The sequence below is a fragment of the Chryseobacterium sp. PvR013 genome (genome assembly GCF_017833095.1).
GTDB lineage: Bacteria > Bacteroidota > Bacteroidia > Flavobacteriales > Weeksellaceae > Chryseobacterium > Chryseobacterium culicis_A.
This window is the reverse complement of sequence record NZ_JAFIBT010000001.1, coordinates 2,133,842-2,184,655: the sequence shown is the minus strand read 5'-3', so window position 1 is coordinate 2,184,655 and position 50,814 is coordinate 2,133,842. Positions and strand designations below refer to the sequence as shown.

General features: G+C 34.7%; 83 protein-coding genes, 1 tRNA gene and 1 pseudogene (1 of these 85 running past the window's edge). 69 read left to right on the top strand and 16 right to left on the bottom strand.

Features of this window, described 5'->3' with window-relative positions; all coding sequences use genetic code 11:
* The 12 genes and pseudogenes from JOE44_RS09790 to JOE44_RS09740 form a co-directional block, all read left to right on the top strand.
* Positions 1-85, top strand: the 3' portion of a protein-coding gene (locus JOE44_RS09790; protein WP_209785433.1) for a hypothetical protein. Its footprint begins 185 nt before the window's first position; only the last 85 of its 270 coding nucleotides appear in the window; its start codon lies off the left edge, out of view; its stop codon occupies positions 83-85.
* Positions 86-341: 256 nt separating this feature from the next.
* A complete protein-coding gene (locus JOE44_RS09785) occupies positions 342-740 on the top strand; it encodes a hypothetical protein (protein ID WP_209785432.1) in 399 nt (132 codons plus the stop codon).
* Positions 741-819: 79 nt separating this feature from the next.
* Complete coding sequence (locus JOE44_RS09780; RefSeq protein WP_209785431.1) at positions 820-1,005, top strand: hypothetical protein; 186 nt, start codon at positions 820-822, stop codon at positions 1,003-1,005.
* Between the two features lie 151 nt (positions 1,006-1,156).
* The gene (locus JOE44_RS09775; RefSeq protein WP_209785430.1) at positions 1,157-1,507 is read left to right on the top strand and encodes a hypothetical protein; all 351 of its coding nucleotides are present in this window, start codon (positions 1,157-1,159) and stop codon (positions 1,505-1,507) included.
* 22 nt (positions 1,508-1,529) lie between these two features.
* Positions 1,530-1,805 (top strand): hypothetical protein, encoded by a 276-nt coding sequence (locus JOE44_RS09770; RefSeq protein WP_209785429.1) that lies wholly within the window; start codon positions 1,530-1,532, stop codon positions 1,803-1,805.
* A 1-nt stretch (position 1,806) separates the two neighbouring features.
* Positions 1,807-2,319 carry a hypothetical protein gene (locus JOE44_RS09765; RefSeq protein WP_209785428.1) on the top strand — a complete coding sequence of 171 codons (513 nt, stop codon included), beginning with the start codon at positions 1,807-1,809 and terminating at the stop codon, positions 2,317-2,319.
* 43 nt (positions 2,320-2,362) lie between these two features.
* Positions 2,363-3,139 (top strand): hypothetical protein, encoded by a 777-nt coding sequence (locus JOE44_RS09760; protein WP_209785427.1) that lies wholly within the window; start codon positions 2,363-2,365, stop codon positions 3,137-3,139.
* A 231-nt stretch (positions 3,140-3,370) separates the two neighbouring features.
* Positions 3,371-3,637 (top strand): annotated as a pseudogene (locus JOE44_RS09755) (DUF3127 domain-containing protein); the annotation flags it as partial.
* A gap of 8 nt (positions 3,638-3,645) precedes the next feature.
* Positions 3,646-3,780, top strand: coding sequence for a hypothetical protein (locus tag JOE44_RS25270; RefSeq protein WP_280894008.1), 135 nt, complete (start codon positions 3,646-3,648; stop codon positions 3,778-3,780).
* Positions 3,749-4,171 carry a helix-turn-helix domain-containing protein gene (locus JOE44_RS09750; protein ID WP_209785425.1) on the top strand — a complete coding sequence of 141 codons (423 nt, stop codon included), beginning with the start codon at positions 3,749-3,751 and terminating at the stop codon, positions 4,169-4,171. Before JOE44_RS25270 ends, JOE44_RS09750 begins: the two co-directional genes overlap by 32 nt.
* A 70-nt stretch (positions 4,172-4,241) precedes the next feature.
* Complete coding sequence (locus JOE44_RS09745; RefSeq protein WP_209785424.1) at positions 4,242-5,195, top strand: hypothetical protein; 954 nt, start codon at positions 4,242-4,244, stop codon at positions 5,193-5,195.
* A 731-nt stretch (positions 5,196-5,926) separates the two neighbouring features.
* On the top strand, positions 5,927-6,571 hold the full coding sequence (locus JOE44_RS09740; RefSeq protein ID WP_209785423.1) for a hypothetical protein: 645 nt from the start codon (positions 5,927-5,929) through the stop codon (positions 6,569-6,571).
* On the opposite strand, the gene JOE44_RS09735 is transcribed toward JOE44_RS09740, so the two are convergent.
* A complete protein-coding gene (locus tag JOE44_RS09735) occupies positions 6,568-6,780 on the bottom strand; it encodes a hypothetical protein (protein ID WP_209785422.1) in 213 nt (70 codons plus the stop codon). The two genes, JOE44_RS09740 and JOE44_RS09735, sit on opposite strands and share 4 nt — an antisense overlap.
* A gap of 85 nt (positions 6,781-6,865) precedes the next feature.
* On the opposite strand from JOE44_RS09735, the gene JOE44_RS09730 reads away from it, so the two are divergent.
* From JOE44_RS09730 to JOE44_RS09580, 31 genes are all read left to right on the top strand, one after another.
* Positions 6,866-7,039 carry a hypothetical protein gene (locus tag JOE44_RS09730; protein ID WP_209785421.1) on the top strand — a complete coding sequence of 58 codons (174 nt, stop codon included), beginning with the start codon at positions 6,866-6,868 and terminating at the stop codon, positions 7,037-7,039.
* Between the two features lie 4 nt (positions 7,040-7,043).
* Positions 7,044-7,265, top strand: coding sequence for a hypothetical protein (locus JOE44_RS09725; protein ID WP_209785420.1), 222 nt, complete (start codon positions 7,044-7,046; stop codon positions 7,263-7,265).
* 98 nt (positions 7,266-7,363) lie between these two features.
* Positions 7,364-7,732 (top strand): hypothetical protein, encoded by a 369-nt coding sequence (locus tag JOE44_RS09720; RefSeq protein WP_209785419.1) that lies wholly within the window; start codon positions 7,364-7,366, stop codon positions 7,730-7,732.
* Positions 7,733-7,813: 81 nt separating this feature from the next.
* Complete coding sequence (locus JOE44_RS09715) at positions 7,814-8,023, top strand: hypothetical protein (protein WP_209785418.1); 210 nt, start codon at positions 7,814-7,816, stop codon at positions 8,021-8,023.
* A 10-nt stretch (positions 8,024-8,033) separates the two neighbouring features.
* The gene (locus JOE44_RS09710; protein ID WP_209785417.1) at positions 8,034-8,315 is read left to right on the top strand and encodes a hypothetical protein; all 282 of its coding nucleotides are present in this window, start codon (positions 8,034-8,036) and stop codon (positions 8,313-8,315) included.
* 2 nt (positions 8,316-8,317) lie between these two features.
* Positions 8,318-8,620: a hypothetical protein gene (locus JOE44_RS09705; protein WP_209785416.1), complete on the top strand. Its 303-nt coding sequence runs from the start codon at positions 8,318-8,320 to the stop codon at positions 8,618-8,620.
* A gap of 115 nt (positions 8,621-8,735) precedes the next feature.
* Complete coding sequence (locus JOE44_RS09700) at positions 8,736-9,104, top strand: hypothetical protein (protein WP_209785415.1); 369 nt, start codon at positions 8,736-8,738, stop codon at positions 9,102-9,104.
* A gap of 2 nt (positions 9,105-9,106) precedes the next feature.
* On the top strand, positions 9,107-9,415 hold the full coding sequence (locus tag JOE44_RS09695; RefSeq protein WP_209785414.1) for a hypothetical protein: 309 nt from the start codon (positions 9,107-9,109) through the stop codon (positions 9,413-9,415).
* 2 nt (positions 9,416-9,417) lie between these two features.
* Positions 9,418-9,642, top strand: a complete 225-nt coding sequence (locus tag JOE44_RS09690) for a hypothetical protein (protein WP_209785413.1) — start codon at positions 9,418-9,420, stop codon at positions 9,640-9,642.
* A gap of 49 nt (positions 9,643-9,691) precedes the next feature.
* Positions 9,692-9,946, top strand: a complete 255-nt coding sequence (locus JOE44_RS09685) for a hypothetical protein (RefSeq protein ID WP_209785412.1) — start codon at positions 9,692-9,694, stop codon at positions 9,944-9,946.
* A gap of 41 nt (positions 9,947-9,987) precedes the next feature.
* Positions 9,988-10,272 (top strand): hypothetical protein, encoded by a 285-nt coding sequence (locus tag JOE44_RS09680; protein ID WP_209785411.1) that lies wholly within the window; start codon positions 9,988-9,990, stop codon positions 10,270-10,272.
* 38 nt (positions 10,273-10,310) lie between these two features.
* A complete protein-coding gene (locus tag JOE44_RS09675) occupies positions 10,311-10,505 on the top strand; it encodes a hypothetical protein (RefSeq protein WP_209785410.1) in 195 nt (64 codons plus the stop codon).
* Positions 10,502-10,879: a hypothetical protein gene (locus tag JOE44_RS09670; protein ID WP_209785409.1), complete on the top strand. Its 378-nt coding sequence runs from the start codon at positions 10,502-10,504 to the stop codon at positions 10,877-10,879. The genes JOE44_RS09675 and JOE44_RS09670 overlap by 4 nt, the downstream gene beginning before the upstream one ends.
* On the top strand, positions 10,876-11,295 hold the full coding sequence (locus JOE44_RS09665) for a hypothetical protein (RefSeq protein WP_209785408.1): 420 nt from the start codon (positions 10,876-10,878) through the stop codon (positions 11,293-11,295). The genes JOE44_RS09670 and JOE44_RS09665 overlap by 4 nt, the downstream gene beginning before the upstream one ends.
* A 2-nt stretch (positions 11,296-11,297) precedes the next feature.
* A complete protein-coding gene (locus JOE44_RS09660) occupies positions 11,298-11,732 on the top strand; it encodes a hypothetical protein (RefSeq protein ID WP_209785407.1) in 435 nt (144 codons plus the stop codon).
* 190 nt (positions 11,733-11,922) lie between these two features.
* The gene (locus JOE44_RS09655; RefSeq protein WP_209785406.1) at positions 11,923-12,174 is read left to right on the top strand and encodes a hypothetical protein; all 252 of its coding nucleotides are present in this window, start codon (positions 11,923-11,925) and stop codon (positions 12,172-12,174) included.
* A gap of 8 nt (positions 12,175-12,182) precedes the next feature.
* Entirely contained in the window at positions 12,183-12,392 is a 210-nt protein-coding gene (locus tag JOE44_RS09650; protein ID WP_209785405.1) for a hypothetical protein, read from the top strand.
* 149 nt (positions 12,393-12,541) lie between these two features.
* Positions 12,542-13,111 (top strand): recombination protein NinG, encoded by a 570-nt coding sequence (locus JOE44_RS09645; protein ID WP_209785404.1) that lies wholly within the window; start codon positions 12,542-12,544, stop codon positions 13,109-13,111.
* A gap of 110 nt (positions 13,112-13,221) precedes the next feature.
* The gene (locus JOE44_RS09640) at positions 13,222-13,443 is read left to right on the top strand and encodes a hypothetical protein (RefSeq protein ID WP_209785403.1); all 222 of its coding nucleotides are present in this window, start codon (positions 13,222-13,224) and stop codon (positions 13,441-13,443) included.
* Positions 13,444-13,579: 136 nt separating this feature from the next.
* Positions 13,580-13,652 (top strand) — tRNA-Met (locus JOE44_RS09635).
* 287 nt (positions 13,653-13,939) lie between these two features.
* Positions 13,940-14,353, top strand: coding sequence for a hypothetical protein (locus tag JOE44_RS09630; protein ID WP_209785402.1), 414 nt, complete (start codon positions 13,940-13,942; stop codon positions 14,351-14,353).
* A gap of 181 nt (positions 14,354-14,534) precedes the next feature.
* Positions 14,535-15,083 (top strand): terminase small subunit, encoded by a 549-nt coding sequence (locus tag JOE44_RS09625; protein ID WP_209785401.1) that lies wholly within the window; start codon positions 14,535-14,537, stop codon positions 15,081-15,083.
* Positions 15,061-16,413: a PBSX family phage terminase large subunit gene (locus JOE44_RS09620; protein ID WP_209785400.1), complete on the top strand. Its 1,353-nt coding sequence runs from the start codon at positions 15,061-15,063 to the stop codon at positions 16,411-16,413. Before JOE44_RS09625 ends, JOE44_RS09620 begins: the two co-directional genes overlap by 23 nt.
* Positions 16,414-16,428: 15 nt before the next feature.
* The gene (locus JOE44_RS09615; protein WP_209785399.1) at positions 16,429-17,763 is read left to right on the top strand and encodes a phage portal protein; all 1,335 of its coding nucleotides are present in this window, start codon (positions 16,429-16,431) and stop codon (positions 17,761-17,763) included.
* Entirely contained in the window at positions 17,760-18,128 is a 369-nt protein-coding gene (locus JOE44_RS09610; RefSeq protein ID WP_209785398.1) for a hypothetical protein, read from the top strand. The genes JOE44_RS09615 and JOE44_RS09610 overlap by 4 nt, the downstream gene beginning before the upstream one ends.
* On the top strand, positions 18,118-18,546 hold the full coding sequence (locus JOE44_RS09605; protein ID WP_209785397.1) for a hypothetical protein: 429 nt from the start codon (positions 18,118-18,120) through the stop codon (positions 18,544-18,546). The genes JOE44_RS09610 and JOE44_RS09605 overlap by 11 nt, the downstream gene beginning before the upstream one ends.
* The gene (locus JOE44_RS09600) at positions 18,524-19,561 is read left to right on the top strand and encodes a hypothetical protein (RefSeq protein WP_209785396.1); all 1,038 of its coding nucleotides are present in this window, start codon (positions 18,524-18,526) and stop codon (positions 19,559-19,561) included. Before JOE44_RS09605 ends, JOE44_RS09600 begins: the two co-directional genes overlap by 23 nt.
* Before the next feature lie 138 nt (positions 19,562-19,699).
* Positions 19,700-20,002, top strand: a complete 303-nt coding sequence (locus JOE44_RS09595; protein WP_209785395.1) for a hypothetical protein — start codon at positions 19,700-19,702, stop codon at positions 20,000-20,002.
* Positions 20,003-20,401: a hypothetical protein gene (locus JOE44_RS09590; protein ID WP_209785394.1), complete on the top strand. Its 399-nt coding sequence runs from the start codon at positions 20,003-20,005 to the stop codon at positions 20,399-20,401.
* 87 nt (positions 20,402-20,488) lie between these two features.
* Positions 20,489-20,680: a hypothetical protein gene (locus tag JOE44_RS09585; RefSeq protein WP_209785393.1), complete on the top strand. Its 192-nt coding sequence runs from the start codon at positions 20,489-20,491 to the stop codon at positions 20,678-20,680.
* A gap of 53 nt (positions 20,681-20,733) precedes the next feature.
* Positions 20,734-21,453, top strand: coding sequence for a hypothetical protein (locus JOE44_RS09580; RefSeq protein ID WP_209785392.1), 720 nt, complete (start codon positions 20,734-20,736; stop codon positions 21,451-21,453).
* Between the two features lie 14 nt (positions 21,454-21,467).
* Here JOE44_RS09580 and JOE44_RS09575 read toward each other — a convergent pair whose 3' ends face one another.
* The 8 genes from JOE44_RS09575 to JOE44_RS09540 are packed head-to-tail and all read right to left on the bottom strand — an operon-like array spanning position 21,468 to position 23,444.
* Entirely contained in the window at positions 21,468-21,686 is a 219-nt protein-coding gene (locus tag JOE44_RS09575) for a hypothetical protein (protein ID WP_209785391.1), read from the bottom strand.
* Between the two features lie 20 nt (positions 21,687-21,706).
* Positions 21,707-21,931: a hypothetical protein gene (locus JOE44_RS09570; protein ID WP_209785390.1), complete on the bottom strand. Its 225-nt coding sequence runs from the start codon at positions 21,929-21,931 to the stop codon at positions 21,707-21,709.
* 3 nt (positions 21,932-21,934) lie between these two features.
* Complete coding sequence (locus JOE44_RS09565) at positions 21,935-22,252, bottom strand: hypothetical protein (RefSeq protein ID WP_209785389.1); 318 nt, start codon at positions 22,250-22,252, stop codon at positions 21,935-21,937.
* A gap of 1 nt (position 22,253) precedes the next feature.
* The gene (locus JOE44_RS09560; protein WP_209785388.1) at positions 22,254-22,559 is read right to left on the bottom strand and encodes a hypothetical protein; all 306 of its coding nucleotides are present in this window, start codon (positions 22,557-22,559) and stop codon (positions 22,254-22,256) included.
* Positions 22,549-22,791 (bottom strand): hypothetical protein, encoded by a 243-nt coding sequence (locus tag JOE44_RS09555; RefSeq protein WP_209785387.1) that lies wholly within the window; start codon positions 22,789-22,791, stop codon positions 22,549-22,551. The genes JOE44_RS09560 and JOE44_RS09555 overlap by 11 nt, the downstream gene beginning before the upstream one ends.
* Before the next feature lie 14 nt (positions 22,792-22,805).
* Positions 22,806-23,012: a hypothetical protein gene (locus tag JOE44_RS09550; protein ID WP_209785386.1), complete on the bottom strand. Its 207-nt coding sequence runs from the start codon at positions 23,010-23,012 to the stop codon at positions 22,806-22,808.
* On the bottom strand, positions 22,999-23,268 hold the full coding sequence (locus JOE44_RS09545; RefSeq protein WP_209785385.1) for a hypothetical protein: 270 nt from the start codon (positions 23,266-23,268) through the stop codon (positions 22,999-23,001). The genes JOE44_RS09550 and JOE44_RS09545 overlap by 14 nt, the downstream gene beginning before the upstream one ends.
* On the bottom strand, positions 23,253-23,444 hold the full coding sequence (locus JOE44_RS09540) for a hypothetical protein (RefSeq protein WP_209785384.1): 192 nt from the start codon (positions 23,442-23,444) through the stop codon (positions 23,253-23,255). Before JOE44_RS09540 ends, JOE44_RS09545 begins: the two co-directional genes overlap by 16 nt.
* A 200-nt stretch (positions 23,445-23,644) precedes the next feature.
* On the opposite strand from JOE44_RS09540, the gene JOE44_RS09535 reads away from it, so the two are divergent.
* The 19 genes from JOE44_RS09535 to JOE44_RS09450 all read left to right on the top strand — a co-directional run bounded on the left by JOE44_RS09535 (position 23,645) and on the right by JOE44_RS09450 (position 41,182).
* Positions 23,645-24,238 (top strand): hypothetical protein, encoded by a 594-nt coding sequence (locus tag JOE44_RS09535; RefSeq protein WP_209785383.1) that lies wholly within the window; start codon positions 23,645-23,647, stop codon positions 24,236-24,238.
* A 17-nt stretch (positions 24,239-24,255) separates the two neighbouring features.
* The gene (locus JOE44_RS09530; protein ID WP_209785382.1) at positions 24,256-24,597 is read left to right on the top strand and encodes a hypothetical protein; all 342 of its coding nucleotides are present in this window, start codon (positions 24,256-24,258) and stop codon (positions 24,595-24,597) included.
* Between the two features lie 10 nt (positions 24,598-24,607).
* Entirely contained in the window at positions 24,608-25,693 is a 1,086-nt protein-coding gene (locus tag JOE44_RS09525) for a major capsid protein (protein WP_209785381.1), read from the top strand.
* Between the two features lie 5 nt (positions 25,694-25,698).
* The gene (locus JOE44_RS09520; protein WP_209785380.1) at positions 25,699-26,022 is read left to right on the top strand and encodes a DUF6706 family protein; all 324 of its coding nucleotides are present in this window, start codon (positions 25,699-25,701) and stop codon (positions 26,020-26,022) included.
* On the top strand, positions 26,023-26,346 hold the full coding sequence (locus tag JOE44_RS09515) for a hypothetical protein (protein ID WP_209785379.1): 324 nt from the start codon (positions 26,023-26,025) through the stop codon (positions 26,344-26,346).
* Positions 26,337-26,786 carry a hypothetical protein gene (locus JOE44_RS09510; protein ID WP_209785378.1) on the top strand — a complete coding sequence of 150 codons (450 nt, stop codon included), beginning with the start codon at positions 26,337-26,339 and terminating at the stop codon, positions 26,784-26,786. The genes JOE44_RS09515 and JOE44_RS09510 overlap by 10 nt, the downstream gene beginning before the upstream one ends.
* The gene (locus JOE44_RS09505; protein ID WP_209785377.1) at positions 26,783-27,190 is read left to right on the top strand and encodes a hypothetical protein; all 408 of its coding nucleotides are present in this window, start codon (positions 26,783-26,785) and stop codon (positions 27,188-27,190) included. The genes JOE44_RS09510 and JOE44_RS09505 overlap by 4 nt, the downstream gene beginning before the upstream one ends.
* Positions 27,191-27,201: 11 nt before the next feature.
* Entirely contained in the window at positions 27,202-27,711 is a 510-nt protein-coding gene (locus tag JOE44_RS09500) for a hypothetical protein (protein WP_079242592.1), read from the top strand.
* A gap of 64 nt (positions 27,712-27,775) precedes the next feature.
* Positions 27,776-28,270 carry a hypothetical protein gene (locus JOE44_RS09495; protein WP_209785376.1) on the top strand — a complete coding sequence of 165 codons (495 nt, stop codon included), beginning with the start codon at positions 27,776-27,778 and terminating at the stop codon, positions 28,268-28,270.
* Between the two features lie 95 nt (positions 28,271-28,365).
* Positions 28,366-28,500, top strand: coding sequence for a hypothetical protein (locus JOE44_RS25265; RefSeq protein ID WP_280893989.1), 135 nt, complete (start codon positions 28,366-28,368; stop codon positions 28,498-28,500).
* 6 nt (positions 28,501-28,506) lie between these two features.
* The gene (locus tag JOE44_RS09490) at positions 28,507-32,982 is read left to right on the top strand and encodes a tape measure protein (RefSeq protein ID WP_209785375.1); all 4,476 of its coding nucleotides are present in this window, start codon (positions 28,507-28,509) and stop codon (positions 32,980-32,982) included.
* On the top strand, positions 32,982-33,455 hold the full coding sequence (locus JOE44_RS09485) for a hypothetical protein (RefSeq protein WP_209785374.1): 474 nt from the start codon (positions 32,982-32,984) through the stop codon (positions 33,453-33,455). The genes JOE44_RS09490 and JOE44_RS09485 overlap by 1 nt, the downstream gene beginning before the upstream one ends.
* Positions 33,446-34,462: a hypothetical protein gene (locus tag JOE44_RS09480; protein WP_209785373.1), complete on the top strand. Its 1,017-nt coding sequence runs from the start codon at positions 33,446-33,448 to the stop codon at positions 34,460-34,462. Before JOE44_RS09485 ends, JOE44_RS09480 begins: the two co-directional genes overlap by 10 nt.
* Before the next feature lie 2 nt (positions 34,463-34,464).
* Positions 34,465-36,678: a hypothetical protein gene (locus JOE44_RS09475; RefSeq protein WP_209785372.1), complete on the top strand. Its 2,214-nt coding sequence runs from the start codon at positions 34,465-34,467 to the stop codon at positions 36,676-36,678.
* Complete coding sequence (locus JOE44_RS09470; RefSeq protein ID WP_209785371.1) at positions 36,678-39,440, top strand: hypothetical protein; 2,763 nt, start codon at positions 36,678-36,680, stop codon at positions 39,438-39,440. Before JOE44_RS09475 ends, JOE44_RS09470 begins: the two co-directional genes overlap by 1 nt.
* A gap of 25 nt (positions 39,441-39,465) precedes the next feature.
* Positions 39,466-39,972 carry a phage holin family protein gene (locus JOE44_RS09465; RefSeq protein ID WP_209785370.1) on the top strand — a complete coding sequence of 169 codons (507 nt, stop codon included), beginning with the start codon at positions 39,466-39,468 and terminating at the stop codon, positions 39,970-39,972.
* Complete coding sequence (locus JOE44_RS09460) at positions 39,923-40,483, top strand: hypothetical protein (protein WP_209785369.1); 561 nt, start codon at positions 39,923-39,925, stop codon at positions 40,481-40,483. The genes JOE44_RS09465 and JOE44_RS09460 overlap by 50 nt, the downstream gene beginning before the upstream one ends.
* A complete protein-coding gene (locus JOE44_RS09455) occupies positions 40,483-40,722 on the top strand; it encodes a hypothetical protein (RefSeq protein WP_209785368.1) in 240 nt (79 codons plus the stop codon). Before JOE44_RS09460 ends, JOE44_RS09455 begins: the two co-directional genes overlap by 1 nt.
* A gap of 4 nt (positions 40,723-40,726) precedes the next feature.
* Positions 40,727-41,182 carry a lysozyme gene (locus JOE44_RS09450; RefSeq protein ID WP_209785367.1) on the top strand — a complete coding sequence of 152 codons (456 nt, stop codon included), beginning with the start codon at positions 40,727-40,729 and terminating at the stop codon, positions 41,180-41,182.
* Here JOE44_RS09450 and JOE44_RS09445 read toward each other — a convergent pair.
* The 4 genes from JOE44_RS09445 to JOE44_RS09430 form a co-directional block, all read right to left on the bottom strand.
* Positions 41,179-41,634: a protein-export chaperone SecB gene (locus tag JOE44_RS09445; protein WP_209785366.1), complete on the bottom strand. Its 456-nt coding sequence runs from the start codon at positions 41,632-41,634 to the stop codon at positions 41,179-41,181. The genes JOE44_RS09450 and JOE44_RS09445 overlap by 4 nt on opposite strands.
* 7 nt (positions 41,635-41,641) lie before the next feature.
* Complete coding sequence (locus JOE44_RS09440) at positions 41,642-42,136, bottom strand: hypothetical protein (RefSeq protein ID WP_209785365.1); 495 nt, start codon at positions 42,134-42,136, stop codon at positions 41,642-41,644.
* Positions 42,133-42,519, bottom strand: a complete 387-nt coding sequence (locus tag JOE44_RS09435; protein WP_209785364.1) for a hypothetical protein — start codon at positions 42,517-42,519, stop codon at positions 42,133-42,135. Before JOE44_RS09435 ends, JOE44_RS09440 begins: the two co-directional genes overlap by 4 nt.
* 796 nt (positions 42,520-43,315) lie before the next feature.
* Complete coding sequence (locus JOE44_RS09430) at positions 43,316-43,552, bottom strand: hypothetical protein (RefSeq protein ID WP_209785363.1); 237 nt, start codon at positions 43,550-43,552, stop codon at positions 43,316-43,318.
* A gap of 106 nt (positions 43,553-43,658) precedes the next feature.
* Between JOE44_RS09430 and JOE44_RS09425 the strand changes: the two genes are divergently transcribed.
* The 5 genes from JOE44_RS09425 (at position 43,659) to JOE44_RS09405 (ending at position 45,562) form a co-directional block, all read left to right on the top strand.
* The gene (locus tag JOE44_RS09425) at positions 43,659-44,177 is read left to right on the top strand and encodes a hypothetical protein (RefSeq protein WP_209785362.1); all 519 of its coding nucleotides are present in this window, start codon (positions 43,659-43,661) and stop codon (positions 44,175-44,177) included.
* 3 nt (positions 44,178-44,180) lie between these two features.
* A complete protein-coding gene (locus tag JOE44_RS09420; protein WP_209785361.1) occupies positions 44,181-44,450 on the top strand; it encodes a hypothetical protein in 270 nt (89 codons plus the stop codon).
* A 28-nt stretch (positions 44,451-44,478) separates the two neighbouring features.
* Positions 44,479-44,754 (top strand): hypothetical protein, encoded by a 276-nt coding sequence (locus tag JOE44_RS09415; RefSeq protein WP_209785360.1) that lies wholly within the window; start codon positions 44,479-44,481, stop codon positions 44,752-44,754.
* Between the two features lie 144 nt (positions 44,755-44,898).
* Positions 44,899-45,141, top strand: coding sequence for a hypothetical protein (locus tag JOE44_RS09410; RefSeq protein WP_209785359.1), 243 nt, complete (start codon positions 44,899-44,901; stop codon positions 45,139-45,141).
* Positions 45,142-45,226: 85 nt separating this feature from the next.
* A complete protein-coding gene (locus tag JOE44_RS09405) occupies positions 45,227-45,562 on the top strand; it encodes a hypothetical protein (RefSeq protein WP_209785358.1) in 336 nt (111 codons plus the stop codon).
* A 25-nt stretch (positions 45,563-45,587) separates the two neighbouring features.
* Here JOE44_RS09405 and JOE44_RS09400 read toward each other — a convergent pair whose 3' ends face one another.
* Positions 45,588-46,730 (bottom strand): site-specific integrase, encoded by a 1,143-nt coding sequence (locus JOE44_RS09400; RefSeq protein WP_209785357.1) that lies wholly within the window; start codon positions 46,728-46,730, stop codon positions 45,588-45,590.
* Between the two features lie 227 nt (positions 46,731-46,957).
* Between JOE44_RS09400 and JOE44_RS09395 the strand changes: the two genes are divergently transcribed.
* Positions 46,958-48,124, top strand: a complete 1,167-nt coding sequence (locus JOE44_RS09395; RefSeq protein ID WP_209785356.1) for a class I SAM-dependent RNA methyltransferase — start codon at positions 46,958-46,960, stop codon at positions 48,122-48,124.
* A gap of 17 nt (positions 48,125-48,141) precedes the next feature.
* Entirely contained in the window at positions 48,142-48,564 is a 423-nt protein-coding gene (locus JOE44_RS09390) for a branched-chain amino acid ABC transporter substrate-binding protein (protein ID WP_209785355.1), read from the top strand.
* A gap of 269 nt (positions 48,565-48,833) precedes the next feature.
* Here the strand turns inward: JOE44_RS09390 and JOE44_RS09385 are convergent, their stop codons facing one another.
* Entirely contained in the window at positions 48,834-49,640 is an 807-nt protein-coding gene (locus tag JOE44_RS09385) for an AraC family transcriptional regulator (protein WP_209785354.1), read from the bottom strand.
* A gap of 43 nt (positions 49,641-49,683) precedes the next feature.
* On the bottom strand, positions 49,684-50,694 hold the full coding sequence (locus JOE44_RS09380) for an SDR family NAD(P)-dependent oxidoreductase (RefSeq protein WP_209785353.1): 1,011 nt from the start codon (positions 50,692-50,694) through the stop codon (positions 49,684-49,686).
* Between the last annotated feature and the right edge of the window lie 120 nt (positions 50,695-50,814).

Sequence of the window (50,814 nt, the reverse complement as noted above, 5' to 3'; positions counted from 1 at the left end):
GGCTAAAAAAGCTTACAACAATGCAGAAGCTAAAAGAAAAGAAGCCTTACGATGCAAAAAGGAACTTAGTTTAATTCTACAATAATGAACCTAGACTACCAAATAGCAGAAGATTATTTACTAAAGCTTCCTTCTGAGACAAGAGAGGAATTATGTAAAAAGATTTTGAGTGGTTTAAAAAATAGGAAAAAGACGAAGCGGGAAATTGAGCAGGAATATTCAAGCTTCTTAAAAAACTCTAAATCATTCAAGGATTTCAAAGAAAAATATTTTGCAAAAAAATGAGCCACCTCGGCAAAGGTGACTCGGCAAAAACGAAGTAATTAAAAAATTACCACATCATGGCAAAAGTACAAAAAACAATTTTAGGAAAAGAGATCAAGAGCTTTAGTTTTTGCAAGAAGCTTGATTACAGATTTAACAGAATGCGAGTGATTGGGCTTGTGAGGTTGGAAGGAGGTGAGATGATCCATGTTAGGTTTAATGAGTTTAAGATATTAAATCAATTGGGAGAGGTTTCGGGAATGGTTTTAAAAACGAATCCTGGTTACAAGAGAATAAAGAGAATGATCGCTCGCTGGTTTACAACTTATAGAAACGGGAGTAAAGGTGGTCAAATGCATCATGTTGCTTATTGGAGAAGTAGAGCGGTTGATGGAATGCACAATATCAATCTTTTCAAGAACTCCGGGATAAGCTTTTCAGAAAACAGGTCTAACTTTTTAAGACTAGCATCATGAAAGCTTTATTTCTACTCAAATGCTGGTTTCTACAGCAGTGTGTTTACTTATTAGAATACTTACTTAAAAAACAATAATTATGACAATTACAGACTACCTACAACTTCCAATTGCCGATAGAAAACAAATTGTAACTGAACCGGTAGGGATTAAAGATCAGTTTTGGCTTGAACGACTAAAGACTGCTTTTAAATTTTCTAATCCGCTGGCTGTTTCGCTGCATAAAACATTAGTAGATGAATACTGGACACTTAAAAAATCATAATCATGACGCTATCTGTAAGAATTACAATTGCTAATGAAGGCGGGATCTTCTACATAAATGGCAAAAGACTAGGCCACGATACATTAACCGAAATGGAAATGCAGGTCTTAAACGAGTTCATCAAAGAGTTTAAACAATCAAATCAATAATAATGGAAAAATCACAGTTGCTGTTTCCCGATAAAAAAAGTCTCCAAAAAGAATATTTATTGAAGTACAGGGATCAATTTTTAAAGCTGAATAATCTAAAAGTTGGAGATGAAATAACATTGGACTTTACCTGTAACAATCTAATTGGAAAACAAATTTATTTAACAAGCAAGATTACAACGGGAATTTTAAAGCTAGATGAAAATGGTTTTTTATATGCGGAAAGTTCACACAATATGCCTTTTTATCGCCAAATGGATAATGGATTAAGTGGAAGATCTAAGAGGTCGTGGTTTCAGCGAACAGATACTAAATCAAAAAAATATTTTGGAGATGGATTTATAATAAAGTAATAACCAAAGCAAAAATGAAGATATGGATATTCAAGACTACAGCCGGGGGCGGAACAACGCAAATTCCAAACTGGCATTCAAACAGGTAAAGGTGACAATTCCTAAAATGCAGGATAGGGTTTTAAATGAAGTAGACGGGATTAAATCAACAATAGAGATCGCAAATATACTGGGAGTTCCGATTCACACAATTTCTGGACGTTTCAGCGAACTAAAAGCAAAGCAAAAGATATTTCAAACATCATCAAAAAAGATCGGGCGTACTTCTTACGCTGTCTATACTAAAACAATTAATTAAAATGGAAAAACAATCTAAAACGCACTTCAGAAAAGTGTACAAGTCTGATCACCTTGGGGTGGCAGATCTTGAAGACTATCTTGAAGAGGGTAGAAGGCTTGTTTTCAAAATACGGGAAGTTAAACAGGAGTTAGGAGTAAGTGTAGCGGGAAAAAAAGGAAACTTCAATATCGCATATTTTGAAGAAAACATTAAGCCATTAGTTCTAAATGCAACAAACGCTTCGGTATTAAAAGGGTTCTCTGGTTCATCATTCGTAGAAGACTGGAAAGGATTACTAATTGAGCTATTTATTGATAGCACGGTGAAAATGAAAGGTGATGTTGTAGGAGGTGTTAGAATCGTAAAGAAACAGCCAATAATTGACACTGATCTCACCAATGAAATTAATGCTTGCAAGGAGGTTTCAGAGCTTGGCAGGTTATTCGGAAAAATGTCAAAAGAGCAACAACAGAGATACAAAGTATTAGTAACAGAACGTAAAAAAGAATTAGAAAATGTTAAGAGTGCATGATTTTTCAAATTACAAATTCCGCCCTCATGCTATTGGCAAAATAATGAAAGGACTTCCAAAGCCTTTAACGCAAAATCAGTCAGAAACGTTGGTGGGATTAATGGAAAAAATTTATTCTGGAAAAATTACAGATAAGCAAATAGTTACGCTGGGGGACTTGATTAAAAAGAGAGATGCGAAACCTGAATTATCCGATGGAGCAAAAACATATCTGGACACAATTTTTAAGGAAAAGGTTTTCAATAGGAAAAAAGATATACAGAGCAAATACCTAATAAAAGGAATAGCTGTTGAAGAGGAAAATATCAATCAGTACAATGAAGTAAAAGGGACTTTTCTAATTAAGAACGAGGTTCGATATGAAAATGAATTCTTTTCAGGAGAAATGGATATTGAGGAAGATGATGAAATAATAGATTTTAAAAGCTCATGGGATTATGAAACATTTCCTCTTTTTAAAGATGACGTGCCAAATGAAGATTATGAGTATCAGCTACAGGCTTACATGGATCTAAGGCCAAACGTAAAAAAAGCAAAATTAGTTTATGGCCTTGTTGATACTCCAGACGAATTAATCATTGATGAAAAAAGAAAAACCGGGTGGAAGTTGGGATTCATTGATGGTCTTCCGGAAGATTTAGATCAGGAAATAACCAACAACATGACTTATGCTGATATTCCCAAAGAAGCAAGAATAAAAGAATTTATCATTTACCGAGACGAAAAGGTAATTGCTCAAATGAAAGACATGATTATCATGGCAAGAGAATATCTAAACTCACTTAACACAACATTAGCAACACACTTACAATTAATTTAAAATGGGCCAATCAAATCAAGTTTTCTTCAAAAAAGTTGTATTGCAATTCTTAGGGTTTGAGTATAGCGTATTTATGCGGAAAAACGGAAGTTATGGATTGTACCATGAAAAGCATGGATGGATTGATATTTATCCAAACAAACAAAGACTTCTCATTCGTAAGACAAATACATGGAAATCTAATGCATTTGATTGGATCAATGAAAACTTACTAACAGAAAAATTTAAATAATGGAACTACAAGGAACAATTAAAAAGATCGGAAACACTGAAACATTTGCTTCTGGATTTCAAAAAAGAGAGTTCATTCTACTGACTCAGGAACAATACCCACAGCCTGTAAGCATTGAAATTATGGGGAATAAAATAGACATACTAGATACATTTAAGGAAGGAGATAATGTTAATGTAGGAATTAACATACAAGGGAGAGAATGGATTTCTCCTCAGGGTGAAATTAAATACTTCAACTCAATAGTTGCCTGGAAAATCCAAAAACTTTCCTAATGAAAGAAAAAGACGGATACTGGTCAGGCCGTGACAGCAACGGTCTCTTCAAATGGAATGAAAAAAGCTTAATCAGATTAGACAACGACAAAAAGAAAACCAATGAAAAATCCAAAACTAAACCCCGAAATTGAGGCAATTAAATCAAGCCTATGTAAAGAATTAGGTTACTTGCCAGGTGATAAAATTCCAAACAGCACAGTTTCAAAAGCTCTTGGAATGCTGGATGCTACCGCGACATTAATTTACGCCAAAACTCTTAATCGTAAAGCCAGATTTGCAAGACCCGGAGAATGTCAGTACACAATGGAGCTGGAAAAAGAAAGAATGCCCAAAGCTTCAAAACCTGATGACGGATTACTATCTACATTGGCGGCTGCTAAAATTTTAGAAGTTCATCCAACAAGTCTTAGCACTATGAGAATCGCCGGAAAAGTAGAAGCTGAAAAGATAGGCGGTAGATATTTCTTCAAGCCGGAAGAAGTTGAACGACTAAGAATCCAAAGAGCTATTGATAAGATCTAAAAAAACTACCATGCATTAGTGATGTTTTAGCATGGTTACCAAATTGAATTATAAGAATTAAAATGAAGATATGCCACAAAGAATTTTACGAGACTGGACAGACAGTGAGCCAGTAGATAATCTTTCTTTTCAGGCAGAAGTTCTTTTAACACGTTTAATTATGAAAGCCGATGATTTCGGATCATATCACGCAAATCCCAAACTATTAAATGCGTTTTGTTTCCCGCTGAAGAATATTAGAGAAACCGACATTACCCGATGGTTACAAGAGTTAGCTTCATCCGGTTTGATCGTCCTCTACGATGCCGAAAACAAGCCATTTCTAAATATTTTGAATTTTAACCAAAGATTGCGAAGTATGAAAAGATGTTTTCCGCAAATACCTGAAAACGTGATAATTGAAAATTGTCAGCAAGTCGCGGGCAAGTCGCTGGCGAGTTGTCAGCCTGAAGAAGAAGTAGAAGTAGAAGTAGAAACTGAAGGGGAAGGAGAAAAAAAAGGAGCCCCCACCCAAAATTTTGAATCTATAGAAAATTTATTTCCAGAAGAAAAAAAAGATGAATTATCAGAACAGGTAAATACTGGATCTGAAGAAAAAGAAAAAAGTTCCGCCAAAAAAGAAAAAGAAATTATTGATTGTTTTCATGAGAATTGTTCAGGGTTGCCAAAAGTGCAAATACTTACCAAACTGAGGAAAAAATCAATAAACGCCAGAATAAGTGATTACGGAATTGAAAAAGTAAAAGAAGTCATTAAGCTTGCTGGTGAGTCTAAATTCCTTGCGGGAAATAACCGGAACGAATGGACAGCAGATTTTGACTGGATTTTAAAACCTACGAATTTTGTTAAGATCCTTGAAGGAAACTACAAAGACAAAGACATAAACAATGGAAAATCAAATAATCAAACAGGAGCCACAGGAAATAATACACCTGCGCAACAAGCAACTTACAATATCCAAGAGGCAGCTGGAAGACTTGCCGAAGATTTTGCAAAGGGAAATATTCCTGGAGTCTATCGCTAAATCATCTGCCGAAATAAAGGAAAAGCTTGTTAATGATATTCTTACACTTTTCCAGGTTAGGGAACGACAAAGGGAAAAGGACGAAATGAAAGATACTTGGTTGTTGTTCATCATGGATTACCGCCTTACTGCTTCGGAAATTTTTCAAGCGCACAGGATGGCATTGAAGCGCGAGCTGTTAGATCAGAACGGAAATGAGATTGAGTGTTTGCCAATGTTGTCAACCAATACCACCGGAAAGATTTTGAAAGCTTACGAGCGATACAAACAAAACGATAAGCAACTGGAAGCCGGAAGGGAACAGCTTAAGAAAATCTTAAACCCAGAACCGGAAATAACTCCAGAAGAAATCAAAGCCGAAAAGAAAAAGAATTGGGATGCTTTGGTGGAAGCTGTTAAAAGAGGCGAAAAATGTGATCATGCTTTTCTGTTTTATGAATTCGCAATTAAGAAAGGAGGATTGGTTGCCTTTGTAAGCGACACAGATAGTCAAAAAATCGCGATAAAAGAGAAAATGACACAAATACTCGCGAAAGAAAAAAAGAAGCCAAATTCGATCCTATTTAACGCTTTTGAATTAAAACAGCTTTCAGAGTATTTTGAGGATAAGAAAAAAGCTATGACAAATGAAATCGCTTTTTCTTTCGATAGACTACATGCAATGGCTATAACTCACGTTAAAAACGATAAGGTTTATGAGTGGGTTTCTGAACAAGTAAAATCAAAGAGCCATGAAAACAAAAGTTAACCGAACGCCAACGGATTTACTGGATGATCTTTCGATATTCATTTACAATTTACGTAATGCAGGTTATACACTGATGAATATTGCCCACATTGTCAAAAAGGATCACTCAACGGTATTGTATCACATACGAAAGTATGAAGGGCTTTCAAAGTTCAATCAGGAATTTAAAAATAGAATCAAAAATTTCAACGAAGAGAATTTTATCAAGAAAATGAATTACTCAAAACTTTTAAAAAACAGAACAGGTAATGTGCCGGTATCAGTTTCTTTCATTAACACGGCGCAAGTTCAACAAAAGCAATTAATAAAACCTTTAGCGGGTCCGCAAAACTACAGCGAAAAAGACAGGGATGATGTCGAAAAATGGTTAAGCTTCTGCGCTATCGGAACAACGATAATTGACACCGGAACTAAGATGTTAAAAAATAAAGGTTTGATTCATTCGCGTGATGGAGTTTTTGATTTGATCACAGCCTTTAAACAGTTGAATAAGCACTTCACCGGAAATGAAAACTTTGATCAAAAAGAAATCGGTATTGAGGATTTTGTATTCACGTTTTTAACTTCTACTGAAGAACAGCAGCAGCGAGTTATTAAATTCCAGGAGTCAGTTTTGAGGAAGGGTTAGTCAACAGTTAAAGCATTAAGTTCAATGGAAAGCTCTTTTAATACTTCCAAAGCCTTAACCGCATCTTTCTTAGAAAAAGATCTTCCATCAGAATTATTCAGCTTTCTGCTTAAATATGCAGCAGCGTTCTTATTTGTTGGCCACATTCTGCTTGCAATGTGCGAAAGGTCAACCTTACAATGATTTTTTAAATAATCTTCAACTGTCATACAGCAAAGATATAAAAAAAAATGTACAAAATAATTTGCACTGTACAAAAATAATTGTACATTTGTATCAACAAAAACAAACAATATGAAAACAACAATCATTATTATCGCTTACACTCTATTATTAATCGGAGGCTTGGCAACTGCAGCAATTTTAAATCCTGCTAAAACAGAAATTAAATCAAAAAACTTTGTGGGAATTGATGCGGTAGGAGTAAAACACGGAGCTGGGGAAAAATCAACAATTAAATATCATTAATAACATGGCAAAAACAAGTGCACAATCAGAAACGGAATTTTTATCAACCGATAAAAGCAGAAAAATTCCTATAAAATTAGAGTTTAAAAGATTAGGAGAAAAGGGTGCTAAGAGAACGAAAGAATATTTCTGGTTAGATGCTCAGGGCGCATTAACCTTAGATGATTTAAAAAAAATAGTTGAAAACGCTGAATTGCTCATTAAAGTAGCAGACGACGAAATATAGAAGTGTTTAACAAGGCTGGCCACCTATAACGGCCATCATGGTTATTAGTTTTCCCCGGCTTACGGGTCGGGGTTTTTAACAATTAAAATTACAACGTCATGTCAAGACTTACAATACAACAAGCAATCGATCAAGGATATGAATATTTCGTTTATCCAGCAGATGGTTATCAAGCGTTAAAATCTTTATCTGATTACGCGGAAAATGAAATCAATTGGGAAAATAATCCTACACTTTGCAATAAAGAACCACAGCATCCTGCCGGAATGAATGCGGAAGAATTAAGGGATCATTTGGCAGATGTTATTTCCGATAATCATGCAAGTGAAACTGGATGTGATACAGATTGTGTTTTCGATGCGATTAAAGAAATTGACTTCACAGATATTGCAGAAAAAATTCAGGATAAGTTAAATGGAATTAATTTTTTTTGGCAGTCTGAAATTGCACTTAAAAAGTCAGTATAAATTCACATGGTTAGTTTTTCCGGGTGGCGTTTTGAACCATCATGTCGCCCGGTTTTATTTCAAACCCTCAATTTTTACAAAATGAAAATTTATTATAAAGTTATTGAAGTTTGGTGCAAGTATCCATTTCAAGACACAATCGACCATAGGTACTGCATATTTTCTTTTACTAGAAAGCCTTTTAAAAATATTGAATTGAAAATTGACTCTAACACTTCAATAAAAGATAAGGAAGAATTTTTAAAAGAAAGATTAGGCTTTAAAAAAGTAACTGTAGAAAAAATAAAATAATAATTATAAAATGTCAAAAACTAAATACATTAAAGTATCCGTATCAGAGCGAAACCCTTCTCAAACTAAAGAGTATATAACTAATATGGGAGTTCTTAAGTTCTCACTCGCGCTGAATTATTTTTTTAATATAGACGGTTGGCAAATGAAACCTAAATACTGGCTTCAGGAAGTCCCCGACTATGAGGATGAGATACTGGCAATGCTGGAAATAGTTTGCACCGAATTATACAAAACAGATAATTCTCTTGCTACAGAAGTTAAATCTTTACTAACCAAAATAAAACAATAATCATGAACCTGGAAGGGCGTAAAAGTAATATTTACTTTGATAAAACAGGGAAACAGATCTTAGAAGGTGATTTATTACAAGTTTTCCATTTTAGAACAAAGGGTAAGATCTATTACATGTATCATGTTGCTATGATAGAAGAAACTAAAGATTTTCCAGTTATGGCATTGCGAGCTCATTATAGTATTAAGCCACACTATAGATTATTTCAAGTTTGCGATAATGAGCAAAGAGTTTACTATAATGCTAAAATAATTGGAGAAAGAGATTATCAAACTGAGCGTTTGAAAATAAAACTCAAATAAACGGAACCCCGGCCGTATTCTTCCGGGGAAAACAACAACAATTTAAAGTGCAAAAACAGTTCGTAAAAAACAGCGAACGCACCATGCTTATGTCAAATTTTAAAAAATTACAACAATGGATAAAGATCAAAGAATTCAAATAGTAAATGAAATTATCAAAGAAATTGCTTCTCGTGGCAGGAAGTTTTTCTCTGGTAAGTATGGCGTTTCTGAAATATTTCTAAAGAATGGTAGGCTTTATATGAAGAATGAATACAATGGATCAGAAATGAGTTTGAGTACTAAGTTTGGTTACAAGCCCAAAGGTTGGCCACAAGGTGGAACGCTATGGGGATTGACAAAAGATTTTAAGCAGTTTATTCAAACTGGCGAAAAGTCTAACGGAGAAAATGGTTATGGAGGATTATTCTGTCCTCATTGGGGTTATTCGGAATCAGACATGAAAGCAATTCAAGAAAAAGCAAAATCACTTAATTATTTATAGGCATGAGTCACCAAGAGAAACAAGAGATCTTTGATCAATATGCGAAGAATCAAAAATATGACAACTGGAGGCATTTATTACAAAAAGCTGTATGTGATGAAAATATGAGTGTATCTGAATTAAAAGAGCACATTTTCGCTGCCTGCGATCTCGTACAGGAGGAACAGCAGATACGTATTGCTGAGAATGCGAAAATTCAAAAGGAGTCATGCGGTGATTCAATGACCTGTGGTTGTATGGGAAGATGTGACTATCCTGTAAGTTACATAAATAAAAAATCAATCATTAACCCCGAAAACAAAATCAATTAACTATGAAGATAAATGATAATTATGCAATAAGTGAAAATAGTATATCTTTTGAAAAAGGGTGTACAATTGACTATGAAATTCTTTGGACAATTTTGGTGGACAATCTTTTAAAACAGGAAAATGTAGAGACTATTTTTAGTAAAAGCATGTCAGGATCAGATGCGGTTAAATTTAATAAGAAAGTAATAGTTGAAATTAAAACAATTGAAAGAAAACCAAAGCCGTGAAAACACTAGAAGAACTAACCTGGGAGATTAACCACTAAAAAACAAAACAATGAATAAAGCCGAAATTATTGAAAGATTAAAATACTTAAATGATAACATTGATCTTATGAATGAATCACCGTCTTCATCAAATGATTTAAGTAAAGGGCAAGTTACTTTGTATTTATACAGATATTCAGATAAAGAAAGAGAAGATTTGTTTAAGATAATTGATGAATTTGATCATAATTTACAAGTAGCTAAAAATAATTCATATAAACAAGAGAAGGCTTTACTGGAGAAAAAATTAAAAAAGATTTTATGATCAACAAAGCAAACTTTAACAACCAATAAATAAATTATAAAATGGAAAAACCAAAGGCTATTACCTGGAAAGAATTAAAAGAATTTGTGAATTCAATTCCAGAAGAACAATTAAAAAATAATGTTTCAATCATTGTTGGTGATGAGTCTCCGGCAAGAGATCTTAATGAACCTTTCTTTTCGGTCGGTGATATTTACGTAAATAAAGAAGACTATGAAGATTGTGGAACATTGGACGAATTAAAAGACCTGTATGGAGAAGAATTCGTTCAAGATGATTATTTGCTAACGACAAAACAAGGCACAGCGTTTCTGTGGATGGATTAACCCCGTGCCATCTTAGGGTGGCACTTAAAACAAGAATTATGGAAGAAATAATAATAATAAAATATACAATAGAAATCTTTACAGGTCCTAGAGGAGGAGAAACTGTAGAAGAAGAAATAACATTAGAAGATGTTGAAACAGACGGAATAGCTTTAACGCTGATCAACAGAGGTTATTTTGAGTGTTCTGTAAGTGGGAGTGAATTTGATATTATAAATAGAGAAATATTATGATAGCACCACAAGAACTCCGCTTAGGAAATTTAACTAAAGATTCCAGAGGTAAAATATTAACTGTTTTGGAGTTACTAGAAAGTTATGCGAGGGTGTACACGATAAGAAAAGAGTGGTGGAGCTCAACCTCATATGATGATTTAGAGCCCATAGAGCTAAACGAAGACTGGCTGTTCAAATTGGGTTATGAGTGTAACAAAAATGAGTACTCAATATCCGGACATGATAGGTTTAATGTTTTCCAATCCGTTAAAGGCCCCTATATATTTTGTGATGATAAAATAGCCATCAAATATGTAAAGTATGTTCACGAATTACAAAACATATTTTTCGCCCTTACTGGGGAAGAACTAACAATAAAAGAAACGAAATGAAGCAAATTGAATTAAAACTTAAAAAGAATATCCTAATTATTGAATCAGAGTCCGGTAATTATGCATATGATTATAGAGTCGATGAAGAAGGCCCGCATCCAATAAAATTCATCTGCAAAGGCTCTGAGCTTACTGAGGATATTGCGAAGGGATTAGTTGAATATGATCACATTTTTGAAGCTTATCAATATTACCAAGATACAGTACCAATATTAGGAGATACAGCGTTAAATCTATTCAAAACAGCAATTATAAATAATGGATACTATTGGGATAAACCTCTTAAAGAATGGTTTTATCATAAACGTTATGTTGGTGTTGAAAGGATTGAGGAATCGTTTGATTATGAAAAATGGCAGGAAGCCGAATCCAGGACCTTCAACCCTGATAAATGTATAATATTCGAAATACTATAAATATGAAGCCGACAAAAGATAATTTAAAAGATGAATTACAATTTAGGATTGAGTGCATAGAAAGTTCTAATAACGAAGACCCAATGCTTAACTTATTTTTAGAAAACGAAAAATCAATTATCAGAGAAATTTTAACCCTTATTGATATTTTTGGCGTTCATATTGGATATTCAGAATTTCAAAATAGTAAATATACACCGATTAAAGACTGTTTAACCAAAGAGCCTTTACTTATAGGTGATATGGTAAAATCGAATACTTCTAATGGTTGTGGATTTCTGTATTTCGATGATTACAACAATCAATATCTTATCAAAACACTAGAAGGGACTCACCACAAAACGTCCAGCTTTGTAAAAATAGAGAAGTTATTTGATTATACAATTGATAATTCCAAAGTTGAATGTCGTCCTAATCCTAATAAACAAAAGTGGTAATTACGGAAACCCACAACCCATAACCAAATAACTAAACTAAATTAGAACTATGAAAGAATTTATTAACGAATGCATGTTTTTTAAAAGCAAGGACAAAGAATTGAGAATTATCGGAGCGCTTATGTGGTTTTGGATTGCTTGTGTAGTGTATCTTATTTGGTGGGCAATCAATATGTAGTATCTTTACTCCATGGAAAACTTAGGTAAATCAGCAAGCGATGCAGCAAAAGCCTTCACTGCTTTTCATAAAGAACTGTACAAAGGGTTGAGTATTGATTATAACGAACTTAAAAAAGTTTGCAAATCTTTAGATTTAGAAGAAAATGAAGATTATTTTTTCAAAACACCTGATGAGTACAATAAAGAATTTATTAATTTAGTAACGGTAGGGTGTACTTTAAAACAAGCTTATGAGTTACTTAAAGAAACATATAATTTTTAATGGAAAACATGGAAGAAATAGAAGCTAAATTCATGAACCTTGTAAAAGAGCAATTCAAACGAACCGGTGGAGCAAACGGACTTGATCTTTATGGAGTTAACGAAATATTAGGAACTAGCGTTGAAGTGGTAAGTGAATTAGTTAAGAAACTTCTTGAAGAGAAAAAAGTAGTTTATCTAAAACCACTCAACAAATGGACAATTACGCTGCCAAAATAAAGCCCCTGCATTAACAGGGGTGTTTTTTTGTCCAAAATTTTGATGTTAGATTACTAAATAAAAATTGTTAGTAAATATTTTTAAAAAAAGTTAGACAACTATTGTTTTCCTTTACTTATTTGAGTAAATTTACTGTAAAGCAGTTGGTAATGAAGGAGATAAAGCCAAAGAAGTGCGCGGTGTGTGGTGGGGAATTTATACCGAGTAAGACTACTCAAAAAGTATGTGATTGGAACTGCGCAATTTCTTTAGGCAAAACAAATATTCAAAAGCAAAACGCTAAAGCTTGGCAGAAAGAGAAGAAGATCAGGAAGGAGAAGCTAAAGACTCAAAGCGACTGGTTGCAAGACCTGCAAAAAGACTTCAATACATTTATTCGATTAAGAGATAGAGATCAGCCTTGTATAAGCTGTGGAACTACGAGAACGGATATTAAGTATGACGCGGGACATTTTTGGACTACAGGGGGATTTCCAAATGTTAGATTTGATGAAGATAATGTTCACAAGCAATGTAGTAACAATTGCAACTTTAAAAAGTCAGGAAACATTAACGAATATCGTCCGAGGCTTATTGAAAAAATAGGTATTGAAAGATTCGAGGCTTTGGAGTTTAGAGCTCGAAATGGAGTTTTGAAATTGTCAATTCCAGAGATAAAAGAAAAGATTGGGTATTACCGCTCAAAGATTAGGGAAATGAAGAAGAAAGCGGTTGTGTGATATGATTGATGTTGTTGAATTACCAAGCACAGATGATGAGTGCAGAAGGGGTGGATCGTTGGTTGATGAAGGAGGGTGCTTGGTGTTTTTAAATTCAAATTGTAAATATTATGTGTAATACGATAGTTGTTAATAACGGTGAAGTTGAAATCGAAACACCTCAGGAGTTTGTTGATTATTTTCACAAAGAGCCTGTAAAAGCTGAAATGCATTCTACATTAGTTATGGATGCTTGCTTGTGTCAGGTTGATATTGAGGAGAGTTTGTCAAGTTTGAAATTACCATATGAATGCGATGGAATGGATTATAATCTAATTATCTCCGATAAGTAAAATACAAGTGTTGCTAGTATATGAGATATACAACCTTAGCAATAGTTAAGAGTTACTGAGCGAAACAGGGGGCAACAGCAAAATGACTTTATAGGCTTTTACATTATCGACAGACAGCCCGGAAAGACGGGCAAACGGTTATTTAACTCAGTTGGTAGAGTGTCACGCTCATAACGTGAATGTCGGGAGTTCGATTCTCTCAATAACCACAATAAAGAACAGTGGCGGGTATTCCGCTTATGAAGTCGATAAGGATAGGATCGTGTATAACACTATGTTGGAATAGAAGTTCAGTAAATAACTCGAAGATAGTACGGTCCTGAAAGGTAAATGAAAATATTAAGACTTATCCCATTTAATGGTGTGAACTAACATTTACTATATATCCCATTGTTCTTTTTAGATAGATTTAATGCAGTAGGAATTTTTCATATTAATATTTTGTGATTTGGTGTCCCGCTGCTGATGAGGTAGCGGGGTTTTTAATTTAGGGAGTATGGAGAATAGTATAGAAAATAAAATTGCCTTTATGGCTCAGTATTACGGACAGAATGTGCTTAGAAGTTATTTTCCAGAGCAAAAAGGTTTAGGTAAGATAGATGGGATGTGCTTTCATATTCAACATTTGTTAATGAACGGATATTTGGAGCTTAAGCGCCTTCCTGATTTAACAGATAAAGATTCATTAAAAATCGCTGGAATACTAAAATGGAATCATTACACTGATGAAGGCAAGATCAAGCAAGTTAAAAACTTTATTGATTCTTATTTGGATTATCATTCAACAAATATTTCTCCAAATGAATATTTTGAAGTATTAGACTACTTGCGATCAAATGGCTATGCAGTTCCTTACAAAGGACTTACAGTTGAGCAACAAGTTGATTATTTGTGGGTTAAAATAAACTAATTTTCTATGGCAGAGGGGGTGACAGGGAGTGCGGTGAATGAATTGGAGGTTTCGGAAAGAGAGTACGAAAGCCGAATTCGAGCAATTAAAAACCTGGAAAAAATGAAGAGGATAGAAAGCACGTGGTGCCGTGTTGGCGTGTGTATGTTGAGAGGGGAAATATTAACTAGTTTTAAACCGAATGATGGAGGGAAGAGACGATAAAGGAAAGTTTACTGAAGGGAATCAGATCTCAGTCGGAAACGAAGGGGGAAGGCCTGCGTTGTTTACTGAACCAGCATTGCTTGAAGAAAAGACTTTAGAATATTTTGAATGGTGTAAAGGCGAATTCATTATTGAGCATAAAGTAACTTCAAAAACAACAGGTAAAGGAAAGACCCAGGTAACAACAACAGAAAGTGAACCTGTCCAAATTTGGGTTCGATGGCCTGAAAAACCAAGCATTACCGGATTAGCTATATATCTAGGATTTGAAAGCCGACAATCGCTTTATGACTACTTAGAAAAGCCGGAGTTTTCTTACTACATAAAAAAAGCTCTTCTGCATGTTGAGAATACATACGAAAAAGGCTTGTGGGATGGTAAGGTTGTGGGACCTGTTTTTGCTCTTAAAAATATGGGGTGGACGGATAAGTCAGAAACCAAACTTACTGGCGATTCAGATAATCCAATTGAAATAAAAGAACAGACAAAAATCATTTTTACACGTGGTTTTGGAGATTCCAAATAAGTTTGAGCCATTATTCGAATGGTTGCAATATAAAAGAGGTGGTAAGGATGAAACTAAACCGCCTTTTTCCGTCGCTATACTTACCGGTGGAAGGAACTCTTTCAAATCCTTTACGGCGTCTGTCATGCTTGCTGAAGCAGTATCATCATATAGCCATAGAATACTGTATACCAGGTACACGATGACATCTACAGAAGACTCGGTAATTCCAGAATTCAAGGAAAAGCTTGATCTTCTCAATTATGGTAATCGTTTCAACATTAACAAAGACCGGATTATTTATAAAGAAGAAGAAAAGGAAGAGTCAGAAACTACGCCAAAGGTAGTATTTAAAGGTATCAAGACTTCTGCCGGAAATCAAACTGCAAATCTTAAATCTCTAAAAGGATTTTCAATATTTGTATTGGAAGAGGCTGAGGAGATGCCATCTTTTTCAGAATGGGATAAGATCCGGAAGTCCATTAGGGCTAAAGACGTTTTCAATCTTTGTATTCTGATTCTAAACCCTACTACTAAGGAGCATTGGGTACATAAAGAATTTTTTGAAGAGAGAGGTATTCCTGATGGATGGAATGGTATTAAAGATGGTGTTTGCTATATCCATACAACCTATAAGGATGGGCAAAGAGATTGGACGGCTGATCACATAATGGAAGACTTCGAGAAAACAGAAGAGGCGTATCATCAATATTTATCGACTCCTATTAAAGAAAGAGATGCATTACCAGAAAAAATAAAGAAATGGTATAACTACTTTGCGCATTCTGTACTTGGTGGCTGGCTTGACAAAGCGGAAGGTGTTGTATTTACTGATTGGGTTATTGGTCCATATCAAGAGATTAATTCAACGCTTCACGGCCAGGATTTCGGTTTTTCAGTTGATCCTACAACCTTGGTTAGTGCCTCGATTGATAAGGTACGGAAAAAGATTTATCTACGGGAGGAATTGTATAAAACACATCTAACCACTACGGATATTTACGAAGCAAATAAAAGAGTCGCTGGTACACGGAAAGTCTACGCTGATTCTGCAGAACCTAGATTGATAGAAGAGCTTAGAAAACGAGGGAATAATATCGAAGCTGTAGAGAAAGGACCAGGGAGTGTGTCCGCTGGAATAGCTTTAATGCAAGACTTTCAATTGGTCATTGATCCCGGAAGTATAAACCTTATCAAAGAACTGAACAACTATGTTTGGAGTGATAAAAAATCAGGAGTTCCAGTTGATGCATATAACCATCTTATTGACGCTTGTCGGTATGCCTGTTACAAAGAATTAAAAACAACACGAAATGTCGATCTTAAAAAGCTCGGCAGAATGTTAGGATAATAAAAATTACTATATATGGATTTGAATGGATTAGATGCAGAGGAAATAGTAAAGAAGCTGGATAAATTAAGACCAAACACGGATTATTTATCTAAAGCTGTTCTGCAGTACAATGTGGAAACCCATGAGATTTTCACCAACAAAACAAAATACCCGGATAAGCTGATTGAAACCGGAGAAGGAACAGTCTCACAGCCTATTAACAGAATTGGTTTTGCTATCCAGCAGATGATTGTTGATAAGATCGTTGCTTTTGGTTTTGGTAAGCCTGTTACTTATGTGCCGACTGATACAACCGTCTGGAGTTTGGTTCAGTCGGTTTTAGATCAGAATAAAAGTATTTCACTCAATCGCAATGCAGCACGAGAAGTTTATGGCGCTACAAAAACAGCTGAGATTTGGTACTTAACGCCTGAAGCTGATAGGTTGAGGTATAAGCTATTAAAACCGACAGAAGGCGATGTGTTTTACCCTGTTTATGAAAACGGAGACATGGTTGCCTTTGTTCGTGAGATTACTGTTAAAGATGAAAACGATAAGGAAGTTGAATATCGAGAGATTTATACAGCTGAAGAAAAGATTGTCCTAAAAAAGGAATCGCAATGGATTGAAGAAAGCCGAGATAGAAACATCATTGGTAAAATTCCCGTTGTATACGGCTCCCAAAAGAAAACCGAATGGGATATTGTCCAGCCTCTGATCGAACGTCTCGAAGAACTTGCTTCCGGTCACGCTGAAATTAACGATTACCATGTTGCGCCAAAGATCAAGGCCAAAGGAGAGATAAATGGATTTGCTAAAAAAGGTGAGAAAGGAGCAATTTTCGAAATGGAGAAAGACGGCGAACTTGACTATATGACCTGGAACAATAATACCGACTCTTATAAACTTGAATTCGATAACCTTTGGAATATTATATTCAAACTTACTCAAACCCCTGACATTTCTTTCGACAAGCTTAAATCAATGGGTGCTATTTCAGGTGTTGCTGCACAATATTACTTCATGGATATTCACTTGAAAGTTGAAATGAAGCGGGAAATATGGGATGATTATCTGGCGAGACGTATTAATATCATCAAAGCTTTTCTTGTAAATGTACTTAGTACCAAAGATGCTAAAAAACTGCAAGAACTTGAAGTTGATATTGTTTACAACCCTTACATGATAAATGACATGAAAGAAAAGATCAGCTATTTAATGGATGCGACGGGTGGACAGGCTATTATGTCAGTTGAAACAGCAATGCGAAATCTTGGTATTGATGATCCGGTTGAAGAAATGAAGAGAATTCGTGACGAAAACCAGTATTCAGCGGAAACAGAGAATTCTAATACGTTCGGGGTATGAAAAAGAAAACTATAAAAATTCCGATTTACTTTGGTGATTTAACCATTATTCATTCTGATGGATGGGAGGAAGTTAATAAGAAATATGAAAAACAAAGTGATTGGTCTTCACCTCTTGACAATGGTTACGAAGCATGTGTATTTCCAGCACATTACAAAAGTGGATATACTCAATATGTCGCAGCTTTTAAGAGAATTCCAAAAGGATCAACTATAGCTCATGAATGTGTTCATCTGGTTAATCATGTTTTCCAAGATAGAGGATTGATTCTTGATATGTACAATGATGAAACACAGGCTTATTTAACAGGATGGTTTTTTGATCAAATAGAAAAATTCTTTAACAATATTGAAAATGGAAAGTAATAAATCAGGTTTTGAACCGAAAAATATTTGGATTGCTCGAAGAAAAAAGCAATTGAGATCAGCAATAATAGATCTGCTTAATCAGTATCATGAGGTGCCGAAAGAATGGATTGATGAATATAATAATCATACCATAATGTCTGGTAGCATTATAGATACGATAATAATTATTAAAGAATCTTCAACCAACTGCTACGAAGTTCAATTCGGAAATGGCAAATCGGGATCAATAGTATACAGTGAATTAGACTATGAATTTCAATTGTTTGAAGCGACGAGCGAGGTTGAGCAAGTTATACTTTGCAGAAATAAAGTGGGACTAACCAAGGATAAATCTTTTGTCCAAACAATGATCGATTGGTTAACAAGTATTGGGTTTATAGTTGACGTAGATAATGGACTTCGACAAACAACATAGAAAAAGAGTAGAGCAGTACTTAAGACGAGTTGAAAAGCTTTTTAATGACCTTGTAGAAAGTATTGTTTTTTCATCCCTTCCATCAACTTTAAAGGAGGGGCTTTTTCAGTTTCGTAAATATCCAAAGATTACAAAGTATATCGAAGATGTTTTTAATCAGTTCAACTCGGATTTGCGTGAATTGATAACGGTTTCAACAGCTTACTCTTGGAATATTGGAGATTTGAAGAATGACGCTTTAAAACTTGCGACACTCAATAGTATTTCTGGTAAAATTCCTGCGAACATACTAAATAAACTCAAAGAAGCTCCTATGCCTCGTAATGCTGAAGCTTTAAAGGCGTTTCAAGAGCGTAAGATCGGTAAATTTACCATTTCGGACAGAGTATGGTCAATTACCCAGAACACAAAGAAAGAACTGGAATTTGCACTTGATTTGGGACTGTCAGAGGGTAAGAGCGCTCAGCAATTAGCCAGGGAAATTAAAAAGTACCTGAGAGAACCTGACAGGCTATATAGAAGGGTCCGGGATAAGCATGGAAACCTGACTTTGAGTAAAAACGCTAAGGCCTACAAGCCGGGACAAGGCGTATATCGTAGTAGCATGGCTAATGCCGTCCGTTTGACCAAAGAGGAAAACAATCTTGCTTATCGAGAATCTGATCAGTTACGTATTATGCAGAACAATGATATAGTGGGCTATCAAATTCAGCTGAGCAATGCTCATAAAATCGTAGACATCTGTGACGATCTTAAAGGTTTCTATCCTAAAAGCTTCATTTGGAAAGGCTGGCATATCGGATGCATGTGTCAGCGGTTCACGGTCCGAAAAACAGACAAGGAAATCATTGATGAAATAAATAAAGGGCTTAATTTACCGCCGGAAAGATCTGAGAATTATATTTCTGATGTTCCAGAACAATTCAAAACATACATGGAAGAAAATAAGGCAAAAATGGAAGGTTGGAAAACTCAGCCGTCTTTTATGGTGGATAATAAAGCTTATATCAAATAGAAGTGTTAAATTTGCACTGTCGTTGCAGGTGGTTTTCTACTTGCTTCAGTAAAAAATGAATAAAGTGATTACATTAAGTTGTGGTCACTTTTTTAATTGATTTACGTACCTTTACTATTAAGTTCAAAAATATAAATAATGTATTCTGTTTACGAAACAAAATTAGATAAAGCCAGAGAAGAAATTGCTGATTTAGTTCACAAAATAATTTCCGCTTCTAGAATGAATTATTCAATAGAAGATTATAGTAAATTCAAAGATGAATTTATTAGACTCAAAAAAGAATACGCTGAAGGGCTTAAAGAAGAATTAAGTGTTGAAAGTGATGAAATCACAAAAAGAAACTTTACTAGACTTCAGGAATTCTATAAGAAAAATATCGCTGACATCGACAACACACATTTAAGAACATTAGAATCATCTAAAATATATTTTAAGTAGATGATCTCACACCATGAACACAAACTATATGATGAATTAACGGAAGGATGTAATTTTATGCCACTTCCGGACAAGCTTTTAACAATGGTTGAAAACTGCAACCTTACGGGAGTAATTCACCCGGAATTCCCGTTTATCTGCTATCATTTTCATTCGTATTCATACACGAAGCATCAATATGAAATGCTATGTAATTTTCATGTGAAATTGCTTAATAAAGTTCAGCAGCATAAAATGTTATCAGATAACGTGGCAAATACATTAATCGTTCTACGTGAACCGTTAGCGCATTCGGGACAGCTAGAATACGAAGCTAAAAACATCGCTTACTGGAAAGACATCGTGGAAAACACTCCTGAAATAAGATTTAGATCAGAATTTATTAAATATTTGGGTTAAAATTATTTAACAAATGCTTCCGTAAGTAAAAGAAATTTATTATATTAGAGCTAGTGACGATTTTGTCTCGAAATAAATATCTAGTAAATGGAAAAATTGATTTATGATTATATAAAGGATATAATCGATGCGGAAGGGAGAGAGAGCTTTCCATATGATGAAATTGAAAATATGTTTCATTTTAATTTTAAACAATTTCAAAGCTTGGCAAAAAAAGCAAGAGATTATGACCTTCGGGCGAGGGTTACAAAAGATACAATTTTCTTCTTTAATATTTAACAATTATAACCTTCTTAAATTGAAGGTTTTTTTATATTTGCTAAAATTAACCAATGAATAGAATTAAATTTAAATCATTTAATGAGGTTAAAGATTTTTATAGAGTCAAAACTTCACAAACATTTAGTAATACATTAAGAAGAAAAAGTCTGGATGTTGACACAATAAAGCATGACGATATAAATACATTAAAGTCTAAATTAGATGAAATTAATTTATTATTAGATGATAAAGATTTTATAAAAAGCAAAACATTTGAATTTAGCTCTTGGGAAGACTTTGAAATTATTGACGAGCAAATAAGTCCAACTACTCTTAATTATAGTATTACTAGTTACTTAAATGCGCACAAGCAATTTATAATAGAACGAATTAATCAATTGGAGCAGGCGTCAGCAGTCGAGACCATTAAGGATCTAGTAGAAGAGTTGCCTGAAAATGAAATTAAAAGCAACATTAAGACAGAGATTGAAGAACTGCAAACAAAGAATGCAGAACTACAGAATAATAGAGCTCTTGAGAGGGAGAGGGTTCAGGAGGAGATCGAGTTTGACAAGCATAAAGCTGAAATGTTTGAGAAACGCTCTAATGTATTTCTAAAATTTATTGATAGGGAGTCAATGGCGTCGATTGTAGGTTCACTCTTGCTTTTATTGATGGGAATATGTTTACTAGTTATGATGTTTCTTCAAATAGAGCCAATTAAAATTGTGGAAAGTGCTTTTCTTCTAATACTTGGATATTTTTTCGGACACTCTAAAAGCAATAAATAAAACAGCTGCAAGTATCAATTATTTATTTTAGACTGCAAAAACTTATTGTGTTCATCCAATATATCTAGTACGTTTTCTTTTGTTTTTATCTTGTCTCCGTTTTTCATTGAAACTGTAAAATACATTTCATCGATGCTTGCCAGATAATCAGAAGTTATTGATGAAATCTCTCTAACATCTAACATCGTTGTACTTGCGCCATCTTTTATAATGATAAAATAGTCTTTATTCATATTTATTATTTATTTCAAAGTTAACTTTTTTTCTTGTTAAAAACCGGATAGCGTTCATCGTTGTAATCTGGCTCTGTTTTTCCTCCTGGTTTTGGGTTTAAATATTTTACCTCAATATGCATCGGAATATCAGTCACATCAAAATTATTCAAATACTCTTGAAGGTCTTCTTCGTTATCAAATACAGCCTCTGTATCTCTATCGGCAAAATCGCCAATTATAAGCATATAGATTTTCTTTTCCATATTTTAGTTTTTAATTGTTAACTCTTTTCCTTTAAGTGCGAAAAATAGGTTTTGGAGTTGGTGGACGTATTTAATCACAGTTTTTTCATCAAGTAAACCAGATCCCCATTGTGAATCAAATCCGTTAAACTCTATTTGTAGTCCTTCAAGTCTAAAACATGGATAGTCAAGTACTTTTATAAAGCCAAACTTCAGCAGCCATTCCTCAGTTAATGGGATGGGTAATGCGTTTACCTCAGTACCTAGATTGAGACTTACTATATTTCTTACAAATCCATTGTATTCAACAAAATTTCCAATTCTCAGTTCACTTGCTTCCATATTAATTCCTTTGCACTTTTTTTAACATAATTCTATCGGAAAGATCTTTCATTTTATAACCAAGGGTATTAACTTTATGCGAAGACATAAAACCAATCTTTTCACTAAAATCAAATACCGTCTTTTCGAAGTTCTCAATTTTTCCCGGAAACCCCAATTGTTTTAAACGCATTATGTCATCAGGCCCTAATCCGTTTTTCTTAATCTGCTCTTTCACTTGAATCAGTTCTAGGAATTCACATCCCAAAGCAAGCGAAATTTCCATCAGTCTTCCGTTAAGTTCATATTCATTCATTTTAAATGACATTAAGTTCAACTATTTTAAGCCATTTTTGAGGAGAATCATTCACTAATAACCAGTCATTTTTTAATTTTAATTGAACTGGCTCAAGCAAAACCTCTTCCTCTAAATCAATTCTTATTTTTTCAATCAAAGCTAATTTATCAGATGATACCCAATTGTTATATATACTATATTCTCTTTCAAATGGTAAATTATATGATTTTACAATAAATAACTTACTAAGTGCTTCTTCCATTTGTTGGCTCATAATTAATTCAAATTTATAACATAATAAAGAATAATCGTTTTGTCAAGTATATGCCTATTTATAATTATCCATAAGTAGCCAATTGCCTTATATGCTTGCAGTGCTTCTCTATAATCATCCATAGCTTTCTTCCCAATCGCTGCCATCTTATCTCTTTGATCTTGGTTTAACCCATCGAATCTTTCGCTTGCCCCATCATCCATTTCCATACTCTAGTTCACTATTAATTTTTACGAGTTCATAGTAGATGTAGTACCCATTATCTCCTACCTGAGCATAAGCTTCATTCTTTATTTTATCAAAAATTTCAGAAGCTTTTTCTTCACCAGCTAACTTTATTAGCTTTTGTTTTTGAACATCAATTTTATCAGCTTTTTTAATTTGTTCCAATAATCCTGGGCAATAACCCATAATTGGATCCAAAGCAATTGAGTTGCTAATAACGTTTCTCACCTTCTCATCCATTCCAAAACCTTTTGAGTGTCAAATAATAATTTCTTTTTTCGTTTCCTTCCTTCATAGCCTCCTATGATAAGTTCATCAGGATAATATTGACAGCGTAGAAGCGCATAGACTTCTTTCTGTCCCTTTCCCGTTACCTCGCAAAACTCCGATAAATCCATTGTGATTTTTTGAACCATGGATAGTCTGTTAAATGCTATCAAAAGTTCGTTAAGTGTCATATCCGACGTTCTCATACTTCCCAAATCTCCCCTCATAAAAATAATACCGTGGTTATAATAGTAAAATTACGGAATAGTGTATAGAAAACCAACAAATGCTATTGAAAATAAACGTTTTACGGACGAAATTTACGGTAATTAATAATAAACCTTTTAATATGACAAGAGAAACTATAATTGAAAAGCTGAGAAACAAGTATGCAAACTTGGGTCTTGGTGACGATATTTTAGGGTCGCAAGCAGATTTAATTTTAACCGGAAGTCCAACTGATGAAACAATTGATGGAGTAGTCGATGGCGTAGGGGGATTATTAAAATCTATTCAATCAAGCTTGGATAAGGCGAGGCAAAAGCCGGATCCTGAAAAGCCTAAACCAGTTACGCAGCCAAACCCGAATCCAGAACCTAAACCAGGTAATCCAGATCAAACTTTGGCTGAGCAGGTTAAGGCACTTACGCAGTCAGTTCAGGCCTTAGTAACCAAAACAGCCACCGACGACAAAAAAGGAAATCTTGTAAAAGCACTTGCTGCGAAAAACATTCCGGAAAAGTACTACAACAAGTTTTTGACAACCGTCGATTATGGAGAAGGCTACTCTGAAGAAGACACAGTAAAATCTATGGAGACTGAATTTGAGGAATTCAAACAAGCTTTTGCAACAGAAGGGGCTAAAGGAGGTAATCCACCTATCGGAACCGGAGGAACGGAACAGCAGGGCCAAGCGTTGAAAGACATTGAAAGGTTAGCTTAAAAACAAACAGACAAAAAATGAGCAAATTAGGATTTAAGAGAACGGAAGTAGCAGGGGATAAAACAATCTTTGCTCACGTTTTGGAAACCGCTTTAGGTGGATTCGCTTTAGATATTACCGGGCTTACAAAAGGAGATAAAATTGTTGCAGGGACGGCTTTTTCATATGATGAAGCTACAAGACTTGCAAAACCGGACTCCGTAAACCCCAAAGGGTTACTGTATGAAGATGTTGTTATTGACGATAATACTTCTGTTGATATTGTTTTAAGAGGAACTGTTTATGCTAGGAGAATTCCGGCTCTTACAGATGCTTTAAAAGCTAAGATGGCTCAAATCATTTTCTCTCAATCTAAATAATTAACAAAGTATGAGCGTAATAAAATCAGTATTCGGTGAGTATGCAACAGATGGGGCATTACAATTAATCATCGATAAAAGAATGGATAAATTCAAAACTAGAGAATTTACCAAGTATCTGACATGGGATACTCCGCAGGTTGACCTATCATTCAAAGATGTTATCGGCAGCACCAAATTTGATACAATTGCATCTGTAGTAGGAGAAGATTCTACTTCACCAGTTAGAAGTCGTGCGGGGCTTGGAACTTTCCAGGGAGCTATACCTACTATTTCTCATAAATACTTAATGAAGAAATCTGACTATAGAAATTACGTCACTCTTCAAAATATGGGAAATGTAGATGATGATTCCAAAAAAAAGCAAATCATTGATCTTATTTTTAATGATATTCAATTTGCAGCTAATGGTTGTACAGGAAGACTTGATGTAATGTTTTTACAAGGTCTTTCTACTGGTATGATTGATCTTTCCGCAACAGGGAATCCAGACGGCGTTGCTTATGGACAAATTCCGGTAGGTCTTCCTACTGAGAACGTAATTGAAACATCTAAAGTGTGGTCTGATTCTACAGCAACGCCTCTTGATGATTTTGAGGCTGTCACAGACGCTGCGCAAAGTAAAGGTAATGATGCGTTTGAAAAAATGATAATGACCCGTACAACTTTCAATAAGCTGAAAAACAGTACTCAAATTCAGAATATTTTCAAAAATACTGTTGGTAAGGTTCCAGTACTAGTGACGTTAGATAATCTAAATGAGTATCTAAAATCAAATGGCCTTCCTGTGATTGAATTGCAAACATCATTATTTAACATTGAAGAAGATGGGGTCACAAGAGCATTCAGAGCTTTTGCGGATGATGTAATTGTATTCGTACCGGCAGGAAATTTAGGAAAGGTGAAGAATGCGCTTGTTGTAGAAGGTGATCTTACAAAAGTAAGTGGGCATTCTTATGCAAATGTTGATAAAGTTAAGATTGCTAAATGGTCAGAAACGGAACCATTCAACGAATTTACAAGAGGAGAATTGCTTGCTATTCCTTCTTTAACTGCAATTGATGCTGTTTATCATTTGAAACTTAAAACAGCCTAAGATAAATGAAAGTTAGGGATTATTTGTCAGCAAATCTTGAGTTATGGTCGGTTGAAGTGTCCGATTCGCTTATTGATGCAGAATTGATTAATGTAGGATTGAATGGCGACTCTGAATACGAACCCGAATTAGAAGTAAAAACTAATACGTTGTTTTACAATTTAATCCCTAAGCTTTTATTATCTCCAAAAAGAGTTTCAGAAGGGCAGTTTACAATCGAATATGATAAAGATGTAATGCTTGCATATTACCGTATGATTGCTGACCAGTTAGGGCTTCCAAACAACCTGGAAAGAAACAGAATTCGTGATCGTTCAAATCTTTGGTAAATGGCAATTCAATATCCATATAAACTAGAAGTATTTGTCAAAACAGATGCTGTTAAAGACGAAAACGGAAACTGGATTCCCGGATCTGAAGAATGGAAGGACTTCGGTAAGTGTCGTGATGAAGATAGCCTTTCAAGTACCAAAACTATTTCAAATGATCAGATTAAGTATGAATATACCTGGTTGATTCAGTGTCCTAAAAAACTAAAACCTATTGATGTAGGTTCAAGCATAAGGGTAATAGGATCAAAAGGAGAAACAAGGCTTGAAGGAGAAGTTTTAAGAGTAAAATACGATCAATTTCACAGCAGAATATGGGTGTAAGAGCAAATTTCAACATGCCTGGTCTAAACCAATATATCAATGATGCTTTGGATGCAAAAATTCAGAACATCATTAGAATTATGCGGGTTGTTGGTGAAGATGCTGTTAACGAAGCCAGGTCTTATGCAAAACAGAATGACTGGCAAGACGTCAGTGGAAATCTAAGATCATCTATCGGATATGTTATCACTCTGAATGGTAGTATAGTAGGACAAGACTTTGAAAAAATTCAGGGTCCGCAACCAACAACAAAAGATGGTAAAAAAATAGGTTATGATTTGGCGATTGATATTGCTAAAGCTCTTCCGGAAATAGCATTGGTTATTGTTGCGGGAATGAACTATGCATCAACAGTTGAAAGTAGAGGGCGTAATGTCCTTACCAGTGCAGAACTCAAAGCTAAATTAAAACTCAATCAATTTCTAAATAGTATACGGTGAGAAATTCAGTAATAGAGGCCAAACAGTGGATTTATAATGAGTTGAAAAATGGAGGTGTTGGTTCTATTATCACAGGAGATCTATATAAAGACTTTAGACCGGCCGGAAGTACCAAGGAGGATATTGTCGTGAATGCAATCATTCTCAACAGTACTTTTTTCCAGACCGGTGCATTCAACGTGAATTGCTATGTGCCTTACCTAAAAGTAAAGATCAACGCCATAGATCAAAACGTTCCAAACGAAATTCGTCTAAAAGCTGTTTCCGACAAAGTAAAACCAATTCTGGAAAGAAAATTCACTGACAAATACAATGTTGATATAGAGTTTGAGCAAACCATTATGGATGGTAACGATTGCTATATCAATTTCAGACTAAAATTAAACGCATTTAATAATAATTAAAATTCAATAAAATGGCAGGACAGATTAACAATGGTGTAGCGAAAATTGAATTAGCACCAGTTGCATCAGACGGGGGAATGGGCACCGTCTTTAAAAAATTAGGGGAAACCATGCTTGGGACATTAAAAATCAATATGGAAGATGGTACTACTACCGATTTCAATGTTGAAGAATATGATGATCCAATTTTTACAAGGACTACTAAAGGAGCAATGTCATTTGATTTTGATGTTGCCAATCCGGATGCCGACACCTTGGTTGAGGTTGGAGCCGGAACAAAAGATGCTGACGGAAACTACATTCCACCAATCGGAAATGTTACCGTAGAAAGATCTTTAAAAATTACGCCAGAAATAGGGTTTGGGTTTGATGTGGTAAGAACACTTATTACTTACAAATTCACCACTGATATGGGTAAAGACAACTTGCTGGGTGTTTCAGTAAATGCAAAGGTTCTCAGACCTACTAAAGAAAATACACCTTCGTTTGAATTGGTGAAATACCCGATTCCGACACCTTAATATTTTTCTTTTCAGCGCACTTGCTTAGGTGGGTGCGCTTTTTTTAACTACAAAATTTACAATTATGGAAGAAGAGAGAATATTAAGCGAAGAGGAAAGGATAATTGCAGAAGAAAAGGAGCTGAAGGTTTTAAATAGCGTTGGATTTACTGTTAAAACCAAGTTTTGGGGCAAAGAGTTGATCTGGAAGGTAAATAAAATCCCATTGAAAGTAATGTTTGCTCAAAGCTATAGGTTTTTTAAGCTGAAAATAAGCCAGGAGAAACAGGAAAATGATGATTTCCAAGAAATACTGAATTCACAGTTTAATTCAGTTGCAGATAACGCAAAACTATGCGCTGAAATCATTGCAATTACAATTCTTGGAACGAAATGGAACAACTGGCTTTTCCGAAAGCTTTTAACTGAACATATTTTCAGCAACATCAATTCAAGAGAATTACTTGAATTTACACAAAACGTTCTTTCACTGAACGATTACCAGTCTTTTACGATCTCTACCACATTACTAAGCGCAGTAAGAGTGACGAATCCGATGAAGGTAGAGAAAACGGCCTAAAAACTATTTACGGCCTATGTGGTCAACTATGTCACCACTTTGGATGGACACTCGATTATTTACTAGAAGAGGTGGACTATGCTTTTTTACAAAGAATGCTTATTGATGCCCCTTCATATGATTACGATAAAGATGAAGATGTGAAAAAAGAATCCAAAAAAGGAAAAACCTTCAATTATTCAGAGTTAACCCAGGAGGATTTTTTATCGCAGTTGGAGCAATATAAATAATGAAGAATGAATAATGTAGGAGGAGCTTTAAATTTCAATGCTACGTTGAATTTAAACGAATGGAGGAGGAGCGTGAATGAGATCCGCAGGGATATTCTGGGATTAAACAGGCAGACTCAGCAACAAACATCACAAATGGATTCTGCTTTCCGGAATCTATCAATAGGGGTTGCAAGTTACTTTTCTGTGCATGTTGTAAGAGATTTCATTAATGAGCTAATTACAGTTCGTGGCGAATTCCAACAAATGGAAAACGCTATTGAAACCATTACTGGATCAACTTCTCAAATGAATAAATTAATGGATGAATGGAAGGAACTTACTTTAAGATCACCTTTCCGTTTATCCGAAATCGGTCAAGCAGGTAAGCAGTTGCTTGCATATGGAATCGATGTAAATAAGGTGACGCATGACATTGAAATGCTTGCCAATGTGGCTTCCGGGGTATCAGCGCCAATCGGTGATATTGCTTATGTTTATGGAACCTTAAAAACACAGGGAAGAGCATATACTAGAGATATTCTACAATTCACAATGCGTGGTATTCCATTAATGGATGAGTTAGCGAAAGTCATGAACGTAAATGTTTCTGAACTTAAAGGGCTAATTGAAGCTGGAAAAGTTGGTTTCCCGGAAGTTGAAAAGGCTATGAATAGACTGACTACTGAAGGAGGTAAATTCAATAATCTTATTGGCAAGCAAGCCACAACATTAACGGGTTCAGTAAATAGACTTAAGCACGAATTTGAATTAATGCTTAACGAAATAGGAACTAATAATGAGAATATTCTTAAAGGTGGTATTGATGCTGTTACTCACTTAATTGAAAATTATCAAGAGGTAGGCCGAGTGCTTCTTACACTCATTGAAATATATGGTATTTATAGAACAGCTTTACTTGTAACAACAGCTATTCAAAAAGCCTCAATTGCTGCAGAAGCGATTAAAACATGGATTTCATTAGCCAGAAGTATTAGAACTGCAGCAGATGCACAAGCTTTATTTAACCTTACCGCAAGAGCTAATCCTTATACTCTTATAATTACTGTAATAGGCGCTTTATTAGCAATAACTTACAATTATCGCCAGGAACTTGGAGAACTTACCGGAATTATCGAAGAGCAAACGAATTCACAAAGAGCTCAGGAGGAAGTAATGTCTGAATATCACAGGAATTTCGCCAAAGGTGTAAACGAAACCAAAGCTAATATTTCTGAGCTAATCGGCATTATCAAAAATGAGTCTTCCACCATGGAAATGCGTAAGGCTGCTTACGAGAAGCTAATCAAAATTGACCAGACGTTTATCGGAGTATTAGACGGGCAATACAAAGCTACCAACAGACTTGGGCAGGCTTTAGAATTTGTTACTTCAAAGATTGATGCATTTGCAATGGCGCAGGCTAAGGCTGCCGCTTCCAGAAAAATCCTTGAAGAATCATTTGGAGAGCAATTTAAACGTGATGCCTTAAAGGTGCAGGCGGATTCAGCTCAAAAGGAAGCAGATAAATGGCGAAAAATGGACGAAGATGCAAGGAAAGCTGGAAAAGCTAGTCTAGAGTATTTAAGAAACGCCTATGATGCTGAGAAAAGAAGAGATAAAATTTTAGAACAGTTAGAAAAACAAAGAAAAGTTGCCAATGAGAAAACAGGCATTTCTAATGCTATCATTCGTAGTAATCAACAAGAAATTTCACAAAAAACAAAAGTTTTAAATCAATTAGAGCGAGAAGTAAAGCTTGGTAAGCTTAGTGGTGAACAATTAACGCTTAAAAAAAAGCAAATTGAAAAATTAACATATGAGCTTAATGGTTTTAAACCACAAATTATCCAAACTCCCGAAGAAATTAAAGGAGCAGAAGGTTGGGCGGAAAGAATTAAAAAGCAAATTGAAGAGTTAGAAGCAGAGGCGCAGAAAGCACCAAATCAAGCAGCATATCAAGCGATACGAAATAAAATAGACAAATTAAACGAACTTTTAAATCCAAAAAAGCCTAAACAAGAGAACCAATTAGCAGAAATTTTACCTGAAGGTTCTATTAAAGAACTGGAAAGGAGGGCTCAATTATTAAATGATGCTATAGATACTGCTGTAAACGGTCAAGTTAAACTTAGGAAGCTTGATAAGTTCGGACATGATAAGGATAAAAAAGGTAACCCATATTTTACCGGAGAGACAATTTCAACAGAAGATGCATATAAGAGACTTCAGCAACTACAGGACGAGATAGATTCAAAAAGATACAAGTCGAATAAAGATAGACTTGATGAGACTAAAACTCAATTCGAAAATTACTATTCCATTGCATCTTATTACGGGAAAGAAATAGCTGATAAACAATATGCTCCTCTAATTAGTAAATCAAAAAATTATCTTAAATATGTTGATGGCGAGGTAAAACTTCTAGAAACTAGATTGGAAACTGGTGAAAAACTCTCCAAATCTGATCAGGAGTATTTAGTTATGCTGAGAAAGGAAATGGATTCTTTGAACGGTTTTGAAGAACCAATCGAAGCGTTTAAACGTGAATTCGAAAACACTTTGAAGCTAATGCCGTCGTACGTTGACCAGTTAGGCGCGATTGATAACGCGATTGATGAAATTTACAGAAAGTCTGGGGGAAGCAATATGGGGCTTTATTTGTCTCAAAAAAAATACCTGGAAGAAACAAAAAGAGGGGTACTACAGCAACAAAAAGATTTATATACTCAATTTATAGCAGGGCAAGAAACCTTTGAAGAAAAAAAACTTCAGATAGAAAGAAAGTACAATAACATACGATCTCAGCTGGGTGAAAATACAAGCATATCTGATGGAGAGAGATTGAGATTACTTGACGCTGCGGGGAAATCCGAAGCGAAAGAATACCGTGATGCCTTTGTATCTGTCTTAGAGAAGTCAGATATGTTTGAAAAGGTTTTTGGAAATATTGACGCTCTTACCAAGAAAGAAATATCTAAATATATACCGGAACTTGAAGCTAAAATCAATGAATTAATAAATCTAGGCGCGCCAACTCAAGAAGTTGAAAAGTTTATAGGAGTACTTGAAAAGCTCAAAAATGCATCAAAGGAATCTGGTCCAATAAGAAAGCTAATTGATAGTTTTAAAGAACTGCGAAAGAAGATTAAAGATGGGACAGCAACACAAGAAGATTTTAATCGACTTAATCAACATATACAAGAAACCAAATTCTACACTGACTTAGCAATTAATTCAGCAAAGGAATTAAGTGAGGCTCTTGGAATAGATGGGAAAGGCGGACCATTTGAAAAATTCGCCAAGGATTTAACACAGACAATCGAAGGGTTAATTAATGCGTTAGTAGGTTATTTTTCTGGTAACATTCAACAAATGGTCGGTGGAATTGCACAGATGGTTGTTGGTATAGTTAAAATGTTATCTACCGCAGGAGATGGTAAAAAAGAAAAAAGTATAAGATCATGGAAACGGGCTGTTGATGAATTGAAATCCTCATACGAAGAGTTACAACGTGTTATTGAGAAGACGGCTGGCGAGGCGCAGTTATCAAAGCAAAGAGAGCTTATTTCCAATCTAAAAGAGCAACAGAATCTTTTAGTCCAAATGAGGGATAAAGAGACTCAAAAGAAAAAGAGGGATCTAGATAAAATTGCTGCATATAATCAACAGATCAATGATGTAAATGTTAAGATTCAGGAAATAGTAGACAGTTTCCAAAAATCTGTAACCACTACTGATTTTAAAGAGCTTTCGCAAAAATTAGCTGATGCATTAGTTTCCGCATTTGGACAGGGTGAAGATGCAGCCAAGGCTTTTGATAAGGTTGTCGAAGATGTAATGAAAAATGCGGTAGTAAATGCTTTACGGATTAAATATTTGGAGCCGGTGGTTCAAGAAATGGTCAACAAACTATATGCTTCAATGGGATTTGGAAAAGGTGACACATCGGAAAAAGAAGCTCAAATAAAACAGTATGAGGAAGAAATAAGGAAACTTGACGAGAAGATCAAAAATAGCATTTTTGGAAATCTAACAAGCGGACAGTTTGAAAATGAAAAGAAAAAATATCTACAATTAATAGATAAACTGAAGGCAGAAATTGCGAATACTAATATCGCAGGTAGTTTTGACGGCTTAACGCAAGAAGAAATAGACAAATTAAAGGATTACAAAAATGATCCTAGATATTTAGCTTTTTTAGAGAGTATAAAGGCGATCGATAATGTATTTGAAAACACAACCGCTGCCGCCCAAGGCTTAAAAGGAGACATTAAAGGAATCACTGAGAAAACAGCCGGAGCGTTGGAGGGGCAGATTAATGCTATGCGAATTATGCAGGCTGAAGCTTTAAAACGGTCAAAAGACAATCTGGAAGTAATGCGCAGTCAATTACTCGTTCAAAGTCAAATTGAAATGAATACTAGACCACTTAAAGGCATATACGACGAAATAAAATCATTGAATTCAAAAGTTAAAAACAGCCTAGCCGGAATACCATAATGAATACAGAATATATTTTAAAAGAAATGAAAGCTTTCAGCCCTTGTAAAGAGGGCTTTGAAAAAGCTTATAAAGATACTTCAATAAAAAACCTTTGCGAGTTATTTTTTACTAATTCAGACTGGGCTTTAAGACAAAATTTCCCGTCAAATGAAGTACTTGAAAAATACCGTGGTTATTATGAAAAATACGGGGTTTACTATAGGCAAAGTACTATAAACAAGGCTGTTAATTTGGCTATCTTTGATAGTGAATCCGAAATAGAATTCATAGGATTTGATGTTTCAGAGATTTTTATTCGTGGAAACTCTAAAATTACAATAAAAGCTGCTGGATATTCTAAAATATTTGTGACAGTTTTAGATGATTCGGAAGTGAATATTGAAAGAAATGAAAATGCTGAGGTATTTGTTTACCAATATGGAGGAGTGGTTAATGGAGATTGTGTGGTAAAACAAAAAGTATGGGATTAAAGTGGTCAATTAATGGTAGGGATTTTTCAGAATTCGGAATTAATGTTCAGGATTCTAAAGGTGTTCTTGATGGATTAAAACCACGTGAGAGAAATTCATATACCTGGGCTGAATACCACGGGAAACAATACGACTTATCGAAACCTTTCTATGAAGCACGTGAACTGGAACTTCAGTGCTGGTTAAGGGCTTCAGATTCTAACAGATTAACAGAAAACTTCAATTCATTTATAAGCCTATTTGATACAAGGTCAACAAAACGTTTTACAATTGAGCCTTTTGGGAATAAAGAGTATGCTTATGAAGTATTACTCAATGGTCCTGCAGAACTTACAAAAGAATTCAGGGACGGAATAATGTATGGTTCTTTCACACTAAAATTAATTGAGCCTAATCCTATCAAAAAGATTCTAAAAACTACTCTTGACACCTTCAAGCTTTCCTACGAAATAGATTCTGAAACAGGGATTTTCTTTGGAGACGGAACCAAGCAGACCGGCCGTGGAAATGTCAGCCTTACGAAAGACTATTCAATGCCATCATATGAGAATTCAGGACTCTCAATTATAAGCGCAAGTGGAGTAAACAATCAATACTTTGAGGTGAACTATACAAATGAAGATTCAACCGTTTATCAGTTTTCTGTAGAGGTGGATTTAGAGTTACCTAAAAATATAAAGTTGTATGTAATCGGTCGAAAGCTCGACAACACATATGAAGCTGTTGCTGTAAGTACAATTAACGAAGGAATAACCGGTAAAAATTTAATATCGGTACTAAAGGCGGTTAATATGGATGACTATGGCAAATTCATTTATAAAGTTTTGGATTCAGACGGAAATGAGATTCCTGGAATAGAATACGTTAATCCACGTATTGAAACAGCTGAGGTTGTGGGAGAGTGGCAGAACATGTTAGGGAAAGAAAAAATAATAATCATTGCTGGAAATATTGAAGACGTGAAAAACCTTCAAACACCAGCAGAAATAATTTGGGAAAAAATATAAAAATGGCAGATCAAGTTAATATTACAGTAACGGACTTAATTCCACCTGCAAATATTGCTACTATTGACAACACGTCAATGCAAGGGAATGCGTATACTAAAATACAGGTAGATGATAAAACAGCCTCTATTACCGAAGAATTTAATACAAAAATAGCTGAAGTTGAGCAGCGTATTGAGACGGATTTCAAAGGAACAATTAAGCCTACTGATCCAGCTCCAACAGAAGATGGAAGTTACAAGCCTGAAATTTCTTCGAATGACGACAAACCAACAGATCCTAACAGCACTGCGGATTGGGGTAAAGTATACCCAAATGCGGGGAATCTTAGGGCTAAGACTGGATACAACACTATGTTTTATAAGAAAGGTTCCGTTTGGACTAGGTCAGAAACGAAAATGCCAGAAGTTGCAGTGAATGGAGTTGTAGAGGCAAGTAATCCAAATGCTGTTAGCGGTGGTTCTGTTTATGACAGATATAAAAGTCTAATTAATTTGGGCTCAACTAACATACCTTTCACTTTAGCAGCGGGAGGTATTAATACTACTACAGGCGTACCAAATACATCGCAGAACTGGATTAGAACATTACCTATTACTTGCACAGGCTCAACGGCTTATGAAGCTACAGGATATGGTATGGATTCTAATTCATCTGGCATGCGAGTATTCTTCTACAACGGGAGTACATTTTTATCCTACGTAGCGAGTGGATCAGCAACAACATTTCCATTCACAACTCCTCCGACTTGTAATAATTACATGGTCCAAGTGGCCAGCGGTACAGACGTTGGTTTATCGCCATCAACATCTCCATACAATACTTCATTGAAGATTACTCAGGGTTCTTCATCAGGAGATTACATCAAGGCGGAAAAAGTATTTGGAACAATGATAACTCCGCAAATTCAAAAAATTGAAACTGCAAAAGCTACTGATAGCAATGAATTCTCTGAAAAGTTTTCCTTTACTAATCAGGTAGGTGTTATTGATTATAAGTCAATTGCTATGACCGGCAATAGTTCAGTAACACATTTAAATTTTGCAACAAGTAATGAATCGGACATTAGCATCATTGAAGCGACAGTTAAAGATATTGCATCAAATGGAAGTGCCCGGCTAGGGTTTGGTGATGCAAATGCTTGTTTCCAATTAATAAAAACTGCAGCTTCCAGTTCTGTATTTGACGTATATGTCATGAACCGATATGGGGTGACGAGCGTGGGGACTCTTTCAATTGGTACCGCCACGATTCTTAAAGTAGGGGATAAATTAAGATTATTCAGAAGTGGATTAAATATCAATGCATATCTAAACAATGTTTTTGTTGGTAGTACAGACTTGCAATCACAGGGATCTTTAAGTGGTATTCTTAAGGGAATTGTAGGGTTCAGAGACAATACTCAATATTGGCAGGCGGACCAGGTTAAACTTAAAAAGAGAAGATCTCCATATTTACATATTTCAGTTGACGACTCTATAAATGTGTTTAGAGAGTTATCAACTACAAACCCAGCATCTATTTTTGATAATGCCAGGCTTGCGGTTTACAAGGAAATGCATGATAAGTACGGTGCTTGTTTCTCCCTATTTGCTTTTTATCAGAATTCTGGAAACACTTTTAATCTATCCCAGATGCCTGCGACTTGGAAGGTAGAATTCATTGCAAATTCTCATTGGCTTAAGATAGGTTTCCACGGTGTTGACGCAACGACTGATTACACATCAATAGCCTTAGCGGATGGTGTAGAACATTATACCCGGATTATCAACGAAATCAATCGTTTCGCCGGATATTCTACAATTGATAACATGCCGAGATTCTCACAATTCAAAGGAAATAAAGCCCTGTACACAGAATTGAAGAAGTATGGATTAGTGGGAGTGGTAACTGCTGACGATGCACGTACAGATAATTCTTCCTTAACAGCAAAAGAAATAACAGCAGTTAACGCAGCTGACGACTATTTTAACTACGAAATGGGCTTTTACTTTGTAAGGACTTCACCGCGTTTAGATGCAGTTAATGCGACAGCTGTTATTGCTCTATTAAAAACTGAAAATAACAACTTTAACACTAAGAATGTATTCGAAATGTTTTACCATGAGGGGAGAGAATCATCAGTAGAAGGAAAAGAAATGATTGAGGCGATTTGTAAGTACGCATGGGATAACAGAATAAGATTTGACTTCCCTCAAAACAATATTTTGAATTAATGAATAACATAACACTATACAGAAACGGATCTCCTTTGTTCAATTTGATTGAGCGAGGGAAACGTTCTGTGGAGTCTGCAACACTTAACCGGGTTATGCTTTCGGATGATTCGGTTTCGATAAAACTTAATTCGAGGGAAAAGCTGGATATTTTGATCAATGATTACTTCGTGCTCTTTGACTCTGTGTATCGTATCAATTCATTGCCGGTATTGGTGAAAAATAGCAATACCTCATATGAGTACAGTATTACAGCTCAGGGCTTAATGTTTGATATGCAACGATGCAAGTATTTCAATGCAGACGCAACCGGATTTGGTCCTGATCTGGAATTTCCTTTGATTGGCACTATTGAGGTTTTCTTGCTTGCTTTAAAAAACAACATGAAGCGTTTTGCTGGCAACTGGGAGCTGGGGAATTTCACTAATGGCGAAACTAAGACCATTACTTTTGGTGATGATACTTGCCTATCAGCAATGCAGAAGATCTGTAATGAATTCAAAACTGATTTCTGGATTAAGTATGAAAACGGCAAATATGTTATTCATACCGGAGACTACGGTAAGAAAGTCCCCCTGAAATTTGAGTACGGAAAAGGGAAGGGGCTTTATTCTTTATCTAGGAATAATGTTGATGATAATGATATTGTAAACCGGCTCTATGTATTTGGAGGCACAAACAACATTCCAAATGAATACCGGAATTTTAGTAAACGATTAAAATTACCAGGGGCAGATTATTTGGAAGATGCCGGATCAATAGCAGCTTTCGGACTAAAGGAGGGATCAATCACTTTTGATGAAATTTACCCACACAGAACCGGAAAGATAACGTCCTTAGGAGATACGAAATTCAAGTTCTCAGATTCCACAATGGACTTTGATCTGAATGAGAAAGAAGCCGACGGGGTAACGACTAAATATCTTGTTGCTGGGACATCTGCCAAGGTTCATTTCAATACCGGTAATTTGGCAGGATATGAATTTGAAATCAAAAAAGGAGGCTACAATCATACTACTAAGACTTTTGAGATAATTCCTTTCAAAAATGATCAGGGGCAAGGCTTTCCAGATGAAAGTTCAACTGCCTTTCAGTTCGCGATAGGTGACGAATATGTTCTAATTGACATCGTAATGCCAAAAGCATATGAGAGTAATGCTGAAAATGAATTATTTATTGAAGGATCTAAGCAGTTCAATCTTAAATTAAAAGCTAAAGTTTCCTATGACTTAAACGTTGATCCGGCTTACATGGAAAAAATAGGAGTAGGGAAGTTTGATATTGGTGATTACATTCAGGTTTATGATCCGGTGTTGGGTATCGATAAGGTTCTTCGTGTAAATCAAACTACTATTGATTTCATCCAAAGTGGAGATTATAATCCATATCGTACAAAAATCGTTATTGCAGACTCATATGAGATCAACTACGCATCACAGGTTATCCTTGACATCAAACAGATCAAGAATGTAATGTCGATCACCAATTTAGGACAGATCAATTATTCAAAACTCGGATTAAAAACCACTGAAGAGCTTAAGAATCTTGTCTTTGATACGGATGATTATTTCAATCCAGAGAACATACGTCCGAATAGCATTGAAACGAATATGATTTCCGTTGGCGCCCGATCTCAACAGATCAGCTGCAGTGTTGTGTTCTATGTGATGTATGAAAACAACAAGAATAAGATCAAGGTTAATCCTGGAATCATCTACTCTCAGACATTCGACAAAGAGTGGACTATTCCGGAGAATGTTGAAACTATTCCAGACGATCAGTTCCGATACGTATATGGGAAATGTTCAAAAACTGATCAAAGCGGCGCAATTGTTTTCAGCCAGGAACAAATTAAGTTTGATGCTGATGCGAATGATTATTACTTCCTGATCGGAATTCTTCATTCAGTTGTTGAAAACGTGCGTGTACTTTCTATTACCGTTGGAACAACAACCATAAACGGTGGATTGATCAGAACCGGCATAATTTCCTCTCTTGATGGCCAAATGACAATCAACCTGGATACGCAAGAAATCAAAGGTAAAATTAAGTTCACGGACGGTTCAGACGGCTTTACGTCCATTGACAATGGCCTACTGATGTCTCAGGTAATTGAAGTTGGAAATGAAACGGAAAGAAATGCTTTTATCTCTTCCGTTACAGATGCAGGTGGTGAAAGTATCAGATTTGGAGCTGGAGCAGATTATGCGCATAAAAATGATGCGGTGTTTCAAGTTCTTCAGAATGGTAAAATGATTTCTAAAAATGCTGAAATAAAAGGTAATATCGATGCAAATACCGGGACAATTGGAGGTGTAAACGGTTGGTATATAACAACATCAACCTTAACAAGTACTACCGGTAAAATTCTTTTCGGTACCGTAAATAGTAATGGCGACCTGGTAGATGGTCTAATGATCTCTAATGATGTACACCCAAACAGTCAGTACATAGGTAATTTCATTATTAATTCATCAAAAGATGCCGGTAATGTAATAAACACAGGAGCGTCGATTTCGGCATCAGGAAACAACGTTGGAAATACTGCATTAGAACTTTCAGCAACAGGGCCACAAGGAAATAACAACGCATTAACGGTTAATGATGGGTTTATCTTTTTAAATAACATCGGTGGTAATGGATTCAAAGGGTTCAAAGTATATGTGACAGCTTTAGGAGGGCAATTATTTGAGGGTTTTTCAGGACAAAAAACAATTGGAGGAACAATTTGTTATTTCCAGAATGGACTTTTCATAGGGTAAATAAACAAAAACAATCATTATAACTATGATATTAGAATTTATAAAAGAAGACTACAGCGCAATTATTATGAAGTTAATCGTTGTTGGTATTTTGTGGAGTGCTGTTTTAATAGCCATGATAATTGATTTTTATTTTGGCATAAGGAAAGCTAAACAGATAGGAGAAATGAGGACTTCTGAAGGCTATAAAAGAAGCGTTGGAAAGTTTAATCATTATTTTGGAATGTTGCTCTATGCTTTCATTTTTGATGCAATAGTTCCAATTACTTACTTTTTTGAATTTCCCATATCTGCAATACCAATTGTGTCGCTATTGGCAGCTGTTGTTCTTGTATTCACAGAAGCGAAATCAGTACAGGAAAAAGCAGAAAATAAACTACGAAGAAAAACGAATGCTTCAATGCTCCAGGTTCTTGAAATTCTGGAAAAGCGAGAAGATGTACTTCATGATTTATTGTCGAATTACAAAAAACAAAACGAAAATGAAAAAAATAATACTGATACTAATATTGATACTTCTGACGGGGTGTAGGACAAAAAAAATAATCACATCAAAAAGCACTGAAATTGAGCAAATTCAACAAATGTCCACCGCAAAAGTAGAAAGTAAAGTTGAAAAAGCTGAAGATAAACAGCAGTTAAAAAAGACTGAGATCCTGGAACAAAAAAAAGATAATCTGACTGATTTTGAGGTAAAAGGAAAAGCTGAGACAGGTAAGCCGATTGAAATCTACAATATTGAAAACGGTGACACCTTGCAAGCCATTAGAGTTAATGGCAATGCAAATGTTCACATACGAACCAAAGCTTCTCAGTCAGATCATGTAAGAAAAGAGAATAATTCGGAATCTGTCATAGAAAAGTTTAAGGATTTCTCTGAAAAAATTATTGAAGAAAATAACGTAAAAAAAAGAGTTCAGGAAAGAAAACAGAAAACTAAAGAAATAAAAGTAACAGGCTTTCAGGCCGGCTTATGGATTGTCCTGGCTCTTTTGGGAGTCGTTGGAATCGTAATATTTGGAATTTATAAATACTTTAAGTAATGAAAAAACAAGATTTAAAAGAACTATGGGGCGAAGAATTATTTAATGCTTTCGCAGATCATATTGATAATGATGGTTGGTTAACAGAAAACTGGGCTCCTATTTTGGAAGAAAACTATTCCGATTGGGATAAAGACTATAATGACACAGGTGAAAAAAGTAATCTGTATTCTAGGATGTATATTCAGGATTTTGAGAAAAAGGAAGCTGATTTAGGAATATTCATAAGACCAATTTAAAGCTATGAAAACATCACAAAAAGGAATAAATCTGATTGTATCATTTGAAGGCTTCAGTGGTAAGCCTTATCTGGATTCTGCCGGAATTCCCACAATTGGATATGGCAACACTTACTATCCCGGAGGGAAAAAAGTAACCATGAAAGATCCAGCGATCAGCAAAGAAAAAGGCGCTGAATTATTTGCCGCAGTCTTACCAACTTATGAAAAGATTGTCAATTCAAAAATAAAAGTCGCTTTAACGCAGAATCAGTTTGATGCTCTCGTATCGCATACTTATAATACCGGAGGCTCTGATGGGTTATTTTCATTGATCAACAAAAGAGCTTCAGATTCAGAAATCCGGAATTGGTTCACTACGAAATACATTACCGCCGCCGGAAAAACATTAAACGGACTCATCCGGAGAAGAAAGGCGGAAGCTGATTTGTTCTTTGCAAAAAAAAGACTACTTAATTAAGTAGTCTTTTTTTTATCTCTAACCGGCCCTTTAGTGGGTGGATTCTTTTCATCATACAATTTAACAAAATTAAAAGGGGGTAAGATTATAGGTCTTAATCCGCTTTTCAAAACCCTACTAGATAAGTCTTCCCTAACAAATGGAAAAATCATTGCAGCAATATTAACTCCTCCAAATCTTTTTATCTTTAAAGGATCTAGTGCTTCGTAATTTTTTACTTCTACTTGGGCTACGTGTTTTGAATAGTATCTTACTATTGTATCGTTTGTTTTGTTTGATTTTAGAGTGTAGTTGAGATCTAAGGTAACAATTATTCCAGGTAGTTTATCTGTTAAAATAGTATCTACCTCTATAGAAACTCCACCATCAGCTTTGGAGGAATCTAAATCGATTTTATTAGATCTCTCAAATTCGCTTTTTACTAATATTATACTTGATATTCTTGAATCCATACGTAATTTATGCTGCTAATGCAAATTCATTATTTCCAGCCCTAAGACAATATTCTTCATTATCCGTTAAGGTATAGGTGTAAAGGTTATCTTTGTCAATGTTTTTATGATTATGAGTAAAATCTTCTAAGTAAAAATCTGAGTCAAAACCATCTGACATAAAATCAAAATATTCAAAATCACTGTTTTGAACTGATTCATAAGTTGTATTCTCAATTATAACTGCAAAATCGTTTTTTGTATTATCAAATAAAACATCGAATCTAAATTTATATTTAGCTTTTTCATCCATAATTGCCACCAACTCATTTGGGAATGCAGCAATAAAATCATTATAAAGAGTATCTGTTATTTGCTCAATGAAATTTTCTTCAAGAGAGTTAGAATATAATTGAACAAAATGAATTTCGATGTCAGAATTAAATTCATATTTTATAAACACATTATAGCAGTCAGTAATGTATTTGAACTTGTCGATTAAAAATTGAATTTGTTTTTTCATAATGCTTTTTTTAATTGTGACACAACATTATCACATAGATCTTTTGATTCTTCGCTGTCAGCTTCCCCCAGCGAAAAATTCCTATAATCAGCTTTAACTCTATTGTCTTTTAATATTGATAAATCAGTTGTGAAGGCTTTATGAGACCCTCTTCCTAATAAAGATATAAGTTTTTTTATTGTGTCTTTATGAGACTCATTGGTTTTAAATAAATCTCTGATCTGACTATCTGTCAATCCTTCTTTTATGTTGAAAAAATGATTGCATAGTTGTATACAAGAATAATAATAGCAATGAATACTAGAGTTGAACTTCTTTTCTTTACGTAACACCTCTCCTGAATCATAAGTATCTTGTGATTTTTTAAGATAAGAATGTGGCATCAATATTTTAGTTAATTAGTTTTTACAAAATAAAATTTGCACATGTTAATAATTTTGTTTATGCATACTTATTCTTGTTAGCAAAAATACGCAATTTTCGTTCCGATGGTTAATTCATTTAGTTAAAAATATTACAACATTGTTAGTCGCAACAAAACAACAACTAAAAAATTCAATACTGTGGCATATCTTACACGGTTATTGATTTTTTCTATTACATTACTATATCTATTGACTTTAAACATATTTCGTCACATTTTTGAAATATATGTATTGTTTTATATTTCTTATCTGGAGCGAAACTAGTATTTAAATATGACAAAATTTGTTGTTTTTGTTAATTTTTGGTGAAACTACAGAATAAGATTTAAACAACCTTACGGTTTCCCGTAGAGTTAAAACTACAGCCTCTCCGTATATTTACGGAGTTTTTTTTAAGAGACAAGAACAAGTCAAGTTTTTTTAAGTATCCTCCCTTGTGGAGGATTTTTTTGCAGAAATAAAAACTCTCCTTATTAGGGGAGAGCTGAGTGTACTGTAAGATTGTACAACATTTATTATTAGTTAGTAAATGTATGCGTGAATGAATTTCATTTATATGCTTGCGATCATATGTTTCTATTTATTATTGTCGTAAATGTAGAATAAGTAAAATATACCACAAAAATAAAGATTTCATAAATTGGTGATTAATGTGGCATATTGGTTGATGTGATCATGAAAGCTTATTTAACACCAAATCTTAACTCATAATTCATTTTACACTTTAACCTCCTGATGCCCTAAGGGAGGTTTTTTATTTGGTGGGATTATCTTTTTTATAGGCTTCGATATTCTTTACGAGCTTATCCAAAACTTCTACTGCGTTTTTGGTATCTTCTTCGGTTATCCTTTGTGCTCCTGTCTTTTGCTTAACCTCTCTCAATTTCGCAGAAAGAGTTTGTGGTGCATATTTGTCGTTGGGGAACATTGCTTTTGCAATTTGCGCCTGATTTAATATAGGATTCCCTTCGATAAGCTCTTTCAAATTCATATAACAAAAGTACAATAAAAAAATATTATATAAATATAGTATATTTTATTTTTTAATATACTATAAATGTAGTATATTTGTAAAAGAAACATAACCAATAATAGTCATGAAACTAATCCCCCTTTCAGACTTCGTTCTGGAACAAGAAAAGAAATTGGAAAATATACTTACCGAAAGACTTCCGATAATTAAAACGACATCAGCTTTATCTAAGATAATTGATTATGCAAAATTCCTAAAACAGCCATTGAAGCTTGGTATGTTTTTACCCATGGATAAACACGGAGTAGTTTTAGAACCCTTACAATTTTGCTGTACTGGTTCAGATTGTGGATGTATGGGAATGCCTGTAAATGTAAGTTCTCAGGAAGAGATAGACGAGTATTACCAAGCAGAGGATAAAGTTTTGTTTAATGGATTCCGATCTAAACCTGCTATCAATGAGGTTTTTAATGATTCATTAAAATTGACAATTTATTTAGAGATGTTTCAGTTCATGAATGTTCACGAAAATGGATTGGGAGGCGGTGATCTTATTGGAAGCACAATCGAGGCCTTAGCTCATGCAGATTTAGGAATTGAATTAACCCCTTCCGCTTTAGAGGCTATAGGAATAAAAGAGTAGAGTATGGGAAATTATAGAAAAGACAAACTTACTTTATCATATAATAAAGCACAAAATGATTTTGTAGTCGCTTATCCTAGAAGATGTGATGGAGCATTAGCACTAAATCATATTGTTGGCGATATTTTAAGATATAAGATTCCTGATGATGACACATGCTATCCTTATAATTGGATAAAAGAAAATTTTAAAGATGAATTGGAAAAAAGAGGGTACGATATTACTACGTTAAAATTCTCAATTGAACTTAAAAAAATTAACCCCACGGAGTAGTCTCCACAAAATATAAGAAGATAGTATTATGATTTTAGAAATTATAGATTGGAAAGAATATCATCCTAACGGTCAACTTTGGATTGATGGAAAAATTGGAGTTGTGGCTGACTTATGGAAACATTTATATGACGTAAGAGAACAGTGGAAAGGATACGAAGGTAAACATATATGTAGATTAGGCATTTGGACTAAATACTTCGATAACGGTCAACTTGCCTGGCAAATGTTTTTTAATGATAATGGTTATTTTGAAGATAAAAAAACACCTTCTTATAGAAAAGACGGATCGGTAATAGTTTGAACTTTAGGATTCGTCGTATATAAAAATACAACTCATTGATTTGAGTTTTCATGGTTATTAGTTTTTATCCTCGGAGAGATCTGGGGATTTTTTGTTTACGGAAACCCATAATCACATTTAGTATAATTATCATAAATTTACAGCATGTCTTTTATAGATAAAATACCAATGTATCCACCTGGCCTTGTGATAGTTTTTATCATAGGCTTTTTCTGGCTGCTCCAAATTGCATTAAGCAATGAAAGGAATAAATATTCTGAAGAAAAGCTTATCAATGATAAGTTTTACATTTATCCGGTAATTATGATGTGTGCTTCCATTGTATGTCTTGCTTATCAATTCTATTTAGGGAATTTAAATACTGAAGATTTCACTTCTTTATTCTAGAATAAAATTTTGTGGATAACTTTTTAATGCGTCAAGTTTTGTCGCTTTAAGTATTTTGCTTTGCCGGAAAATTGTAATTTTAAGTATGCAAATATCCGGAGTAGTGTTGAAAATTTTCGAGGAAACAGAAAAAGATGATTTCATTGAAAGAATTATCCGAATAAACTCGTTTGAGAAAAATCAAGTTCTGGATATATATTGTTACAATAAATTATCGTTTAGGGCCGGATTCCTTAAAATAAGTGAACAGGTTACTTTTGAAGTAATTTTAAGGGGTGTTCCTATAGGAAAAAAACAAGAAACACAAATAGTTTTATTAAAGCCTATTAAGCCGGATCTAATACTTACTAAAGATCACCCTTTCCCAGATATAGAATGGATACGTAAAGACTCTAGTCAAGAACGACAAAATAAAAAATAAAAGGGCGTAACTTTTTAGATACGCCTTAGTATTCTTTCAGATTAATTTTTTTCGCTTCATCAAATCTAATATCATTGATGAAGTTTGCGTAAATCTCTGTTATTTTTTCGGAAGAATGCCCAAATATTGAGCTTACAGCTTTTAAACCAAGCCCTGCTTTTAACTTGTCACTACCTCCTTTGTGCTTTAAAGAATATAATTTTTTATTCACTTTTAAGTCCTTAATAACGATTCGCCTCCATAAGTCAGTGGGGTATTTTCTTTTTACCTGAAACGGATTTGGACAAAAGTAATTTTCAACGAGTCCAGGAGTTCTACTATCAGTATTAGCGCCAAATAAATAGTGATCAGTATTAGACAAATCAAAATTTTTAATAAGTGTTTTAATGGTGCCAATTATAGGGACTACACGGGTTTTATTATTTTTAGAATTTTTAGAACTAACTATAATTACTTCTTTTTCTAATATAACATCACTACATTTTAGCTTTATCAATTCGCCTGGACGAATACCCATGTAATAAACAACAGAACAGAAAATATAATAATTAAGATGCATATCCCTTAAGTATGAAAATACTTTCTGATGTTCGTTATCTGTCATCAGATCATATTGACCATTGTCAGACTCTTTGATTGCTCTAATATCTCTTACCGGAGACGAAGTGATTATTTCCCACTCAACAAGTTCTGTAAATATGGAGCTTAAATTTCTAAGTACCTTATTGTAATTTCTAGCAGACCATTCTCTTTTATTTTTAGCAGCATCTAAAAGTGTTTTTATATGAAAACGATCACAATCATTTATGTTTAATTTATCATATCCAAGAGTTGTACAATATGGCTTCAAAAGACCAACGGTAAATGAATACTCTTTATAAGACCCTGTACTGAGTGTGGATTTTTTCTTTTCAAGACCAAAGTCTAATGCTTCAGGAAGGCTATATCTAACAATATTTTTTTTTGCTTTTGGATTCCATCCACTATGTATTTCTTTTTCTAATGTTGCCTTCAGAACTTCGGCCTTAAACATTCTTTCTTCAAATGTTTCGCCTGAATTCAATCCTTTATATATTTTTTTAATAATTTTGCCATCGGTATATAAATAAACATACCATTTTTCATTAAGGTTTTGAGAAGAAAAAATACGAACTTCTATCTTTTTCATGATTTAATATTAGAGTGTTAATTTACTATTTTTTACTATACGAAAAATAAAACATTCATAAAATACTGAAAATACGCACATTATATGTAAAGGTAAAAAATAACTAAATTTGTGCGGTTAAAAGCAAAGTATTTTACAACATTAAGAGATTGAAAATTTCAATTGGACAAGAAGTTGGATAGCTAATCTTTTAATTTTTAAAACTTTAAATCTTTTAATTCATACTTATGGATACAGAAAATATTAAAATACAGATAAAGACATTCTTCGGATTGGAGCAAATTCTGGCAGAAGAAATCAAAAAATTGGGGGGAAGAAATGTTGAAATCAAAAACAGAGCAGTAAATTGTGAAGGAGATCTTGGTTTTCTTTATAAAATCAATTACTCTGCGAGAACAGCATTGAAGATTCTGGTTCCGATTCATGAGTTCAAGGCTTTTAATCAACATCAGTTTTATGACAGACTGTTCAAATTTGAATGGGAAAACTTCATGGATGTTGACCAGTCTTTCTCTATTGATGCTACAGTAAATTCTGAAACGTTCAAACATTCTCAGTTTGTTACTTTAAAAATGAAGGATGCCATTGTGGATTATTTTCAGGACAAATTTAAAAGACGTCCGAATGTAGAAACAAGAAATCCGGATATCAAATTCCACCTTCATATTGACAGGGAGCTGGTGATGATTTCAATGGATTCATCAGGAGACCCTTTATTTAAAAGAGGATATAGAACAGAACAGGGAGAAGCCCCTATTAATGAAGTGTTGGCAAGCGGAATGCTTCAGCTGGCAGGCTGGGACGGAAAAGGAAATTTCCTGGATCCAATGTGCGGTTCCGGAACACTATTGATTGAAGCAGCAATGATTGCGATGGATCTTCCGGCTCAGATCTTCAGAAAAAGATTCGGATTCCAGAACTGGAATAATTATGATGCAGACCTGTTTGCAAAAATCAAAGAATTCAGAATTAACAGAGTCAGACAGTTTGATGGAAAAATTGTTGGGTATGACATCGATGCAAGAATGCTGAATGCTGCAAGAATGAACGTAGAGGCTGCAGAGATGGAAGATGTAATTGAGATCAAAAAACAGAATTTCTTTGATTCTAAAAAAGAATTGTTCCCATTATTAATGGTCTTCAACCCTCCGTATGATGAGAGAATTTCCATCAATGATGATGATTTCTACAAGAAAATCGGAGATACTTTTAAAACCAATTATCCGAATACCTTAGCATGGCTGATCTCTTCTGATCTTGAAGCGGTGAAGAAAATCGGTTTACGTCCTTCAAGAAAGATCAAACTTTTCAACGGAAAACTGGAAACGAGATTTTTACAGTACGAAATGTATGAGGGAACGAAGAAAGTACATAAACTGGAAGGTAATAATTAATAAACTTTGAGATTAAAATGTCCTGGAATTTTTTAGATGTATTTGATGTAGTTTTGAATGGATTAGAACTGTTGGGCTCCGGTTCACGTTCAACTTCGGACAGAAAGGGTCTGAATTATGATGAGAAACCCGGGAAAAAAGAATCAAAGAGATCCGGATATTTCACAGAGAAAGTAAGTGCAGTACTTATTGTATTGGCTGCATTTTCTTTTTTTATTGTTTTTAAAGATCCGTTGCCCGTAGAAAATTATACACAAACTTTAGTTGTAACTTCCTTAATAGGAGTAGGAATTTCTTTTGTTGTATTTTTTATCCTGCATGTGATGGGGCTTTATTATTTTAAAAGTATCTTTAAACTGCTTTTATTCAGCTGTTCAGTAATGGGTTTCTTTATTTCTGTGGTAATGTATATCTATTTCAGATCTGGCTGGTTTATTTAACAAAACAAAACGAGGTAATCATTAATAAACTCTGAGGTTAAAAATGTCCTGGAATTTTTTAGATGTATTTGATATAGTTTTGGATGCGTTTGGACTGTTTAGTTCTGGATCAAAATCGTCACGTTCAAAACCTGAAAGAAAGGCTTTAAATCATAATGTGATATCTCAAAAGAAGGATCCGAAAAATCCGGATAGTTCACAGAAAAAATAATTCCAGTAGTAATTAAAATAAAAAATAGGTTGTACCCATAAGTACAACCTATTTTATTTTATCGTGCCAGTGAAGGCGCAAAGCCATACTGCTTTTTAAATGCGTGCGAAAAATGCGACAGATCTTCAAAACCTACTTCAAGGAAAACATCAGAAGGCTTTTTATTCTTTTCAGACAAATGATAAAAGGCGAGTTCAAGACGCTTTTGGGTTAGCCAACGCTGCGGTGTCGTTTGAAAAATCTTTCTGAAATCACGGTTGAAAGTAGATAAACTCCTTCCCGTAAGATATCCGAACCGTTCCAAAGGCATATTGAACATATAATTCTTTTCCATAAAATGAATCAGATCCACTTTCCCAGGCTCATCGAAATCGGCGAGTACAGAATCTATATCCGGATCAATTTCCCTTACAATACTGATCGCCTCAGTAATCTTTAAATGAGCAATATTTTCAGGAAACGGCCCTTCCATCTCAAAATAGGGGATTAGAGAAGCAAGACAGCTGTTCAAAAGCGGATGACTGTCAAAGCTGTGAATGCTGGCTTCCCGATATCCTGTCTTTCTTTGCTCCCCAACCGAACGGTAAAAATCTTTCAGACGTTCTGTGGTAAGATGCATGGCTACTGCTTTATGAGGAAGTCCGTCTTTAGGATAATTAATAATCGTGGCCAGATGATTCCTTGGGATCAGAAAAATATCTCCTGCTTTGAAAATATAGGTTTTATCGGCCTGAATAATCTTCGTTTCTCCTGATATGAACCAAACCAGCATATGGTATTCAAACACTGTTTCGGTTTTGAACAGCTTATCATCATAACTGGAAAGCTTGATATCCGGTGTGAGGTATTGTATCTGGAAATCCATTGTCAGAAGTTTTGCATTACAAATGTATTTAAAAAAACAATTATTAGGCATCAAACCGGAAACCCAGCATTTCTTCACTTAATTTCCATAAACGCTCAGCATTTTTTTTATCAATGGAATAGGACTGTACTCCCCGGATGGTTGCCGGTTCATCAAACCGATGCTCTATTTGTCCATGGTCTATTTCTGCAATATCACAGTTTTCACAGTACACACCGCCAATTTCGTTAAGCTGTGGGCTTATAGCACACCAGATTGTAGTGGCAGCCCCTTGGGGAACAGTTTTTAATCTTGCCTCAACCTCTGGTTTGATATTTCCGTTTTCATCATGGGTTCCAAGCTGTTTAAAAAGTTCAATAGGCTCTTCTCTGCCCAGATCAGTTCCATATACAGAACCGGGATGAAGAGAATAGGCTCTGATATTGAATTCTTTTCCTCTTTCATCCAGTGCTACAGCAAACAGATTACAGGCTGTTTTGGATTGTCCGTATCCGGATAGGGTATCATAGTCTCTTCTCTCAAAATTAGGGTCTTCAAAATCAAAAGGCGACATCTGATGTCCATAAGAAGAAACACTGATCACCCTTGCGCCGTTAGCTTTTTTCAGAGCCGGCCATAATTTTGCGGTAAGGTGAAACTGCCCAAAGTAATTGGTCGCCAACTGAGATTCAAAACCTCTGCTGTCTCTGCGAAGAGGAACCCACATAATTCCTGCATTATTAATAAGCAGATCCAGGCTTTTTCCTGATGCTGTAAATCGTTCTGCAAAAGCATCAATAGAAGATGGATTCATCAGATCCATTTCTTCAAGTTCAAAATTTTCAATCTCTGAGAGATTTTTTCTTGCCTTTTCAATATCCCTTGCTGGAATAATAACCTGTGCTCCGGCTGAGATCAATACTTTTGTGGTTTCAAGACCAATTCCTGCATAACCGCCGGTGATGATCACTGTTTTTCCGGTAAGATCGATTCCTTTAATAACCTCCTGTGCTGTTGAATACGCATTGAATCCTGATTGAACAGGCTGTTGCAATGCATTGATTGTAAATTCCATTTTTTATTGTTTTAAATTTCTATAGCAAAATTAGGATGGATTTCCTGTGTTCATTTTGTTTAAAATGTCAAATTTGTTGGCTCAGAATTTCATCAGTAAAACCCATACAATGAGAAGGAT

What these genes read in the sequence shown, in the direction of transcription:
- JOE44_RS09785 (WP_209785432.1), top strand. Translation starts at nt 342, where the DNA reads ATGGCAAAAGTACAAAAAACAATTTTAGGAAAAGAGATCAAGAGCTTT.
- JOE44_RS09780 (WP_209785431.1), top strand. Translation starts at nt 820, where the DNA reads ATGACAATTACAGACTACCTACAACTTCCAATTGCCGATAGAAAACAA.
- JOE44_RS09775 (WP_209785430.1), top strand. Translation starts at nt 1,157, where the DNA reads ATGGAAAAATCACAGTTGCTGTTTCCCGATAAAAAAAGTCTCCAAAAA.
- JOE44_RS09770 (WP_209785429.1), top strand. Translation starts at nt 1,530, where the DNA reads ATGGATATTCAAGACTACAGCCGGGGGCGGAACAACGCAAATTCCAAA.
- JOE44_RS09765 (WP_209785428.1), top strand. Translation starts at nt 1,807, where the DNA reads ATGGAAAAACAATCTAAAACGCACTTCAGAAAAGTGTACAAGTCTGAT.
- JOE44_RS09760 (WP_209785427.1), top strand. Translation starts at nt 2,363, where the DNA reads ATGAAAGGACTTCCAAAGCCTTTAACGCAAAATCAGTCAGAAACGTTG.
- JOE44_RS25270 (WP_280894008.1), top strand. Translation starts at nt 3,646, where the DNA reads ATGAAAGAAAAAGACGGATACTGGTCAGGCCGTGACAGCAACGGTCTC.
- JOE44_RS09750 (WP_209785425.1), top strand. Translation starts at nt 3,749, where the DNA reads ATGAAAAATCCAAAACTAAACCCCGAAATTGAGGCAATTAAATCAAGC.
- JOE44_RS09745 (WP_209785424.1), top strand. Translation starts at nt 4,242, where the DNA reads ATGCCACAAAGAATTTTACGAGACTGGACAGACAGTGAGCCAGTAGAT.
- JOE44_RS09740 (WP_209785423.1), top strand. Translation starts at nt 5,927, where the DNA reads ATGAAAACAAAAGTTAACCGAACGCCAACGGATTTACTGGATGATCTT.
- JOE44_RS09735 (WP_209785422.1), bottom strand. Translation starts at nt 6,780, where the DNA reads ATGACAGTTGAAGATTATTTAAAAAATCATTGTAAGGTTGACCTTTCG.
- JOE44_RS09730 (WP_209785421.1), top strand. Translation starts at nt 6,866, where the DNA reads ATGAAAACAACAATCATTATTATCGCTTACACTCTATTATTAATCGGA.
- JOE44_RS09725 (WP_209785420.1), top strand. Translation starts at nt 7,044, where the DNA reads ATGGCAAAAACAAGTGCACAATCAGAAACGGAATTTTTATCAACCGAT.
- JOE44_RS09720 (WP_209785419.1), top strand. Translation starts at nt 7,364, where the DNA reads ATGTCAAGACTTACAATACAACAAGCAATCGATCAAGGATATGAATAT.
- JOE44_RS09715 (WP_209785418.1), top strand. Translation starts at nt 7,814, where the DNA reads ATGAAAATTTATTATAAAGTTATTGAAGTTTGGTGCAAGTATCCATTT.
- JOE44_RS09710 (WP_209785417.1), top strand. Translation starts at nt 8,034, where the DNA reads ATGTCAAAAACTAAATACATTAAAGTATCCGTATCAGAGCGAAACCCT.
- JOE44_RS09705 (WP_209785416.1), top strand. Translation starts at nt 8,318, where the DNA reads ATGAACCTGGAAGGGCGTAAAAGTAATATTTACTTTGATAAAACAGGG.
- JOE44_RS09700 (WP_209785415.1), top strand. Translation starts at nt 8,736, where the DNA reads ATGGATAAAGATCAAAGAATTCAAATAGTAAATGAAATTATCAAAGAA.
- JOE44_RS09695 (WP_209785414.1), top strand. Translation starts at nt 9,107, where the DNA reads ATGAGTCACCAAGAGAAACAAGAGATCTTTGATCAATATGCGAAGAAT.
- JOE44_RS09690 (WP_209785413.1), top strand. Translation starts at nt 9,418, where the DNA reads ATGAAGATAAATGATAATTATGCAATAAGTGAAAATAGTATATCTTTT.
- JOE44_RS09685 (WP_209785412.1), top strand. Translation starts at nt 9,692, where the DNA reads ATGAATAAAGCCGAAATTATTGAAAGATTAAAATACTTAAATGATAAC.
- JOE44_RS09680 (WP_209785411.1), top strand. Translation starts at nt 9,988, where the DNA reads ATGGAAAAACCAAAGGCTATTACCTGGAAAGAATTAAAAGAATTTGTG.
- JOE44_RS09675 (WP_209785410.1), top strand. Translation starts at nt 10,311, where the DNA reads ATGGAAGAAATAATAATAATAAAATATACAATAGAAATCTTTACAGGT.
- JOE44_RS09670 (WP_209785409.1), top strand. Translation starts at nt 10,502, where the DNA reads ATGATAGCACCACAAGAACTCCGCTTAGGAAATTTAACTAAAGATTCC.
- JOE44_RS09665 (WP_209785408.1), top strand. Translation starts at nt 10,876, where the DNA reads ATGAAGCAAATTGAATTAAAACTTAAAAAGAATATCCTAATTATTGAA.
- JOE44_RS09660 (WP_209785407.1), top strand. Translation starts at nt 11,298, where the DNA reads ATGAAGCCGACAAAAGATAATTTAAAAGATGAATTACAATTTAGGATT.
- JOE44_RS09655 (WP_209785406.1), top strand. Translation starts at nt 11,923, where the DNA reads ATGGAAAACTTAGGTAAATCAGCAAGCGATGCAGCAAAAGCCTTCACT.
- JOE44_RS09650 (WP_209785405.1), top strand. Translation starts at nt 12,183, where the DNA reads ATGGAAGAAATAGAAGCTAAATTCATGAACCTTGTAAAAGAGCAATTC.
- JOE44_RS09645 (WP_209785404.1), top strand. Translation starts at nt 12,542, where the DNA reads ATGAAGGAGATAAAGCCAAAGAAGTGCGCGGTGTGTGGTGGGGAATTT.
- JOE44_RS09640 (WP_209785403.1), top strand. Translation starts at nt 13,222, where the DNA reads ATGTGTAATACGATAGTTGTTAATAACGGTGAAGTTGAAATCGAAACA.
- JOE44_RS09630 (WP_209785402.1), top strand. Translation starts at nt 13,940, where the DNA reads ATGGAGAATAGTATAGAAAATAAAATTGCCTTTATGGCTCAGTATTAC.
- JOE44_RS09625 (WP_209785401.1), top strand. Translation starts at nt 14,535, where the DNA reads ATGATGGAGGGAAGAGACGATAAAGGAAAGTTTACTGAAGGGAATCAG.
- JOE44_RS09615 (WP_209785399.1), top strand. Translation starts at nt 16,429, where the DNA reads ATGGATTTGAATGGATTAGATGCAGAGGAAATAGTAAAGAAGCTGGAT.
- JOE44_RS09610 (WP_209785398.1), top strand. Translation starts at nt 17,760, where the DNA reads ATGAAAAAGAAAACTATAAAAATTCCGATTTACTTTGGTGATTTAACC.
- JOE44_RS09605 (WP_209785397.1), top strand. Translation starts at nt 18,118, where the DNA reads ATGGAAAGTAATAAATCAGGTTTTGAACCGAAAAATATTTGGATTGCT.
- JOE44_RS09600 (WP_209785396.1), top strand. Translation starts at nt 18,524, where the DNA reads ATGGACTTCGACAAACAACATAGAAAAAGAGTAGAGCAGTACTTAAGA.
- JOE44_RS09595 (WP_209785395.1), top strand. Translation starts at nt 19,700, where the DNA reads ATGTATTCTGTTTACGAAACAAAATTAGATAAAGCCAGAGAAGAAATT.
- JOE44_RS09590 (WP_209785394.1), top strand. Translation starts at nt 20,003, where the DNA reads ATGATCTCACACCATGAACACAAACTATATGATGAATTAACGGAAGGA.
- JOE44_RS09585 (WP_209785393.1), top strand. Translation starts at nt 20,489, where the DNA reads ATGGAAAAATTGATTTATGATTATATAAAGGATATAATCGATGCGGAA.
- JOE44_RS09580 (WP_209785392.1), top strand. Translation starts at nt 20,734, where the DNA reads ATGAATAGAATTAAATTTAAATCATTTAATGAGGTTAAAGATTTTTAT.
- JOE44_RS09575 (WP_209785391.1), bottom strand. Translation starts at nt 21,686, where the DNA reads ATGAATAAAGACTATTTTATCATTATAAAAGATGGCGCAAGTACAACG.
- JOE44_RS09570 (WP_209785390.1), bottom strand. Translation starts at nt 21,931, where the DNA reads ATGGAAAAGAAAATCTATATGCTTATAATTGGCGATTTTGCCGATAGA.
- JOE44_RS09565 (WP_209785389.1), bottom strand. Translation starts at nt 22,252, where the DNA reads ATGGAAGCAAGTGAACTGAGAATTGGAAATTTTGTTGAATACAATGGA.
- JOE44_RS09560 (WP_209785388.1), bottom strand. Translation starts at nt 22,559, where the DNA reads ATGTCATTTAAAATGAATGAATATGAACTTAACGGAAGACTGATGGAA.
- JOE44_RS09555 (WP_209785387.1), bottom strand. Translation starts at nt 22,791, where the DNA reads ATGGAAGAAGCACTTAGTAAGTTATTTATTGTAAAATCATATAATTTA.
- JOE44_RS09550 (WP_209785386.1), bottom strand. Translation starts at nt 23,012, where the DNA reads ATGGAAATGGATGATGGGGCAAGCGAAAGATTCGATGGGTTAAACCAA.
- JOE44_RS09545 (WP_209785385.1), bottom strand. Translation starts at nt 23,268, where the DNA reads ATGGATGAGAAGGTGAGAAACGTTATTAGCAACTCAATTGCTTTGGAT.
- JOE44_RS09540 (WP_209785384.1), bottom strand. Translation starts at nt 23,444, where the DNA reads ATGGTTCAAAAAATCACAATGGATTTATCGGAGTTTTGCGAGGTAACG.
- JOE44_RS09535 (WP_209785383.1), top strand. Translation starts at nt 23,645, where the DNA reads ATGACAAGAGAAACTATAATTGAAAAGCTGAGAAACAAGTATGCAAAC.
- JOE44_RS09530 (WP_209785382.1), top strand. Translation starts at nt 24,256, where the DNA reads ATGAGCAAATTAGGATTTAAGAGAACGGAAGTAGCAGGGGATAAAACA.
- JOE44_RS09525 (WP_209785381.1), top strand. Translation starts at nt 24,608, where the DNA reads ATGAGCGTAATAAAATCAGTATTCGGTGAGTATGCAACAGATGGGGCA.
- JOE44_RS09520 (WP_209785380.1), top strand. Translation starts at nt 25,699, where the DNA reads ATGAAAGTTAGGGATTATTTGTCAGCAAATCTTGAGTTATGGTCGGTT.
- JOE44_RS09515 (WP_209785379.1), top strand. Translation starts at nt 26,023, where the DNA reads ATGGCAATTCAATATCCATATAAACTAGAAGTATTTGTCAAAACAGAT.
- JOE44_RS09510 (WP_209785378.1), top strand. Translation starts at nt 26,337, where the DNA reads ATGGGTGTAAGAGCAAATTTCAACATGCCTGGTCTAAACCAATATATC.
- JOE44_RS09500 (WP_079242592.1), top strand. Translation starts at nt 27,202, where the DNA reads ATGGCAGGACAGATTAACAATGGTGTAGCGAAAATTGAATTAGCACCA.
- JOE44_RS09495 (WP_209785376.1), top strand. Translation starts at nt 27,776, where the DNA reads ATGGAAGAAGAGAGAATATTAAGCGAAGAGGAAAGGATAATTGCAGAA.
- JOE44_RS25265 (WP_280893989.1), top strand. Translation starts at nt 28,366, where the DNA reads ATGCTTATTGATGCCCCTTCATATGATTACGATAAAGATGAAGATGTG.
- JOE44_RS09490 (WP_209785375.1), top strand. Translation starts at nt 28,507, where the DNA reads ATGAATAATGTAGGAGGAGCTTTAAATTTCAATGCTACGTTGAATTTA.
- JOE44_RS09485 (WP_209785374.1), top strand. Translation starts at nt 32,982, where the DNA reads ATGAATACAGAATATATTTTAAAAGAAATGAAAGCTTTCAGCCCTTGT.
- JOE44_RS09480 (WP_209785373.1), top strand. Translation starts at nt 33,446, where the DNA reads ATGGGATTAAAGTGGTCAATTAATGGTAGGGATTTTTCAGAATTCGGA.
- JOE44_RS09475 (WP_209785372.1), top strand. Translation starts at nt 34,465, where the DNA reads ATGGCAGATCAAGTTAATATTACAGTAACGGACTTAATTCCACCTGCA.
- JOE44_RS09470 (WP_209785371.1), top strand. Translation starts at nt 36,678, where the DNA reads ATGAATAACATAACACTATACAGAAACGGATCTCCTTTGTTCAATTTG.
- JOE44_RS09465 (WP_209785370.1), top strand. Translation starts at nt 39,466, where the DNA reads ATGATATTAGAATTTATAAAAGAAGACTACAGCGCAATTATTATGAAG.
- JOE44_RS09460 (WP_209785369.1), top strand. Translation starts at nt 39,923, where the DNA reads ATGAAAAAAATAATACTGATACTAATATTGATACTTCTGACGGGGTGT.
- JOE44_RS09455 (WP_209785368.1), top strand. Translation starts at nt 40,483, where the DNA reads ATGAAAAAACAAGATTTAAAAGAACTATGGGGCGAAGAATTATTTAAT.
- JOE44_RS09450 (WP_209785367.1), top strand. Translation starts at nt 40,727, where the DNA reads ATGAAAACATCACAAAAAGGAATAAATCTGATTGTATCATTTGAAGGC.
- JOE44_RS09445 (WP_209785366.1), bottom strand. Translation starts at nt 41,634, where the DNA reads ATGGATTCAAGAATATCAAGTATAATATTAGTAAAAAGCGAATTTGAG.
- JOE44_RS09440 (WP_209785365.1), bottom strand. Translation starts at nt 42,136, where the DNA reads ATGAAAAAACAAATTCAATTTTTAATCGACAAGTTCAAATACATTACT.
- JOE44_RS09435 (WP_209785364.1), bottom strand. Translation starts at nt 42,519, where the DNA reads ATGCCACATTCTTATCTTAAAAAATCACAAGATACTTATGATTCAGGA.
- JOE44_RS09430 (WP_209785363.1), bottom strand. Translation starts at nt 43,552, where the DNA reads ATGAATTTGAAAGAGCTTATCGAAGGGAATCCTATATTAAATCAGGCG.
- JOE44_RS09425 (WP_209785362.1), top strand. Translation starts at nt 43,659, where the DNA reads ATGAAACTAATCCCCCTTTCAGACTTCGTTCTGGAACAAGAAAAGAAA.
- JOE44_RS09420 (WP_209785361.1), top strand. Translation starts at nt 44,181, where the DNA reads ATGGGAAATTATAGAAAAGACAAACTTACTTTATCATATAATAAAGCA.
- JOE44_RS09415 (WP_209785360.1), top strand. Translation starts at nt 44,479, where the DNA reads ATGATTTTAGAAATTATAGATTGGAAAGAATATCATCCTAACGGTCAA.
- JOE44_RS09410 (WP_209785359.1), top strand. Translation starts at nt 44,899, where the DNA reads ATGTCTTTTATAGATAAAATACCAATGTATCCACCTGGCCTTGTGATA.
- JOE44_RS09405 (WP_209785358.1), top strand. Translation starts at nt 45,227, where the DNA reads ATGCAAATATCCGGAGTAGTGTTGAAAATTTTCGAGGAAACAGAAAAA.
- JOE44_RS09400 (WP_209785357.1), bottom strand. Translation starts at nt 46,730, where the DNA reads ATGAAAAAGATAGAAGTTCGTATTTTTTCTTCTCAAAACCTTAATGAA.
- JOE44_RS09395 (WP_209785356.1), top strand. Translation starts at nt 46,958, where the DNA reads ATGGATACAGAAAATATTAAAATACAGATAAAGACATTCTTCGGATTG.
- JOE44_RS09390 (WP_209785355.1), top strand. Translation starts at nt 48,142, where the DNA reads ATGTCCTGGAATTTTTTAGATGTATTTGATGTAGTTTTGAATGGATTA.
- JOE44_RS09385 (WP_209785354.1), bottom strand. Translation starts at nt 49,640, where the DNA reads ATGGATTTCCAGATACAATACCTCACACCGGATATCAAGCTTTCCAGT.
- JOE44_RS09380 (WP_209785353.1), bottom strand. Translation starts at nt 50,694, where the DNA reads ATGGAATTTACAATCAATGCATTGCAACAGCCTGTTCAATCAGGATTC.